At 59.7% G+C, this 57671-nt stretch carries 54 protein-coding genes (2 of these 54 running past the window's edge); 19 read left to right on the top strand and 35 right to left on the bottom strand.

Going from position 1 to position 57671, the window contains the following annotated elements; all coding sequences use genetic code 11:
• A protein-coding gene (gene dinG, locus E3O56_RS09445) for an ATP-dependent DNA helicase DinG (RefSeq protein ID WP_005785803.1) crosses the window boundary here: on the bottom strand, window positions 1-1181 show its 5' portion. It extends 964 nt beyond the left edge of the window; only the first 1181 of its 2145 coding nucleotides appear in the window; it begins with the start codon at window positions 1179-1181; its stop codon lies off the left edge, out of view.
• Window positions 1182-1280: 99 nt separating this feature from the next.
• On the opposite strand from dinG, the gene E3O56_RS09440 reads away from it, so the two are divergent.
• Window positions 1281-1745 carry a CopD family protein gene (locus E3O56_RS09440; RefSeq protein WP_032877347.1) on the top strand — a complete coding sequence of 155 codons (465 nt, stop codon included), beginning with the start codon at window positions 1281-1283 and terminating at the stop codon, window positions 1743-1745.
• A gap of 458 nt (window positions 1746-2203) precedes the next feature.
• On the opposite strand, the gene E3O56_RS09435 is transcribed toward E3O56_RS09440, so the two are convergent.
• Complete coding sequence (locus E3O56_RS09435; RefSeq protein WP_078820485.1) at window positions 2204-2962, bottom strand: collagen-like protein; 759 nt, start codon at window positions 2960-2962, stop codon at window positions 2204-2206.
• Between the two features lie 188 nt (window positions 2963-3150).
• Between E3O56_RS09435 and E3O56_RS09430 the strand changes: the two genes are divergently transcribed.
• From E3O56_RS09430 to pdeM, 14 genes are all read left to right on the top strand, one after another.
• The gene (locus E3O56_RS09430) at window positions 3151-3648 is read left to right on the top strand and encodes a DUF6231 family protein (protein WP_032877349.1); all 498 of its coding nucleotides are present in this window, start codon (window positions 3151-3153) and stop codon (window positions 3646-3648) included.
• 4 nt (window positions 3649-3652) lie between these two features.
• Window positions 3653-4123, top strand: a complete 471-nt coding sequence (locus E3O56_RS09425; RefSeq protein WP_248128125.1) for a YchJ family protein — start codon at window positions 3653-3655, stop codon at window positions 4121-4123.
• A gap of 21 nt (window positions 4124-4144) precedes the next feature.
• Window positions 4145-4627 carry an LEA type 2 family protein gene (locus tag E3O56_RS09420; protein WP_005785795.1) on the top strand — a complete coding sequence of 161 codons (483 nt, stop codon included), beginning with the start codon at window positions 4145-4147 and terminating at the stop codon, window positions 4625-4627.
• Entirely contained in the window at window positions 4624-4824 is a 201-nt protein-coding gene (locus E3O56_RS09415) for an SEC-C metal-binding domain-containing protein (RefSeq protein WP_003189235.1), read from the top strand. Before E3O56_RS09420 ends, E3O56_RS09415 begins: the two co-directional genes overlap by 4 nt.
• 162 nt (window positions 4825-4986) lie before the next feature.
• Window positions 4987-7428, top strand: a complete 2442-nt coding sequence (locus E3O56_RS09410; RefSeq protein ID WP_248091023.1) for a penicillin acylase family protein — start codon at window positions 4987-4989, stop codon at window positions 7426-7428.
• A 199-nt stretch (window positions 7429-7627) separates the two neighbouring features.
• A complete protein-coding gene (locus E3O56_RS09405; protein ID WP_032877352.1) occupies window positions 7628-8632 on the top strand; it encodes a ligase-associated DNA damage response exonuclease in 1005 nt (334 codons plus the stop codon).
• On the top strand, window positions 8629-10263 hold the full coding sequence (locus tag E3O56_RS09400; RefSeq protein ID WP_216090839.1) for an ATP-dependent DNA ligase: 1635 nt from the start codon (window positions 8629-8631) through the stop codon (window positions 10261-10263). The genes E3O56_RS09405 and E3O56_RS09400 overlap by 4 nt, the downstream gene beginning before the upstream one ends.
• Window positions 10264-10509: 246 nt before the next feature.
• Window positions 10510-11289, top strand: a complete 780-nt coding sequence (locus E3O56_RS09395; protein WP_005785784.1) for a transporter substrate-binding domain-containing protein — start codon at window positions 10510-10512, stop codon at window positions 11287-11289.
• Window positions 11290-11345: 56 nt separating this feature from the next.
• Complete coding sequence (locus tag E3O56_RS09390) at window positions 11346-12074, top strand: ABC transporter permease (RefSeq protein WP_005785781.1); 729 nt, start codon at window positions 11346-11348, stop codon at window positions 12072-12074.
• Entirely contained in the window at window positions 12071-12781 is a 711-nt protein-coding gene (locus E3O56_RS09385; protein WP_032877354.1) for an ABC transporter permease, read from the top strand. The genes E3O56_RS09390 and E3O56_RS09385 overlap by 4 nt, the downstream gene beginning before the upstream one ends.
• Before the next feature lie 9 nt (window positions 12782-12790).
• Complete coding sequence (locus tag E3O56_RS09380; RefSeq protein WP_032877355.1) at window positions 12791-13909, top strand: succinylglutamate desuccinylase/aspartoacylase family protein; 1119 nt, start codon at window positions 12791-12793, stop codon at window positions 13907-13909.
• Between the two features lie 13 nt (window positions 13910-13922).
• Window positions 13923-14687, top strand: coding sequence for an ATP-binding cassette domain-containing protein (locus E3O56_RS09375; protein WP_248128124.1), 765 nt, complete (start codon window positions 13923-13925; stop codon window positions 14685-14687).
• Between the two features lie 57 nt (window positions 14688-14744).
• Window positions 14745-17225 carry a ligase-associated DNA damage response DEXH box helicase gene (locus E3O56_RS09370; protein ID WP_248128123.1) on the top strand — a complete coding sequence of 827 codons (2481 nt, stop codon included), beginning with the start codon at window positions 14745-14747 and terminating at the stop codon, window positions 17223-17225.
• Window positions 17225-17878 carry a ligase-associated DNA damage response endonuclease PdeM gene (pdeM, locus tag E3O56_RS09365; RefSeq protein WP_103733457.1) on the top strand — a complete coding sequence of 218 codons (654 nt, stop codon included), beginning with the start codon at window positions 17225-17227 and terminating at the stop codon, window positions 17876-17878. The genes E3O56_RS09370 and pdeM overlap by 1 nt, the downstream gene beginning before the upstream one ends.
• Before the next feature lie 19 nt (window positions 17879-17897).
• On the opposite strand, the gene E3O56_RS09360 is transcribed toward pdeM, so the two are convergent.
• Window positions 17898-18095 (bottom strand): hypothetical protein, encoded by a 198-nt coding sequence (locus E3O56_RS09360; protein WP_005785769.1) that lies wholly within the window; start codon window positions 18093-18095, stop codon window positions 17898-17900.
• A gap of 108 nt (window positions 18096-18203) precedes the next feature.
• Window positions 18204-18770 (bottom strand): dCTP deaminase, encoded by a 567-nt coding sequence (dcd, locus tag E3O56_RS09355; RefSeq protein ID WP_003189215.1) that lies wholly within the window; start codon window positions 18768-18770, stop codon window positions 18204-18206.
• 387 nt (window positions 18771-19157) lie between these two features.
• Here dcd and E3O56_RS09350 point away from each other — a divergent pair, with 387 nt between their 5' ends.
• Window positions 19158-19367, top strand: a complete 210-nt coding sequence (locus tag E3O56_RS09350) for a cold-shock protein (RefSeq protein ID WP_002554837.1) — start codon at window positions 19158-19160, stop codon at window positions 19365-19367.
• A 150-nt stretch (window positions 19368-19517) separates the two neighbouring features.
• Here E3O56_RS09350 and rpoS read toward each other — a convergent pair whose 3' ends face one another.
• The 8 genes from rpoS to E3O56_RS09310 all read right to left on the bottom strand — a co-directional run bounded on the left by rpoS (window position 19518) and on the right by E3O56_RS09310 (window position 26641).
• On the bottom strand, window positions 19518-20525 hold the full coding sequence (gene rpoS / locus E3O56_RS09345) for an RNA polymerase sigma factor RpoS (protein ID WP_032877359.1): 1008 nt from the start codon (window positions 20523-20525) through the stop codon (window positions 19518-19520).
• Between the two features lie 106 nt (window positions 20526-20631).
• Entirely contained in the window at window positions 20632-21468 is an 837-nt protein-coding gene (locus tag E3O56_RS09340) for a peptidoglycan DD-metalloendopeptidase family protein (RefSeq protein ID WP_248128122.1), read from the bottom strand.
• Between the two features lie 209 nt (window positions 21469-21677).
• Complete coding sequence (locus E3O56_RS09335; RefSeq protein ID WP_010176736.1) at window positions 21678-22313, bottom strand: protein-L-isoaspartate(D-aspartate) O-methyltransferase; 636 nt, start codon at window positions 22311-22313, stop codon at window positions 21678-21680.
• 41 nt (window positions 22314-22354) lie between these two features.
• On the bottom strand, window positions 22355-23104 hold the full coding sequence (surE, locus tag E3O56_RS09330; protein WP_005785760.1) for a 5'/3'-nucleotidase SurE: 750 nt from the start codon (window positions 23102-23104) through the stop codon (window positions 22355-22357).
• Window positions 23092-24150: a tRNA pseudouridine(13) synthase TruD gene (truD, locus tag E3O56_RS09325; protein ID WP_148852417.1), complete on the bottom strand. Its 1059-nt coding sequence runs from the start codon at window positions 24148-24150 to the stop codon at window positions 23092-23094. The genes surE and truD overlap by 13 nt, the downstream gene beginning before the upstream one ends.
• Window positions 24147-24620: a 2-C-methyl-D-erythritol 2,4-cyclodiphosphate synthase gene (gene ispF, locus E3O56_RS09320; RefSeq protein WP_032877363.1), complete on the bottom strand. Its 474-nt coding sequence runs from the start codon at window positions 24618-24620 to the stop codon at window positions 24147-24149. Before ispF ends, truD begins: the two co-directional genes overlap by 4 nt.
• A 54-nt stretch (window positions 24621-24674) precedes the next feature.
• Window positions 24675-25520: an S-formylglutathione hydrolase gene (gene fghA, locus E3O56_RS09315; protein ID WP_032877364.1), complete on the bottom strand. Its 846-nt coding sequence runs from the start codon at window positions 25518-25520 to the stop codon at window positions 24675-24677.
• A gap of 8 nt (window positions 25521-25528) precedes the next feature.
• Window positions 25529-26641, bottom strand: coding sequence for an S-(hydroxymethyl)glutathione dehydrogenase/class III alcohol dehydrogenase (locus E3O56_RS09310; protein WP_005785751.1), 1113 nt, complete (start codon window positions 26639-26641; stop codon window positions 25529-25531).
• 109 nt (window positions 26642-26750) lie between these two features.
• On the opposite strand from E3O56_RS09310, the gene E3O56_RS09305 reads away from it, so the two are divergent.
• Both E3O56_RS09305 and E3O56_RS09300 read left to right on the top strand, forming a co-directional pair.
• A complete protein-coding gene (locus tag E3O56_RS09305; RefSeq protein WP_005785749.1) occupies window positions 26751-27647 on the top strand; it encodes a LysR substrate-binding domain-containing protein in 897 nt (298 codons plus the stop codon).
• 69 nt (window positions 27648-27716) lie between these two features.
• On the top strand, window positions 27717-30737 hold the full coding sequence (locus E3O56_RS09300; protein WP_248128121.1) for a membrane-targeted effector domain-containing toxin: 3021 nt from the start codon (window positions 27717-27719) through the stop codon (window positions 30735-30737).
• A gap of 3 nt (window positions 30738-30740) precedes the next feature.
• Here the strand turns inward: E3O56_RS09300 and ispD are convergent, their stop codons facing one another.
• From ispD to rpsB, 23 genes are all read right to left on the bottom strand, one after another.
• Complete coding sequence (gene ispD, locus E3O56_RS09295) at window positions 30741-31451, bottom strand: 2-C-methyl-D-erythritol 4-phosphate cytidylyltransferase (RefSeq protein WP_005785745.1); 711 nt, start codon at window positions 31449-31451, stop codon at window positions 30741-30743.
• The gene (gene ftsB, locus E3O56_RS09290; RefSeq protein ID WP_003189195.1) at window positions 31448-31726 is read right to left on the bottom strand and encodes a cell division protein FtsB; all 279 of its coding nucleotides are present in this window, start codon (window positions 31724-31726) and stop codon (window positions 31448-31450) included. The genes ispD and ftsB overlap by 4 nt, the downstream gene beginning before the upstream one ends.
• 171 nt (window positions 31727-31897) lie before the next feature.
• On the bottom strand, window positions 31898-33187 hold the full coding sequence (gene eno / locus E3O56_RS09285) for a phosphopyruvate hydratase (RefSeq protein WP_003189193.1): 1290 nt from the start codon (window positions 33185-33187) through the stop codon (window positions 31898-31900).
• Between the two features lie 157 nt (window positions 33188-33344).
• A complete protein-coding gene (gene kdsA, locus E3O56_RS09280) occupies window positions 33345-34190 on the bottom strand; it encodes a 3-deoxy-8-phosphooctulonate synthase (protein ID WP_003189190.1) in 846 nt (281 codons plus the stop codon).
• A gap of 5 nt (window positions 34191-34195) precedes the next feature.
• The gene (locus E3O56_RS09275) at window positions 34196-35827 is read right to left on the bottom strand and encodes a CTP synthase (RefSeq protein WP_005785740.1); all 1632 of its coding nucleotides are present in this window, start codon (window positions 35825-35827) and stop codon (window positions 34196-34198) included.
• 273 nt (window positions 35828-36100) lie between these two features.
• Window positions 36101-37420 carry a tRNA lysidine(34) synthetase TilS gene (gene tilS, locus E3O56_RS09270; RefSeq protein ID WP_248128120.1) on the bottom strand — a complete coding sequence of 440 codons (1320 nt, stop codon included), beginning with the start codon at window positions 37418-37420 and terminating at the stop codon, window positions 36101-36103.
• A 163-nt stretch (window positions 37421-37583) separates the two neighbouring features.
• Window positions 37584-38531 carry an acetyl-CoA carboxylase carboxyltransferase subunit alpha gene (locus E3O56_RS09265; protein ID WP_003189182.1) on the bottom strand — a complete coding sequence of 316 codons (948 nt, stop codon included), beginning with the start codon at window positions 38529-38531 and terminating at the stop codon, window positions 37584-37586.
• 128 nt (window positions 38532-38659) lie between these two features.
• Window positions 38660-42181 carry a DNA polymerase III subunit alpha gene (dnaE, locus tag E3O56_RS09260; RefSeq protein ID WP_032877369.1) on the bottom strand — a complete coding sequence of 1174 codons (3522 nt, stop codon included), beginning with the start codon at window positions 42179-42181 and terminating at the stop codon, window positions 38660-38662.
• 76 nt (window positions 42182-42257) lie between these two features.
• Window positions 42258-42890, bottom strand: a complete 633-nt coding sequence (gene rnhB, locus E3O56_RS09255; RefSeq protein ID WP_032877370.1) for a ribonuclease HII — start codon at window positions 42888-42890, stop codon at window positions 42258-42260.
• Entirely contained in the window at window positions 42887-44026 is a 1140-nt protein-coding gene (gene lpxB, locus E3O56_RS09250) for a lipid-A-disaccharide synthase (protein ID WP_248128119.1), read from the bottom strand. The genes rnhB and lpxB overlap by 4 nt, the downstream gene beginning before the upstream one ends.
• A 2-nt stretch (window positions 44027-44028) precedes the next feature.
• Window positions 44029-44805, bottom strand: a complete 777-nt coding sequence (gene lpxA, locus E3O56_RS09245) for an acyl-ACP--UDP-N-acetylglucosamine O-acyltransferase (RefSeq protein ID WP_228309471.1) — start codon at window positions 44803-44805, stop codon at window positions 44029-44031.
• On the bottom strand, window positions 44802-45242 hold the full coding sequence (gene fabZ, locus E3O56_RS09240) for a 3-hydroxyacyl-ACP dehydratase FabZ (RefSeq protein WP_005785726.1): 441 nt from the start codon (window positions 45240-45242) through the stop codon (window positions 44802-44804). The genes lpxA and fabZ overlap by 4 nt, the downstream gene beginning before the upstream one ends.
• 111 nt (window positions 45243-45353) lie before the next feature.
• Complete coding sequence (gene lpxD, locus E3O56_RS09235) at window positions 45354-46409, bottom strand: UDP-3-O-(3-hydroxymyristoyl)glucosamine N-acyltransferase (RefSeq protein WP_005785724.1); 1056 nt, start codon at window positions 46407-46409, stop codon at window positions 45354-45356.
• Window positions 46410-46412: 3 nt separating this feature from the next.
• A complete protein-coding gene (locus E3O56_RS09230; RefSeq protein WP_003172279.1) occupies window positions 46413-46916 on the bottom strand; it encodes an OmpH family outer membrane protein in 504 nt (167 codons plus the stop codon).
• A gap of 45 nt (window positions 46917-46961) precedes the next feature.
• Window positions 46962-49349, bottom strand: coding sequence for an outer membrane protein assembly factor BamA (gene bamA / locus E3O56_RS09225; RefSeq protein ID WP_078820469.1), 2388 nt, complete (start codon window positions 49347-49349; stop codon window positions 46962-46964).
• A gap of 74 nt (window positions 49350-49423) precedes the next feature.
• Window positions 49424-50776 (bottom strand): sigma E protease regulator RseP, encoded by a 1353-nt coding sequence (rseP, locus tag E3O56_RS09220; protein WP_103733453.1) that lies wholly within the window; start codon window positions 50774-50776, stop codon window positions 49424-49426.
• Window positions 50777-50827: 51 nt separating this feature from the next.
• Window positions 50828-52018, bottom strand: coding sequence for a 1-deoxy-D-xylulose-5-phosphate reductoisomerase (gene ispC, locus E3O56_RS09215; protein WP_248128222.1), 1191 nt, complete (start codon window positions 52016-52018; stop codon window positions 50828-50830).
• Complete coding sequence (locus tag E3O56_RS09210; RefSeq protein WP_248128118.1) at window positions 52015-52821, bottom strand: phosphatidate cytidylyltransferase; 807 nt, start codon at window positions 52819-52821, stop codon at window positions 52015-52017. Before E3O56_RS09210 ends, ispC begins: the two co-directional genes overlap by 4 nt.
• The gene (gene uppS / locus E3O56_RS09205) at window positions 52822-53577 is read right to left on the bottom strand and encodes a polyprenyl diphosphate synthase (RefSeq protein ID WP_032877375.1); all 756 of its coding nucleotides are present in this window, start codon (window positions 53575-53577) and stop codon (window positions 52822-52824) included.
• 17 nt (window positions 53578-53594) lie between these two features.
• Complete coding sequence (frr, locus tag E3O56_RS09200) at window positions 53595-54152, bottom strand: ribosome recycling factor (RefSeq protein WP_032877376.1); 558 nt, start codon at window positions 54150-54152, stop codon at window positions 53595-53597.
• On the bottom strand, window positions 54149-54892 hold the full coding sequence (gene pyrH, locus E3O56_RS09195) for a UMP kinase (RefSeq protein WP_003189161.1): 744 nt from the start codon (window positions 54890-54892) through the stop codon (window positions 54149-54151). The genes frr and pyrH overlap by 4 nt, the downstream gene beginning before the upstream one ends.
• Window positions 54893-55102: 210 nt before the next feature.
• On the bottom strand, window positions 55103-55966 hold the full coding sequence (gene tsf / locus E3O56_RS09190) for a translation elongation factor Ts (protein WP_005785711.1): 864 nt from the start codon (window positions 55964-55966) through the stop codon (window positions 55103-55105).
• Between the two features lie 191 nt (window positions 55967-56157).
• Window positions 56158-56895 (bottom strand): 30S ribosomal protein S2, encoded by a 738-nt coding sequence (gene rpsB / locus E3O56_RS09185; protein ID WP_003189158.1) that lies wholly within the window; start codon window positions 56893-56895, stop codon window positions 56158-56160.
• A gap of 387 nt (window positions 56896-57282) precedes the next feature.
• Between rpsB and map the strand changes: the two genes are divergently transcribed.
• Window positions 57283-57671 carry the 5' portion of a type I methionyl aminopeptidase gene (map, locus tag E3O56_RS09180; RefSeq protein WP_032877377.1) on the top strand. 394 nt of this gene lie beyond the right edge of the window, so the window shows 389 of its 783 coding nt (coding positions 1-389); it begins with the start codon at window positions 57283-57285; the stop codon falls past the right edge of the window.

The following is a 57671-nucleotide window of genomic DNA, read 5'->3' as shown; positions in this document are numbered from 1 at the left end:
CCGTCCATGCCTTCCTTGAGCAAATCCGTAAGGCGGGTGAACAAGTCGGTCAGGCGTGAAAAGCCTTTCTTCAGCTCGATGCCCATTTCGCGCATGTGCTCGGGGATCATGCCGCCAACAAAACGGTGGCGCGGGCGCTCACGGCCCTCGACGTCTTCGCCGGGCTTGAAGTCGGCCACCTGTTCGCAGGCGCTGAACATGAATTGCTGTTGGGTCTTGATCTCCCGCGCCAGCTCCGGCACCTGCTCGATCAGCTTGCCCAGGTCGCCGGGCAGCGGATGCTGGGCCAGCAACTTGGTGAGGTTCTTGGCAGTGGTTTCCAGCCAGTCGGCAGTGGAACGCAGGCGCGTGTAATGGGCGAAGTGGCCGATGGCTTTGTCCGGCAGGTGGTGGCCTTCGTCGAACACATAAAGCGTGTCGCGTGGATCGGGCAGCACCGCGCCGCCGCCCAGTGCCAGGTCGGCCAGCACCATGTCGTGGTTGGTGACGATGACATCCACCTTGCCCATGCCTTCGCGGGCCTTGTAGAAGGCGCACTGGCCGAAATTGGGGCAATGGCGATTGGTGCACTGGCTGTGGTCGGTGGTCAGGCGCGCCCAGTCGGAGTCTTCCAGGGCGGTGGGCCAGCTGTCGCGGTCGCCGTCCCATTTGTTGCCGGCCAGTTTCTCGATCATGCTGGTAAACAGCTTCTGGCTGGCCTCGTCGACCTCGATCTTGAAGCCTTCTTCTTCGAACAGCGACGCGGTGGCGGTTTGCGCATGGCCTTCCTGCAGCAACACGTCGAGCTTGGACAGGCACATGTAGCGGCCACGGCCCTTGGCCAGGGCGAAGGTAAAGCTCAAGCCGCTGTTGCGCATCAGGTCGGGCAAGTCTTTGTAGACAATCTGCTCTTGCAGGGCGACGGTGGCGGTGGCGATTACCAGGCGCTTGCCGGCGGCCTTGGCGGTGGGGATCGCGGCCAGGCTGTAGGCCACAGTCTTGCCAGTACCGGTGCCGGCCTCGACGGCCACAACCGCAGGTTCGCCCTCGCGGCGACCTTCGTCATCGGTGTCGATATCCCCGAGGACTTTCGCCACTTCGGCGATCATCAGGCGTTGGCCGTAGCGCGGTTTCAAGCTCTTGGCTTCGAGAAAACGCGAATAGGCGCCCTGGATCGTGGTTTTGAGTTCAGTGCTGATCATGGATAGTCGGGCGCAAAAAACGCTGGATAAATTTTCAGTGGTTCGGATCGGCCGCTATCATACCCCGCTAATTAATCCCGCGCAGAACGGAGTACCACAATGACCGCGTTTAGCCTCGCTTACACCCTGCATGTACTGGCCGCCCTGATTTGGGTCGGCGGTATGTTTTTCGCCTGGATGATCCTGCGACCCGCCGCCATGGCGGCCCTTGAGGGCCCTGCCCGGCTCAAGTTGTGGGCAAATGTGTTTCAACGTTTTTTTGTGTGGGTGTGGGTCGCGGTCGTGATTTTGCCGATCAGCGGCGTTGGTTTGCTGCAACTGCGCTTCAACGGTTTTGAAACTGCACCGCGCTATGTGCAGGTGATGATGGGGTTGTATCTGGTGATGACCGCGCTGTTTATCCGCATCCAGGCGTTGAAGTTTCCTGAACTGAAGGCCGCGGTGGCGGCTGAGGATTGGCCGGCGGGCGCGGCTGCGTTGGGGCAGATTCGCAAGTTGGTGGGGGTTAATTTGATTGTGGGGTTGGTGGTGGTGGCGATTGCTTCGGCCCGGCCGATGTTCTGAGGCGAGGCTTGCATCGCCATCGGGGTGTGGATATCTACACAACTACAGTTCGCCGTACCCAACGGTAACCACGATGCGAAGCGAGCCGCTCTTGATCTTGATCTGCTTTTGATCTTAAGCGCCCCGTCAAACCACGCTGGCCGGAATTCGACAGGGATTTGGGGGGTAAACCGGCAGGGATGCCGGTTTAGCCGCCCCGCGCCATGGATGGCGCGTGGCGGCGGCCCCCCAAATACCTGGCGGATTACGGGCACACCGAGCCTGAGCGAGGTGCCGAGTGGTGGGGCAAGAGCGCTTTGGTTACTTTCGTCTGGGCCGGCATTCCGGCTTTTCGAAAGTGACCCGCCGTAAGGGCGGAACCAATAGCAGCCGTTACCCAAATAACGGATATGTACTCGGTCTGATCCAGCATCCTGGTCGGCCCTAAGGCCGCCATCGGGAGCACCAAAACAGTCGACTCAGAGCCGCTGAATAGTCACCGCCCCCGCAGGCCCAGCCGGCCCCGGCTGCCCTTCAAGCCCAGGCCTGCCCTTGTCGCCACCATCGGCGCGGTACACCAGGCAGCCCTTGGACTGCCCACCCTTGCCAGGTTTACCCGCCACGCCAGGCAACCCACCGGCACCGCCGTCCACCCAGACCTTGATTTGCTCAATCGGGAAGTCCTGCGGCAATTCCAGGCGTACCTGTGCGCCGGCGGCGCCCGGCAGGCCGTCACCGCCGTTGTCACCGTTAAACCCGCGCCCGGCCGAACCCCAGGTGCAGCCTGGGTCCACGCCGTTGGCGCCATCCAGGCCCGCGTACCCTTGGGCACCGGCACCGCCGCGGGCGTCTACCGACAACGCTTCAGCAGTGAGGGAATTGATCCGCAAGGTCAGGTCACGCCCAGCCTTGGCAGGTTTTTCATGGGTGCCGGGGGCGCCGCGGGACGTGATCTGGCTACCCTGCTCCAGTTGCGCCTGGCGCACTTGCATTTGCAGCGCGCTAGCGCCGGGAACAATGGTGATGCGTGCGTCACGCCCCAGGTGCAACTCATCCACAGTGACCTGACTGATAGTGGCCGGAATCAGCAAAGTGCCATAGTCCGCCACGTCCAGGCGCTCAAGCTGCAACACGCTGGTACTGCTGGGCAGGCGCATCAACGAGTTGGTTTCGACACTGACGCTCTGGGCCAGGGCAATGGGGCTGACCAACAGGGCCAACAGAAAAACCTTACGCATCATGGGGCTCCTGAGTACTTTCAAATTTTTCTTTGAGCGCACAGTAACGACTTCTACCGGCGATTTGCCAGTGAAGGATCAAAAAACTTCCGCAGGTACGGTACAAGCCGCCGTGGCGTTGACCGCAATGTCCTAGGCTCGCACGCCCAGCCGCGCTAGTCTCTACCGTCCTGATGTGAGGATCTGCAATGACCGCTGGAATTTCTTCCCGTACACCCCAGCAAGCCCTGGCTGCCCTGCTTGAATTGCACCAGCCCAAACGCCTGCTGTTATTGGGCGCCAGCCAGTTTCCGGCGCTGGAGGCGTTTAAAACCGCGCACCCGGATGTGAACGTCTGTGTCGCCGCACCTGGGCCACTGCCTGCCGAACTGGCAGCGCAGCGTTTTGATTTGGCGCTGGTAGTCGATTGCCTTGAACACTTGCCCAAGCCTCAAGGTCTGACGCTTCTGGGCGGCATTCGAAACCTCAATGCCAGCCGGATCGCGGTGCTGGTCGACCTGCGCGCCTGCGAATGGAAGGACACCGACTTCTTTTCCCTGGCCCTGCAAGCCGGCGAGCGATTCCAGCGCGATGAGCAAGTTCTGACGCTGTTTACCTATGATCTGCTTGACTATAAACAAGTGCCCGACTGGCTCAACGCACGCTTCTGGGCCAACCCGGAGAATTTTGGAAAGTATTGGTGGTAACCCGATGAGTACATCCATTTGCCCGTGCGGCAGCGGCAATCTGCTGGATGCCTGCTGCGGCCATTATCACGCCGGCCACCCGGCGCCCTGTGCCAGTGCGTTGATGCGCTCGCGCTACAGCGCCTATGTGCTGGGCCTGGTCGATTACCTGGTGGCCACCACCCTGCCCGCGCAACAGGCCGGTCTGGACCGCAACGCCATCGCCGCCTGGAGTGCGCAGAGCACCTGGCTGGGCCTCGAGGTGGAAAGCTCCGAGGTCTTCGGCGGCCAGCCGGAACACGCATTCGTCACCTTTACTGCGCGCTGGCATGACAGCACCGGCGAACATAGCCACCGCGAGCAGTCTTCTTTCGTACAGAATGAGGGGCGCTGGTACTTCATCGACCCTACGGTGGAACTGAAGGCCGGGCGTAATGACCCGTGCCTGTGCGGCAGTGGGCAGAAGTTCAAGAAGTGCTGTTCCAGCTACCTTTAATTCACTCACAGGGATAACGCCATGCTTCGGATTTATAGCTTGATGCTGGCGTTAACCCTGGGCCTGACCGGCTGCGCCTCGTGGTTCGAAGATGACTCGCCGCCACCTCACGTATCGCTGGTGAAGGTCGAAGTCGTGCGCGCCAAGCTGCTGGAGCAGAAATTCAAACTCTACTTTCGCGTGGACAACCGCGACGATGCCGACCTGACCGTGCGCGGCCTGATCTACAAGGTCACCCTTGGCGATCTGGTGTTGACCGAAGGCGAATCCAATGAATGGCTGACCGTGCCGCCGCGCGGTCATAAAGTCTTCCGGGTCTCGGTACGCACCAACCTCTGGCCGCGCGTACGCGATGTGGTGCAGATGCTGAAAAATCCCGAGCGCCCCGTGCCCTATCGTCTGGAGGGCGAGCTGAAAACCGGATTATTCATCGGTAATGACGTGCAGGTGGCTCACAATGGCGAGATAATCCCCGGCGATTTTATTCCGGAGCAACATCGATGACTCAGCAACCCCATGTCCATGGTCCTGACTGCAACCACGATCACGATCACCATGATCACGACCACGGCCATGTCCACGGGCCGAACTGCGGCCACGCTCACCAGGAACCGGTGCGCAACGCCTTGAAGGATGTTGGCCGCAACGATCCGTGCCCGTGCGGCAGCGAGAAGAAATTCAAGAAGTGCCATGGCGCATAAGCCGCACTGATGATCAAAATGTGGGAGGGGGCTTTCTCCCTCCTACATTGATTTGCACATAGCTTGAGCACTCACGCAATTACACAACTCCCGCTTGCGTCGTTTCGCCGCGCTCACTAACGTAGCGCCTTTACTGACGCTACCCCCCGCAGGAGCTTTGCCATGGCCTCGCCAGCCCTCTTACACTTTCTTCCCCGGTTCGGCGTTGCCGCGGCAGTGGCCAGTGCCTTGGGCCTGGCGGGTTGCCAGCTCCAGAACACCCAGGACACCCTGCCACCCGTGGCTGGCGTACAGCCAATCAAGGGCCTGGCACAGAATGTATCGATACGCCGCAATGCCCAAGGCATGCCGCTGATCGAAAGCAACACCTTCCACGACGCGCTGTTCAGCCTTGGTTATGTGCACGCCAGCGACCGCATTACCCAGATGGTCACCTTGCGCCTGCTGGCACAGGGCCGCCTGGCGGAAATGTCCGGGCCGCAAGTGCTGGATGTCGACCGTTTCATGCGTGCGGTCAACCTCAAGAAAAGCGCGGGCGAGCTGTACAACGCCTCGTCGCCGCGCCTCAAGCGCTTCTTTGAAGTGTATGCCCGGGGCGTCAATGCCTACCTGTTCCGCTATCGCGACAAGCTGCCGGCGGACCTGGCCCAAAGCGGTTACACACCCGAATACTGGAAGCCGGAAGACTCGGCGCTGCTGTTCTGCCTGCTCAATTTCAGCGAGTCGAGCAACCTGCAGGAAGAGATTTCGTCCTTGGTGCTGGCGCAAAAGGTCGGCGTCGACAAACTCGCCTGGCTCATCCCAAGCGCGCCGGACGAAGCCGTGCCGCTGGCCGAGGCCGACAAGCTCAAGGGCGTGAACCTGGGGCAGATCAGCGGCCTCGCCGCCCTGGACACGGTAAGCCAGCAGTTGAGCGGCCTCAACACGCTCGGGGTCACCACCTCAAGCAACTGGGCCATCGCCCCGCAACGCAGCCGCAGCGGCAAAAGCCTGCTGGCCAACGATATCGCCGCCACGCCACAAGCCCCGTCGCCATGGAGCTACGTGCAGATTCGCGCGCCTAAATATCAGGCCGTGGGTGCTTCGATCGCTGGCCTGCCGACCCTGCTATCCGGTTTCAACGGCAAGGTGGCGTGGAGCATGAGCGCGGTCAAGGGCGACACCCAGGACCTGTTCCTGGAGAAGGTCAAGCGCCAGGGCAACGCGTTGTACTACGAGAACAACGGCAAATGGCTGCCGGCTGGCGTGCGCAACGAAACCTTCTTTATCAAGGGCCAGCGCTCGATTCGCGAAACGGTGTACGAAACCCGTCACGGCGCGCTGCTCAATAGCAGCCAGGCCCTCACCAGCGGTCTTGGCCTGGCCCTGCAGACTGCCGACTTCAAGGAAGACAAGAGCCTGGACGCGTTCTTCGACCTGTCCCGTGCGCAAAACGCCGGCAAGGCCTCGGACGCCACTCGCGAGATTCGCGCCATCGCGTTGAACATGATCTTTGCCGACGCCAGCAATATCGGCTGGCAAGTCACCGGTCGCTTCCCCAACCGCCGCGAGGGCGAGGGCCTGTTGCCATCGCCGGGTTGGGACACGCGCTTTGACTGGGACGGTTATGCCGATGCGATGCTGCACCCCTACGACCAGGACCCGGCCCAGGGCTGGATCGGCACGGCCAACCAGCGCACCGCACCGCGTGGCTACGGGATGCAGTTGTCCAACTCCTGGGACGCACCGGAGCGCAGCGAACGTCTGGCGCAATTGGCCGGTGCCGGCAAGCATGACAGCCGCAGCCTGATTGCCATGCAATACGACCAGACCACGACCTTCGCCGCCAAGCTCAAGAGCATGTTCCAGGCCCCGGGCATGGCCCAGCCGCTCAAACAGGCAATCGACGCCCTGCCGCCAGCGGAGCGCGCCAAGGCTCGCGAAGCACTGGAGCGCCTGATGGCATTCGATGGTCGCCTTGCGCCAACCTCGGCTGACGCGGCGATCTACGAGCTGTTCCTGCAGGAAAGCGCCAGGCAGATTTTCCTCGACAAACTCGGCCCGCAAGGCAGCGCCAGCTGGAAAGCCTTTGTCAGCAACGCCAGCCTGTCCTACTCAGCCATCGCCGACCACCTGCTGGGCCGCGAAGACAGCCCGTTCTGGGATGACACGCGGACCGCGCAAAAAGAAGACAAACCGGCGATCCTGGCCCGCACGCTTGCCGCCGCTATCACTGCCGGTGACAGCCAACTGGGTGCCGATCACAAAGCCTGGCAGTGGGGCAAGCTGCACAGCACCACCTGGAAAAACACCAGTGGCCAGGTGATTCGCGGTCCCTTCGCCAGTGGTGGCGACCACAACACCTTGAACCCGGCGCCGTATAACTGGGGTGAGGATTTCAACACCACCCAGGTATCGGCGCTGCGCATGATCATCGACTTCGGCCTGGCCGAACCCATGCTGGGCCAGGGCGGTATCGGCCAGTCCGGCAACCCGGCCAGTCCGAACTATGCCAACGGCATCGACCCGGCGCTCAAGGCGCAATACCTGAGCTTCCCGATGCAGCCGCAGAACTTTGAAAAGGTGTATGGCAAGATCAGGTTGACCCTGACGCCCGGCAAGTAACCCGGTTTCCCAGCAGAAACCGAATCCAAATGTGGGAGGGGGCTTGCTCCCGATAGCGGTGTGACAGTCAACACATTCGTTGACTGAACTCTGCTATCGGGAGCAAGCCCCCTCCCACATTTGGATCCCATGCATTCAGATAGAACTTCTACACCCAGCCCCGCCTCATAACTAACAAGCCCATCTCCCCGGTCACCCCATGGACCTCGTCATCGCCCGCCCCGAAGGCCTCTATTGCCCTGCGGGTGATTTCTATATCGACCCCTGGCGCCCGGTGGAGCGCGCCGTGATCACCCACGCCCACGGCGATCATGCGCGCACCGGCAACCAACATTACCTGGCCGCGGCACCCGGCGAAGGTATCCTGCGCTGGCGCCTGGGCCAGGACATCAACCTGCAAACCCTGGCCTATGGCGAGCAGTTGGTGCATCACGGTGTTACCTTGAGTTTCCATCCAGCCGGTCACGTGCTCGGTTCGGCTCAGGTGCGCCTGGAATATCAGGGTGAAGTCTGGGTCGCGTCCGGCGACTATAAGGTCGAACCCGATGGCACCTGCGCGCCTTTCGAGCCGGTGCGTTGCCACACCTTTATCACCGAATCCACTTTTGGCCTGCCGATCTACCGATGGCAGCCCCAAGCGCAGATCTTTGCCGGGATCAATGACTGGTGGCAGGCCAATATCGCCACTGGCAAGGCCAGCGTGCTGTTCTGCTATTCCTTCGGCAAGGCCCAGCGCATTCTGCATGGCCTCGACGCCAGCATCGGTCCGATCCTCAGCCATGGCGCCGTCGAGCCGTTGAACCGGGTCTACCGCGAGGCCGGCATCTACATTCCCGAAACCCTGTATGCCGGGGATTTCAAGAAGACCGACCCGTTGCTGCGCCAAGCCTTGATCATCGCCCCGCCCTCCGCCGGCGGCAGCACCTGGATGCGCCGTTTTGGCGACTACAGCGACGCCTTCGCCAGCGGCTGGATGCGCCTGCGCGGTACACGGCGCCGGCGTGGGGTGGATCGCGGCTTTGTACTGTCAGACCATGCCGATTGGCCCGGGCTGTTGTGGGCCATCGAACAAACCGGCGCCGAACGGGTGATGGTTACCCACGGTTCGGTCGGCGTACTGGTACGCCACCTGCGAGAAAAGGGCCTGGACGCCCAGGGCTTCAGCACCGAATACGGTGACGACGAAGAAGAGGCCACGGCATGAAAGCCTTCGCCGAGCTGTACGCCAACCTTGACGCCACCACCTCCAGCAATGCCAAGCTCGCAGCCCTGCAAGCCTACTTTCTGCAAGCGCCGCCGGAAGATGCGGCATGGGCGGTGTACTTCCTCTCCGGAGGGCGACCACGGCAACTGGTGCCCACACGCTTGCTCAGGGATATGGCGACTGACGCGGCGAGCATCGAGCCGTGGTTGTTCGAAGAGAGCTACCAGTCCGTAGGCGACCTGGCCGAAACCATCTCCCTGCTGCTCCCCGAATCGACCTACAGCTCTGAAGACGGGCTTGCCGTGTGGCTGGAAGAAAAACTGCTGCCGCTGCGCGGTCTATCGCCCATGGACCTTGCCGCGCGCCTGCCGGCGCTATGGGCGCAACTGGATCAACCGAGCCTGATGGTGTGCATCAAGTTGATCACCGGCAGCTTTCGCGTCGGCGTCTCCAAGCTGCTGGTTACCCGCGCCCTTGCCGCCATGGCCAATCTGGATAGCAAGCGCGTGGCGCAGCGGTTGGTGGGCTATACCGACCTGTCCAACCGTCCTACAGCCGAGGGTTATCTCAAGCTGATCGCTGCCGAATCATCCGACGAACATGCACAACGTGGCGGGCAGCCGTATCCGTTTTTTCTCGCCCACGGGCTGGCGCAACCCGTCGAGCAATTCGACAGCCTGCTCGGCCCCCCCGCCGACTGGCAGGTGGAATGGAAGTTCGATGGCATCCGTGCGCAGTTGGTCAAGCGCGAGGGGCGCCTGTGGATCTGGTCACGAGGCGAAGAGTTGGTGACTGAGCGTTTCCCCGAGCTTCACAGCCTGGTCAGTGGCCTGCCCGACGGCACGGTGATCGATGGCGAAATCGTGGTGTGGAAAGACGCGGTGCAACCCTTTGCGCTGCTGCAACAGCGGATCGGTCGCAAAACCCTGAGTAAAAAGGTGCTTGAGGATGCGCCCGTCGCCGTGCTCGCTTACGACCTGCTGGAGTATCAGGGCGACGACTGGCGCAACCACATCCAGGCCGAGCGCCGCACGCAATTGGAACAGGTGATCGCTGTGTGCAACCAACCGGTGCTGTTGCCTTCGCCGCTGATCGAGGGGCCAACCTGGGCAGCGCTGGCGACCCAACGCGAAGCCTCTCGCAGCCTTGGTGTTGAAGGCATGATGCTCAAGGATCGCAAGGGCCTGTACGGTGTGGGCCGCACCAAGGACATGGGCCTGTGGTTCAAATGGAAGGTCGACCCCTTCAGCGTCGACGCCGTGTTGATCTACGCCCAGCGCGGCCATGGCCGGCGCGCCAGCCTGTACAGCGACTACACCTTCGCGGTATGGGACGGCCCGCCGGGCAGCGAGCGCACGTTGGTGCCGTTCGCCAAGGCCTATTCCGGGCTGACCGACGAGGAAATGCGCAAGGTCGATGCGATTGTGCGCAAAACCACCGTGGAGAAGTTCGGCCCGGTCAGCAGCGTGACGCCAAGCATGGTGTTTGAATTGGGGTTTGAGGGTATCGCCCTGTCCAAGCGGCATAAGAGCGGGATTGCGGTGCGGTTTCCGCGCATGTTGCGCTGGCGTCAGGACAAGACGGTGGAAGAGGCTGACAACCTCGCCACACTGCAAGACCTACTGACTTGACATAAATCCCTGTGGGAGGGGCTTGCTCCCTCCCACATTGGGATCCCCACAGACCTGCAATGGTGCACTAACTTTCAGATGCCCATTTTCGGGCATCTCCTACACTCAGCCTTGCCCTATCCCACCTTTTAAAAAGCCCATCCGGAACTATGGTGCAGAAATTGCTACTTGTGCTGCGTCTGACACCGTTCAGTAACAGTCCTAAACGCGCCACAAGCGCTTATCTTGGTTTCCAGGGAATACATAATGAAAAAAGCATTGCTGACCCTTTCTGCACTGGCTCTGTGCATGGCCGCTGGTGTCGCTACCGCCAAGGAATACAAGGAATTGCGTTTTGGTGTCGACCCGTCCTACGCACCGTTCGAATCCAAAGCCGCCGACGGCAGCCTGGTAGGCTTCGATATCGACCTGGGCAATGCAATCTGCGCGGAGCTGAAGGTCAAGTGCAAGTGGGTTGAAAGTGACTTCGACGGCATGATCCCAGGCCTCAAGGCCAACAAGTTCGATGGCGTGATTTCGTCCATGACCGTAACGCCGGTGCGCGAAAAGGCAATCGACTTCTCCACCGAGCTGTTCTCCGGCCCCACGTCGCTGGTGTTCAAGAAAGGGGCTGGCTACTCGACACCTGAGTCCCTCAAGGGCAAGTCTGTGGGCTACGAGCAAGGCACCATCCAGGAAGCCTACGCTAAGGCCGTGCTGGACAAAGCCGGGGTAACCACCAAGGCCTACGCCAACCAGGATCAGGTGTATGCCGACCTGACCTCCGGCCGCCTCGACGCGTCGGTGCAGGACATGCTGCAAGCCGAACTGGGCTTTCTCAAGTCGCCGGCTGGCGCCGGTTATGAAGTCAGCGCCGCCATCGACGACCCGTTGCTGCCGTCGAAAACCGCTGTCGGTATCAAAAAAGGTAACACTGAACTGAAGGCGCTTTTGGATAAAGGTATCAAAGCGTTACACGATGATGGCACCTACGCCACCATCCAGAAGAAACACTTTGGCGATTTGAACCTGTACAGCGGCAAATAATGCCTGGAGCGCCCCTCCCTGCAGGGGCGCTTTTCTATCGCCATAGGTCCTGATTTATGTTCGAAGAACTGTTGCAAACCCTCGGGTTGAGCGCGCTCAGCTTGAAGGGTTTCGGCCCGCTGTTGCTGCAAGGCACCTGGATGACCATCAAGTTGTCGGTGCTGTCCCTGGCCGTCAGCGTATTGCTGGGCCTGCTCGGCGCCAGCGCCAAACTGTCCAGCCTGCCGTTCCTGCGCATTCCCGCCCAGCTCTACACCACGCTGATTCGCGGGGTGCCCGACTTGGTGCTGATGCTGCTGATTTTCTACAGCCTGCAAACCTGGCTCAGCAGCTTTACCGACTTCATGGAATGGGAATATATCGAGATCGACCCGTTCAGCGCCGGGGTGATCACCCTGGGCTTTATCTACGGTGCCTATTTCACCGAAACGTTTCGCGGCGCTATCCTCGCCGTGCCCCGCGGCCAACTGGAAGCCGCCACTGCTTACGGGCTCAAGCGCGGGCAGCGGTTTCGCTACGTGACCTTCCCGCAGATGATGCGCTTCGCCCTGCCGGGCATAGGCAATAACTGGATGGTGATGCTCAAGGCCACCGCGCTGGTATCGATCATCGGCCTGGCAGACCTGGTGAAAGCCGCCCAGGATGCGGGCAAAAGTACCTATCAACTGTTTTACTTCCTGGTACTCGCCGCGCTGATCTACCTGTTGATCACCAGCGCCTCCAACTTTGTCTTGCGCCGTCTGGAACGTCGCTACTCCGCCGGCGCCCGGGAGGCAGTGCGATGATCGAGCTATTGCAGGAATACTGGCGCCCCTTCCTTTATAGCGACGGCCAGCACATCACCGGCCTTGCCATGACGATGTGGTTGCTGACGGCTGCACTGGTCATCGGCTTTCTGGTGTCGATCCCGCTGTCCATCGCCCGCGTCTCGCGCAAGCGCCTGGTACGTTGGCCGGTGCAGTTCTACACCTACCTGTTTCGCGGTACGCCGCTCTATATCCAGTTGCTGATCTGCTACACCGGTATCTACAGCATTGCCGCCGTACGCGAACAACCGCTGCTGGATGCGTTTTTTCGCGACGCGATGAACTGCACCATCCTGGCCTTCGCGCTCAACACTTGCGCCTACACCACGGAGATTTTCGCCGGGGCGATCCGCAGCATGGCGCATGGCGAAGTCGAGGCAGCCAAGGCTTACGGCCTCAGCGGCTGGAAGTTGTACGCCTACGTGATCATGCCGTCAGCGCTGCGCCGTGCGTTGCCCTACTACAGCAACGAAGTGATCCTGATGCTGCACTCGACCACGGTGGCGTTTACCGCAACGATCCCGGACATCCTCAAAGTGGCACGGGACGCCAACTCCGCCACCTTCATGACCTTTCAATCATTTGGCATCGCCGCGTTGATCTACCTGGCGGTGACCTTTGCCCTGGTCGGCCTGTTCCGCCTGGCAGAGCGCCGCTGGCTGGCCTTTCTCGGGCCGAGCCACTAAGGAGCCTTCATGCGCCATCAGCGACATGACCTGATCGCGCCGGTGCCCGGCACGGCGCGGCAGATCCACAGTTTTCACTTCGGCCCGCAGCAGGCCGCAGGCAAGGTCTACATCCAGTCGTCGCTGCACGCCGATGAATTGCCGGGCATGTTGGTGGCCTGGCATTTGAAAGTACGCCTGGCCGAGTTGGCCGCGGCCGGGCGCTTGCGTAGCGAAATCGTGCTGGTGCCGGTCGCCAACCCGGTGGGCCTCGAACAAGTGTTGATGGACATCCCCTTGGGCCGCTATGAACTGGAAAGCGGGCAGAACTTCAATCGCCTGTTCGTCGACCTTGGCGAAGAGGTCGGCAACCAGGTCGAAGAGCTGCTGGGCGATGATCCCCAGCACAATGCCCGCTTGATCCGCAGCGCATTGTCCAGCGCCCTGGCCGCGCACACCGCCCAGACCCAACTGCAATCCCAACGCCTGGTACTGCAACGCCTGGCCTGTGATGCCGACATGGTACTCGACCTGCATTGCGACTTCGAAGCCGTGGCGCACCTGTACACCACACCTGAAGCCTGGCCACAGGTAGAGCCATTGGCGCGGTACCTCGGCTCCGAGGCCAACCTGCTGGCCACCGACTCCGGCGGACAGTCCTTTGATGAGTGTTTCACCCTGGTGTGGTGGCAGTTGCAGCAACGTTTCGGCGAGCGCTTCCCGATTCCCATGGGCAGTTTTTCGGTGACCGTCGAACTGCGCGGCCAGGGCGATGTAAACCATGGTCTTGCCGCGCTGGACTGCCAGGCCATCATCGATTACCTGATCCACTTCGGCGCCATTACCGGCGATGTGACGCCCCTGCCCGCCCTGGCTTACCCGGCCACGCCATTGGCGGGTGTGGAGCCCGTCACCAGCCCGGTCGGCGGCTTGCTGGTGTTCAGTGCCTTGCCGGGTCAATACCTGGAGGCCGGGCAACTGCTCGCCGAAATCATCGATCCCATTACCGACCGCGTAACGCCGGTGCGCTGCGAGCACGCCGGCCTGCTGTACGCCCGTTCGCTGCGACGCATGGCCACTGCCGGGATGGTCATCGGCCATATCGCCGGCACGCAGGCCTACCGCAGCGGCTATCTACTTTCGCCTTGAGGATGCACGCCCCATGTACAAACTGACCGTTGAAGGCCTGCATAAAAGCTATGGCGACAATGAAGTGCTCAAAGGTGTTTCGCTCAAGGCCAGGACCGGTGACGTGATCAGCCTGATCGGCGCCAGCGGCTCCGGCAAGAGCACGTTCCTGCGCTGTATCAACTTCCTGGAAACCCCCAACGATGGCGCCATGACCCTGGACGGCCAGGCGATCCGCATGGTCAGCGACCGCCACGGTATGCGCGTGGCCGACGACGCCGAGCTGCAACGCTTGCGCACACGGCTGGCGATGGTGTTCCAGCACTTCAACCTGTGGAGCCATATGAGCGTGCTGGAAAACATCACCATGGCCCCGCGCCGCGTGCTGGGGTGCAGCAAGAAAGACGCCGAAGACCGCGCCCGCCGCTATCTGGACAAGGTCGGGCTGCCGGCACGTGTAGCCGATCAGTACCCGGCGTTCCTGTCTGGCGGCCAGCAACAGCGGGTAGCCATCGCCCGCGCCCTGGCGATGGAGCCTGAGGTGATGCTGTTCGATGAACCCACCTCGGCCCTCGACCCGGAACTGGTGGGTGAAGTGTTGAAGGTGATCCAGGGCCTGGCCGAGGAAGGCCGCACCATGATCATGGTGACTCACGAGATGAGCTTTGCGCGCAAGGTCTCAAGCCAGGTGCTGTTCCTGCACAAGGGCCTGGTGGAAGAGCAAGGCCCCCCCGAGGATGTGCTGGGCAATCCGAAAAGCGAGCGCCTGCAGCAGTTTCTAAGTGGCAATTTGAAGTAAACCTTTGTGACGCCTGGAGGGTCTCTGCAATAGAGCCTCCAGAGCGTCCGCTGCCGCATGGCAAAAAACCCCGATTTCGCCAAACAATGGTTTGCCGCCAAAGGTTGGAAACCGTTCGCCTTTCAGAAACATGTATGGGCAGCGGTCAAGGCTGGCCAGTCAGGGCTGCTGCATGCCAGTACCGGTGCAGGTAAAACCTATGCCTTGTGGTTCGCCGCCCTCAACCGTTTCGCCATCACCCGCCCGCCCGCTCCCGGCAAGCGCAAGCCACCCGCTGAACCATTGACGGTGCTGTGGATCACGCCGATGCGTGCCTTGGCTGCCGATTCCGCACGTGCCCTGCAGGCACCCTTGGACGCCCTGCAAATTCCCTGGAGCGTGGGCCTGCGTACCGGCGACACCAGCAGCAGCGAGCGCGCACGCCAGACCCGCCGCCAACCCACCGCTCTGGTCACCACCCCGGAAAGCCTGACGCTGATGCTCGCGCGGGCCGACAGTGAAACGAGCCTGGCGCACCTGCGCATGGTGATCGTGGATGAATGGCATGAGTTGATCGGCAATAAGCGCGGCGTGCAGTTGCAACTGGCGCTGGCGCGCTTGCGACGCTGGCATCCTGAGTTGGTGGTGTGGGGCATTTCCGCGACGCTGGGTAATCAGGCCCACGCTTTGGAGGTTCTGGTCCCACAGGGCGGTGGGATCAATGTACAGGGGCAGACGGCCAAGGCACTGCAGGTCGACACCTTGCTGCCGCCCGTCACCGAGCGCTTTCCCTGGGCCGGGCATATCGGCTTGAAGATGTTGCCGCAAGTGGTCGCAGAGGTAGAGGCCAGCAGCAGTTGCCTGGTCTTTACCAACACCCGGGCGCAATCGGAAATCTGGTATCAGGCGATTCTCGATGCCCGCCCGGACTGGGCCGGATTGATTGCCCTGCACCACGGCTCGTTATCGCGGGAGACCCGGGATTGGGTGGAGCGAGCATTGAAAGATGGGCAGCTCAAGGCGGTGGTGTGCACCTCCAGCCTCGACTTGGGTGTGGACTTCCTGCCGGTGGAGCGAGTGTTACAGATCGGCTCCGCAAAAGGTGTGGCGCGGCTGATGCAACGCGCCGGGCGCTCCGGCCATGCACCGGGTCGGCCGTCACGGGTGACGCTGGTGCCGACCCATAGCCTGGAACTGGTGGAGGCGGCTGCCGCCCAGGATGCAATTGCGCAACGGCGCATCGAAGCGCGGGAATCGCCACACAAGCCGCTGGATGTGCTCGTGCAACACTTGGTCAGCATGGCCCTGGGGGGTGGGTTTACCCCGGATGCGCTGCTGGCGGAAGTGCGCGGCGCCTGGGCCTATCGCGATCTCACCGAAGCGGATTGGGCCTGGGCCCTGGGGTTTGTACGCCATGGTGGCCTGTCACTTACCGCCTATCCGGATTACCGCCGTGTGGAGCCCGATGAGCATGGCATCTGGCGTGTCCCGGATGCCCGCCTGGCACGCCGTCACCGCATGAGCGTCGGTACCATCGTCAGTGATGCCAGTATCCAGTTGAAATTCTGGAGCAAGGGTGGCGGCGGCAAGAACCTGGGCAGTGTCGAAGAGGGCTTTATTGCGCGGCTCAAGCCGGGGGATGGGTTTCTGTTCGCCGGGCGTTTGCTGGAATTGGTGCGCGTGGAAAACATGACCGCCTACGTGCGCCGCAGCAGCGCGAAAAAAGCCGCGGTGCCACGCTGGAATGGCGGGCGTATGCCGCTTTCCAATGAACTGGCCCAGGCGGTGGTCGAACGTTTTGATGCGGCGGCGCATGGGCACTTCGACGGCCCGGAGATGCAGGCGGTACAACCGTTGTTGCACACCCAACTGCGCTGGTCTGGCCTGCCGACGCGCGACAACCTGCTCGCCGAAACCCTGCAATCGCGAGAAGGCTGGCACCTGTTTCTGTACCCCTTCGCCGGCCGTCAGGTACACCTGGGCTTGGCGAGCTTATTGGCGTGGCGGGTCAGTCAGCAGCAGCCGGTGACCTTCTCTATAGCCGTGAATGATTATGGCCTGGAACTGTTGAGCGCCACGCCAGTGAACTGGTCGTTGTTGTTGAATACGGCGTTGCTGAGCCCACAGCGCTTGCTGGAGGATGTGGCCGCCAGCCTTAACGCAGGAGAACTGGCCCTGCGCCGCTTTCGCGAAATCGCGCGGATCGCCGGGCTGGTGTTCGCCGGGTATCCCGGTGCGCCGAAAAGCACGCGGCAGGTGCAGGCTTCCAGCGGATTATTCTTTGAAGTGTTCAAGCAATATGACCCGCAGAACCTGCTGCTGGCCCAGGCAGGGGAAGAAGTCTTGCGCGATGAGTTGGATATTCGTCGGCTGGAAGAGACATTAAGTCATCTATCGGCACTGAAACTGGACGTGCATACGATTCAGCGGCCCACGCCCCTGGCCTTCCCGCTGTTGGTGGAACGGATGCGCGAAAGCATGAGTTCGGAGAAGTTGTCGGAGCGCATCGCACGGATGGTCAAGGACCTGGAAAAAGTCGCCGACAAAGGAAAAGCTTGATGCATTGTGCACTGACGCTTGCAGGCGAAGAACTGTGGTTATTGGCGGACAAGGCCGTGTACTGGCCCGCTCGTCAGTGCCTGCTTATTGCCGATGCGCACTTTGGCAAAGCATCGGCCTATCGCAGCCTGGGACAACCTGTGCCCCAGGGCACCACCACGACGAATCTGGAACGCCTGGACAGGCTGTTGTCGGCACTGCCGTGCGCGCAGTTGATCTTTCTCGGTGACTTCCTGCATGGCCCAGGTTCTCACGCCAGCGGCACCCTCAGCGCGATCCGGGCCTGGCGTGAACGTAACGGTGCCCTAGCGATAACCCTGATTCGCGGCAATCACGATAAACGGGCAGGCGACCCGCCTGCTGACCTGAGGATCGAGGTGGTGCCAGAGCCACTGCTGATGGGCCCTTTCGCCCTGCAACATGAGCCTGACGCCCATGCCAGCCACCACGTATTGGCGGGGCATGTGCATCCGGTGTACCACTTGCGCGGCAAGGGCCGCGAGCGCTTGCGCTTGCCGTGCTTCCAGATCGGCGAACGGGTCAGCCTGCTGCCGGCGTTTGGCGCCTTTACCGGGGGCTATGCCGTGCAGCAGGGTGATGAGCACCGAATCTTTGTCATCGGCGAACACAAGGTTTGGCCCATCAGTAAGTGACTGATTGGCCGTCCAGGTATCAGGCGACAGGCGCGGGTGGTGGCTCGTCTGGCAGGGTCGGCTCACCGGGCTCGGTAGGCTGGGGGTAATCGGGCTCGGGCTGGCCTGGAATGCCGCCCGCATGGGCAGGGTTAGCCATCAGGGACCAGGCCAGAACACCAATCTGGTTGGGTTCAAGCCGGGCGAGTTCTGCGCTGATTCGCGGGTCGATCTTCATAAGGTACTCCTCAAGCGTGGCCCGACGCGTTTTGCACGCGCCGAGGCAGTACACCTGAATAGAGTCACTTTGTGCAGACTAATTCCCTTTAACCGTAGGAGCTTTCGATCAAGCGCGTGGGAGAGTGACGCCACGTTGGCCCTGGTACTTGCCGGCGCGGTCTTTGTAGGACACTTCACAAGCCTCGTCGGACTGCAGGAACAGCATCTGTGCCACGCCCTCATTGGCATAGATCTTTGCCGGCAAGGTGGTGGTGTTGGAGAACTCCAGGGTCACATGACCTTCCCACTCCGGCTCAAGCGGGGTGACGTTGACGATAATGCCGCAACGAGCGTAAGTGCTTTTACCCAGGCAGATGGTCAATACGTCGCGGGGAATGCGGAAGAATTCCACGGTACGCGCCAGGGCGAAGGAGTTGGGCGGGATGATGCACACGTCGCTCTTGACGTCGACGAAGCTTTTTTCATCGAAGTTCTTCGGATCGACAATCGCCGAATTGATGTTGGTGAACACCTTGAATTCATCGGCGCAACGCACGTCATAGCCATAGCTGGAGACCCCGTACGAAATCACCCGCTCATCACCTTCGCCACGAATCTGGCGCTCGACGAACGGCTCGATCATGCCGTGTTCCTGCGCCATGCGGCGAATCCACTTGTCCGATTTGATGCTCATGGCGGTGTCCTGAATAGCGAGGTGGAAAAATCTGTGGGCCATCTTACCGGGGCCAGCCTTGGGGTTCAAAGGCCGCAAGGGTTTTCTTGATCAAAGCCCTGCCCGCTATAAGCCTCAGCCAACGCGGCCGGGGCCGGGATTGCCGTCAGGGATGGCTGTAAATACCACCGCCAGTCACGAAAATAGAGAAACCTTCGGAAATACCATTGGCACGTTCCGGAAAAAGGGTTAAGGTGGCGCCACTGTGCTGCTTGTGTCACTGAGAATCTCTACACGATATGTTGAATTTCGATCCAACCATCTCCAAGAATTTTTCCTGCTCTTTGCACTCAGTCTCGGCCAGGGCTTTTCCTGAGTCGCAGTTAACTTTGTCCAAGGAGTTACACCATGTCTAATCGCCAAACTGGTACCGTTAAGTGGTTCAACGATGAAAAAGGCTTCGGCTTCATCACTCCACAATCCGGTGACGACCTGTTCGTTCACTTCAAAGCTATCCAATCCGACGGCTTCAAAAGCCTGAAAGAAGGCCAACAGGTTTCTTTCATCGCTACCCGCGGTCAGAAAGGCATGCAAGCTGAAGAAGTTCAAGTTATCTAACTTGTACTGACTCAGTCGAAAAACCCCGCCCTTAAAAGCGGGGTTTTTTTATGCCTGGATTTTGAGAGAGGCCTGAACAAAAGCCGGGCATAAAAAATGTGGGAGGGGGGGCGTACCCCCTCCCACATCCAAGCTTTCAAGCGGCGTCGCTTACTGGAACAACGACTCACTCGACAAGCCATTCTTCTCAAGGATCTCACGCAAGCGCTTGAGGCCCTCCACCTGGATCTGCCGCACCCGCTCACGGGTCAGGCCAATCTCCAGGCCTACATCTTCCAGGGTGCTGCTCTCGTGACCACGCAGGCCGAAGCGGCGAATCACCACCTCACGCTGCTTGTCCGTAAGCTCTGACAGCCACTGGTCAATACTTTGGGAAAGATCATCGTCCTGCAACAGCTCGCAGGGATCGGTCGGGCGATCATCCGTCAGGGTGTCCAGCAGGGTTTTATCCGAATCCGGCCCCAGCGAGACATCGACCGACGATACACGCTCGTTAAGGCCCAGCATGCGCTTGACCTCCCCTACCGGTTTTTCCAGCAGGTTGGCGATCTCTTCAGGCGAAGGTTCATGATCGAGTTTTTGCGTCAGCTCACGCGCCGCTCGCAGGTAGACGTTGAGCTCCTTGACCACATGGATCGGCAGCCGGATCGTGCGGGTCTGATTCATGATCGCCCGTTCGATGGTCTGGCGAATCCACCAGGTGGCATACGTCGAGAAGCGGAAGCCCCGCTCGGGGTCGAACTTCTCCACCGCCCGAATCAAGCCCAGGTTGCCCTCTTCGATCAAGTCCAGCAGCGACAGCCCACGATTGACGTAGCGTCGGGCGATTTTCACCACCAGGCGCAGGTTGCTTTCAATCATGCGTTTGCGCCCAGCCGGATCGCCCTTCTGCGACAAGCGCGCAAAATGGACTTCTTCTTCGGGAGTGAGCAGAGGGGAAAAGCCGATTTCATTGAGGTACAACTGAGTCGCATCGAGCGCCCGAGTGTAGTCAATGTACTTGTGTTGCTTTAACGCGGAGGCGTTCCTGGATTTGGTACGAACTGAAGGTGGTGCCGCTCCTTCATTATCTGACATCGGATCCGTATCGATGCCGGCCTCCATAAGGAGAACCTCATCGTCGATGTCAAACTCCGGCGCTTCTTTACTGAGAGCCATTGTTATAGTCCTTTGGTGAGTTCGACCTCAAGCTCAAGCGACGCCTTTATCCTTGGCAACGCTGGAGCCTGTTCCTTCTACGTGAGGGAACAGGCTGTGCAACACATCAACGAAGGGGCAGGAATTGCAGCGGATCTACAGGCTTCCCTTGGCGGCGAATCTCAAAGTGCAGTTTCACCCGGTCTGTGCCCGTTGAACCCATTTCGGCAATTGTCTGTCCGACTTTGACCTGCTGCCCCTCCCGAACCAACAGCCTGCGGTTATGACCGTAGGCACTGACGTAGGTATCGCTGTGTTTGATGATGACCAGCTCGCCGTAGCCCCGTAGACCACTCCCGGCGTACACCACTGTCCCATCAGACGCAGCTAAAACAGGCTGTCCCAAATCCCCGGCGATATCAATGCCTTTATTCAAACTACCGTTTGAAGAGAATTTTCCAATCAGTACGCCATTTGAAGGCCATCCCCAGCCGGTCGGCGCCGGCCCTGCAGGTGGCAACGGCGCGGGTGCGGGCTTGCTTGCAACGCTAGGCGAAGCACTGCCTGCAGGCCGGGTGATGACGGTAGTTTTGCTCGAAGACGATGGCGAAGATCCCGACTTTGTCACAACTGCCGTAGCCGCCGAACCTGTGCGGCCATCGAAACGAATGGTCTGCCCTGGATGAATGGTGTAGGGCACGGGAATGTTGTTACGAGCGGCCAGCGCCTTGTAGTCCCAGCCATAACGGAAGGCAATGGAGAACAGCGTGTCGCCTTTGCGCACCACATACTGGCCCGTGGTCACCGTGGGCCGCTGCGGTGCTGCGTTGGTGCGGTCAACGACACGCGCACCGCCCGATGGCGTGCTCGAGCAGGCGGCCAATAAGGAACTCAAGACAAGGCCAAGCACCAGTCGCTGAAAGCTTGTTTTACTCATTCGCTGCGCAGGACCTGTGAGACTCACCCGCCGCTCCCTTTGTGGTGGCTGAACGTTAACGCCTGGATCAGGCTTGAAATATGACGCAAGTATAACTGGGCATTGGCTTTTTACTGGCACCCGACTGAAACGAAAAATTCATCTTGTTCAATTGCGGCTGCCAAGCCTGTTGATTCAATAGACCCCGGCGTAAGACACATCCTCGCCAGCAGAATTCACTGCCAGGGAATAAATGCTCAGGCCAAGGGGCCATTCAACAGCGGCACGAAGCGCACCGCGCCCAGCACGTGCCGGGAAAAACCTTCTTCCTCGCGGATAATAAGCATCAACTGTTGCACTTCGCCGGAGCCCACCGGGATGACCAGCCGCCCGCCCGGCGCCAACTGATCCAACAGAGCTTGAGGCACATCGGTGGCCACGGCGGTGACAATAATGCCGTTGTACGGCGCCAGCGCCGGCCAGCCTTCCCAGCCATCGCCCCAGCGAAACACCACGTTGCGCAGGTTCAGTTCTACCAGGCGCTCCTTGGCACGGTCCTGCAGCACCTTGATGCGCTCTACCGAAAACACTCGCTCTACCAACTGTGACAGCACAGCTGTCTGGTAACCGGAGCCGGTGCCGATCTCCAGCACCTTGTCCAGGGGCCCGGCCGCCAGCAACAGCTCGCTCATGCGCGCAACCATGTAGGGCTGGGAGATGGTCTGGTTGTGGCCGATAGGCAACGCCGTGTCTTCATAGGCGCGGTGCGCCAGGGCCTCATCGACAAACAGGTGCCGCGGCGTACGCCGAATCACTTCCAGCACCTGGGCGTTGGACAAGCCTTCTTCGTACAGACGCTGGATCAACCGCTCCCGGGTGCGCTGGGAAGTCATCCCGATGCCACGGCGCAACAAGTCGTCTTGTTCACGAGCCATCAACGCAGTCCCTCCAGCCAGCCATCGAGGCCACTGAAGGCATCACTGAAGGTGCGATCCAATTGCAACGGGGTAATTGACACATAGCCTTGCATCACCGCATGAAAATCCGTGCCTTCCCCGCCATCCTCGGCATCACCGGCCGCGGCGATCCAATAGCCTTCCTTGCCACGCGGGTCGACCACCTTCAGGGGCGCCGCCGCTCGCGCGCGATGGCCCAGGCGCGTCAGCTGGATACCGCGGATACGGTCGAGGGGCAGATTGGGAATATTCACGTTGAGTACCGTACGCGGCGGCAGGTCCAGAGACTCATGGGCCTGCACCAGCTTGCGCGCGAAATACGCCGCGGTCGCCAGGTTATCCAGTTGCCGCGAAGCAAAGGAAAAGGCGAACGCGGTGCGCCCCAGGAAGCGCCCTTCAAGGGCCGCCGCCACAGTGCCGGAATACAGCACGTCATCACCCAGGTTGGCACCCAGGTTGATTCCCGAGACCACCAGGTCCGGCTCATGCTCCAGCAAACTGTTGATTGCCAGATGCACGCAGTCGGTGGGGGTGCCGTTTACGCTGATAAAGCCATTGGCCAGAACCTGCGGGTGCAGCGGACGGTCGAGCGTCAGCGAACTGCTGGCGCCGCTCTTGTCCTGGTCGGGGGCAACCACCACGCACTCGGCGTAATCCTGCAGCGCAGCATAGAGCGCGGCAAGACCGGGTGCGGTGGCACCGTCATCGTTTGATATCAGAATACGCATGGGCTGTCCGTCTGCCCCACCGGCACCAGATCAACAAGCTCGCGCACCAAGACAGTGGCGAAGCATCCGGCCGGCAGGACGAATTCCAATTGCAGAATGTCAGGCCCGGGATAATGCCACGTCAACCCGCCAATGGGCAGTCGCAGAATGCGACGTTCCTGGCTCATTCCTGCATTCACCAGCCAATCACGTAGGTCTGATTCGCTGGCAGCGACAGATTGTTCCAGATCATGCGTAAGACCTTTCGCCGGCGAGTCGCCTTCGCCCCATTGTGGGCCAGTCGGGTGCAAGTCCAGGATCGCCAGGCGCGGGTCGCTGCATTCAGCCTCCCCGGCAGGGAAAAAGCTGCGACTGTCGGTAAAGGCCAGCAGGTCACCCACCTGGGCGCGCTGCCAGGAACCGTCGGCGACACGCGCTGCCAGCACTTTGTTGAACAAGTAGCTACGGGCGGTGGACAGCAACCGCGAACGCACGTTGCGTTGCTCCGGCAGGGCCTTGCGAGCAGCCCATTCACGGGCATCCACCACGTTGCCACCGTTGTGGCCAAAGCGCTGGGCGCCGAAATAATTGGGAATGCCATGCCGGGCAATCAACTGCAAACGCGCGTCGATGGCGGCGATGTCGCCGGCCAGTTGAGTCAGGCGCAAGGTAAAGCCGTTGGCCGAATGCGCACCACGTTGCAACTTGCGCTTGTGGCGGGTGGTTTTCAGGATCTTGAGGGTGTCGTTTTCCGCACCGCTCAGGTCCGGGTCGGCCTTGCCGGGCAACTGTACGCTGAACCATTGGCGGGTCAGGGCCTGACGGTCCTTGAGCCCGGCATAGCTGACGGTGCGCAGCGGCACACCGGCGGCCTTGGCGATACGCCGTGCGGCCTCTTCAGTATTCAAGCCGCGCTTTTCCACCCACAGCCACAGGTGCTCACCGTCACCAGTCAACGGAATGTCCAGCACCTCATCAACCTGGAAGTCTTCTGCCGTCGCCTTCAGCACCGCGCTGCCCAAGGCCTCGCCGTAGGCCCGCGGGCCCAGCAGTTGCAAATCGTTCATGCGCGCAGCAACAAGGCAACGGAGTGCACGGCGATGCCCTCTTCACGACCGGTAAATCCGAGCTTTTCGGTGGTGGTGGCTTTCACGTTGACTTGATCCAGTTCAATTTGCAGGTCTGCGGCAATCAGCGCACGCATCGCTTCGATATGGGGGGCCATCTTGGGCGCCTGGGCCACGATGGTGTTGTCGACGTTGCCGACCTTCCAGCCCTTGGCATGGATCAACCCGACCACATGGCGCAGCAACACACGACTGTCCGCACCTTTGAAGGTCGGATCGGTGTCCGGAAAGTGCTTGCCGATATCGCCCAATGCCGCCGCGCCGAGCAAGGCATCGCTCAAGGCATGCAAGACAACGTCGCCGTCGGAATGAGCCAGCAACCCATGGTGGTGTGCGATGCGCACGCCGCCCAAGGTGATGAAATCGCCCTCAGCGAAACGGTGCACATCGTAGCCGTGGCCAATACGCATAAAAAAACGCCCCGATTTAATTCAGGGCGTGATTCTACCTACTTTTGCCTCACATTAACCGAGCAAAGCACGACCATGATGGCGCAAATGGTCTTCGATGAAGCTGGCGATGAAAAAGTAGCTGTGGTCGTAGCCAGGTTGCAGGCGCAGTTCCAACGGATGGTTGGCCGCCTTGGCCGCTTGCTGCAGGGCCTCGGGCTTGAGCTGAACCGCAAGGAAATCGTCACGATCGCCCTGGTCCACCAGTAGCGGCAGTTTTTCCGAGGCTTCGCTGATCAGCACGCAGGCATCCCATTCACGCCACTTGGAACGCTCTTCGCCCAGGTAACGGGAAAAAGCTTTCTGGCCCCAGGGGCAGTCCATCGGATTGTTGATTGGCGAAAACGCCGACACCGATTGGTAGCGTCCCGGGTTACGCAGCGCGCATACCAATGCGCCATGTCCGCCCATGGAGTGACCGCTGATGCCGCGTTTAGCCGACGCAGGGAAATGCGCCTCCACCAAGGCCGGCAACTCCTGCACTACGTAGTCATGCATCCGATAGTGCTGGGCCCAGGGCTCCTGCGTGGCGTTCAGATAGAAACCAGCGCCGAGGCCGAAGTCCCAGGCGTTGTCCGGATCGTCCGGCACACCGGGGCCGCGGGGGCTGGTGTCCGGTGCGACGATAATCAAACCCAGCTCGGCGGCCATGCGCTGGGCGCCAGCCTTCTGCATGAAGTTCTCATCGGTGCAGGTCAAGCCGGACAGCCAGTACAGTACCGGCAACTTACCGCCCTGCTCTGCTTGCGGCGGCAGATAGACGGCGAAGGTCATGTCGCAACCGAGCACATCGGAATGATGCTTGTAGCGTTTATGCCAGCCGCCGAAGCTCTTCTGGCATGACAGGTTTTCCAGACTCATGGCCGACCTCAGAAGTGAATGACGGTACGAATGCTCTTGCCTTCATGCATCAGGTCAAACGCTTTGTTGATATCTTCAAGGCCCATGGTGTGGGTGATGAAGGTGTCCAGCGGGATCTCACCGGTCTGGGCCATTTCCACGTAGCTTGGCAGCTCTGTGCGCCCACGCACGCCACCGAATGCCGAACCGCGCCAGACGCGCCCGGTGACCAGTTGGAACGGACGCGTAGCGATTTCCTGGCCGGCACCGGCCACGCCGATGATCACCGACTCGCCCCAGCCTTTATGGCAGCACTCAAGCGCCGCACGCATCAGTTGCACATTGCCGATGCACTCGAAGGAAAAGTCCACGCCGCCGTCGGTCAAATCGACAATCACGTCCTGGATTGGGCGGTCGTAATCTTTCGGGTTAATGCAGTCGGTAGCCCCCAGTTGCTTGGCGATTTCGAACTTGGCCGGGTTGATGTCGATGGCAATGATGCGACCGGCCTTGGCCTTGACCGCGCCGATCACGGCCGACAGGCCGATACCGCCCAGCCCGAAGATAGCCACGGTGTCGCCCGGTTTGACCTTGGCGGTGTTGAGCACCGCGCCGATGCCTGTGGTGACGCCGCAACCAAGCAGGCAGACTTTTTCCAGCGGCGCTTCCTTAGGAATCTTGGCCACGGAGATTTCCGGCAACACGGTGTACTCGGAGAACGTCGACGTGCCCATGTAGTGGAAAATCGGCTGGCCCTTGTAGGAAAAGCGCGTAGTGCCATCCGGCATCAGGCCTTTGCCTTGGGTAGAACGGATGGCCTGGCACAGGTTGGTCTTGCCCGACAGGCAGAATTTGCACTTGCCGCATTCCGGGGTGTACAGCGGGATCACATGATCGCCGACAGCGACTGAAGTTACGCCCTCGCCGATGGCTTCGACCACTGCGCCGCCTTCGTGACCCAGGATCGACGGAAAAATGCCTTCCGGGTCCGCACCCGACAACGTATAGGCATCGGTGTGGCACACGCCGGAGGCAACCACCCGCAACAGCACCTCGCCAGCCTTGGGCATGGCGACGTCCACTTCCACGATCTCAAGGGGCTTCTTGGCTTCGAAGGCTACGGCGGCGCGGGACTTGATCATCCGGGTTTCTCCAGGGGGTTAAAAATTGATTGCAGCAGTGTAAAACATGGCTGCCTGATTAATAATCCAGGCGAAAGCAAAACTTTATTGCTGTACAGGGATAATGACCATGCTGGAAAACCGCTGGGAAGGCATCGACGAATTCGTCGCAGTGGCCGAGTGCAGCCAATTCACGGCGGCGGCAGAGCGCCTGGGAGTATCGTCGTCCCATATAAGCCGCCAGGTGGCACGCCTGGAGGAGCGGTTGCAAACGCGCCTGTTGTATCGCAGTACACGCAAGGTGACGCTGACCGAAGCGGGTCAGACGTTTCTGCAACATTGCCAGCGTTTGCAGGATGGTCGCGAAGAAGCCCTGCGGGCAGTAGGCGACCTCACCAGCGAACCCAAGGGCATGTTGCGCATGACCTGCGCAGTCGCCTATGGCGAGCGCTTTATCGTGCCACTGGTGACCCGGTTCATGGCGCTCTATCCGCAACTGCGGGTGGATATCGAACTGAGCAACCGTCAATTGGATCTGGTGCACGAGGGCCTGGATTTGGCCATCCGCCTGGGTCGCCTGCAAGACTCGCGCATGGTCGCCAGCCGCCTGGCACCGCGGCGCATGTACCTGTGCGCCTCCCCTTCCTACCTGGAACGCTATGGTCGGCCACATAGCTTGTCGGAACTGAGTCGGCATAACTGCCTGATCGGCAGCTCGGATATCTGGCAACTGGCCCAGGACGGGCGGGAATTTTCCCAAAGGGTTCAGGGAAACTGGCGCTGTAACAGTGGGCAGGCGGTGCTGGATGCGGCGCTGCAAGGTGTAGGGCTGTGTCAGCTGCCGGATTATTACGTGCTGGAGCATTTGCACAGTGGTGCGCTGGTGTCGTTGCTGGAGGCGCATCAGCCACCGAATACGGCGGTGTGGGCGCTGTACCCGCAGCAGCGGCATTTGTCGCCGAAGGTCAGGAAGCTGGTGGACTTTCTCAAAGAAGGCTTGGGTGACAATTCGGTCTATCGAACATAAACAGCTACCGTTCGTGCATTGCCTGGACACCGGTTAATAACCGCTTTCATTAGAAAACCAGGCAAGCCCATGACGTCCAACACTCGGCAACTCCAGCATATCAATCATTTTGTCCGAAAGGTTCTGGCCGACTTTCCGGTGCCCAGCGCAATCGCAGCCCAATTGCTTTGCGAGCATCTACAACCATTCACTCAGGAACAACTGGACCCGGATACTACGTTCCTGACCACTCTGGAATACAACCTCGACAATCCCAATGCACCCTACACTGCAGTGATCGTCCAATCCATGAGCCTGACCGAGGCCATGATCTGCAATGCGCCCCATGCCCCTGGCGGCATGATCAACAACACGGGCTTTTCCACTATCGCGCCGTACTTCAATATCGTCGATGAACTGCCGCGCCTGATGGATAACCGCATACCGCAAATGTTCAACGAAGAGTTCATCACTTCCGGCTGGATCCCGCCCAGACGGTATGAGGCGCTTTACCGGCAAAGCGAACCTCAGGCCTACGACCCGACCACCCAACTGGAGATCGCGCCAGCCGTTCTCAGAAAGGTGATTGACTCAAGCAACTTTGAACAAACCTATGACAAGGCCATCACCCAATTCTGGGGGGAGCATCGGGACAATTACACCACCCTGATGCGCATTGCCTTCGCCAAGGCTTACCTCAATCAGTACGAAGAATTCACGCTCACCGAAGCAGAACGGCAACTGGCCGCACGAGCGGCAGGTATCGGCGTCGACAGGGACGCCAGCAACCTGACCCTTGAAGATTTTCAGGCGCCCTACTCACCGGATAAAAACTTATCCGTGCGCGTGCTGCGCATTCATCAGTTCGACGCCACCGACATTCTTACGATTACCGACACCCAGAGCCAGATCACCCTGCTGTACGTCCCCGGCAACTCCTCCCCCATCCATGGTTTCAACAGCCCAACGGACATGCGCAATGCGCTGGTAAAAGTGGCCAAGGACCCGACCCAGCGCAAAGCGCTGACCAACCACTTTGAACCCGACTCGATTGACTCCGGCCTGATCTACTGTGGTGTCGAGGAAGCATTGATCGGTATGGCGATGTACCCGGAATCTTCCAGCCCCGCCGGTTTTTTCAATAGCTTGTTGCGCAACGGTTATTGGGACCCCGAGCAATACATTAATAACCCAATGTATCCGGCGCTCAGAAGCAACCCATTTGCGTTTATCGCACGACAGATCCGCAGTCGGATTGCAAAATTGGCAGCCAAAACCGTTGTCTCGCCCTTGGACACATTTAAAGCCGACACCCTCGACGCCTTGGATAAAGCCTGCCTGCTGGCGATCCCCGTGGCGCTGACCATGGGCACCGCGTTGCTGGCGGAGTTTTGTTTCATTACCTCAGGTTTGACTGGCATGGCGATCGGCGCCGATGACGTGCTCAAGGACAAACCCCACGCCGTTGAGCGCATGGTGTTCGGCGCCCTGAACGCGCTCCCGGTGGTTATCCACGGCATCAGCAAAGGCGCGAGCAGTCTCGAGGCGTTACGCCCCGTGCTTGGCCGGGCTACGCGGGCAGAGGAGGGCCAGATCAGCGTCAAGGTGATCACTCAGGCCTCCGCCCAAACCGAGACTCGCCCCCTGGTCGCTGCAACATCTCCCAGCGGCTTGCAGACCGTCAAGATTCAGGGCGAGACCTTCCTGACCTACAAAAGCCCGAATGACTGGGGTTCTTTTGAGCTGTTCGTGAATAATCCAGAAGCCCCCGAGAAGATTCAAGCCACGGGTCTCTACGCTATTCAGAGCTCCGACCTGCAATGGCGACGTGCCGGATTGACCGGAGGGGGGGCATTTCGCAATGCCTGGCAACGGGTTTACAAACTGTTCGATAGCACCCAGCAGTTGAGTTTCTTCAGCGCCTACCAGATGCCAGCGCCCGTGCGCGAGACCGTCGTGCAGATGCTCACCGACACCAGCTCATTTTCGGAAGATTTCGAACCCTTCGGAATGGATGCACAGTCGATCAGCAACGCCCGGAGACTGTTCTTTGAGAAAAGGAGCCAATTAAACCAGGATTCGGCGATCTTCTTTCACCACCTGCCCTACTCGCCCCTGCAGCCGGTCCTCCCCCGCTTGAGCTTGAACGAATCACAGCAAAGCATTATCGAGAAACTGCTACGTGCCAGTGACGGCCTCGTGATCGGCGAAAGCCACAGCGCCGAATCGAGCAAAGCCTTTCTGATCGACAACATGCAGATACTCGCCAGCCAAGGTGTCAAACGCATCTACTTCGAACATCTGCTGACGGATGTGCATATTCCGATGCTGAAGGCTTTTTACCGGTCGAAGAACGCCCCTATGGCCGAGGCGCTGACAAACTTCCTGAACGGGATCTACCCATTGCCCCGAAACCACTATTACTCATTCACAAACGTCGTGACCAAAGCCCGAGAGGCCGGAATCAAGATCCAGCCGATCGACTGCACCGTGAGCTACATACTTCGCGATATGCGCGACAGTGCGGGAACCCTGCGCCAGCGGATGATGAACTATTACGCTACCGAGGTGATTCAGTGGATCCAGACCTCCAAGCGCCAACCCGGTAAATGGGTCGCACTGGTGGGCGATACCCATACCAATACGTTCAAGGACATCCCTGGGCTGGCCGAACTCACCGGCAGCATCGGCCTGCGGATAGAAGATAGGATGGGCACCCACCCGTTGGGCATCGAAGTCGATCCGGGGCGCACCGCCAGCCTGGGCCTGAACAAAGGGGAAGGCACGGTCAAAGCCAACCTGGTCTTGCGCGTTGATCCTGCCGCGTTGCAGCACTCAATGGAATCACAGCCCGGCCCTTCGCACAGTCGAGTGGTGAAGTCGGCCCAGGCACTGCTGACACGGCCAGGCCAATTCATGCTCACCGAGGCCACCCACATTGACTATCGGTCCCGACGCGGGGACCTGCGCAGTTTCAGGATCAACAGCCAGGAAGGCCGGAACTCCATCAACGTGGTCGGCTGGCCTATTGATGAGAAGCCATTCGACAGCATTGAGGCATTGGTGAGCGAGCTGAAAACCCTGCCCGGGTTGGAGCAAGTCTACGGCTGAGGGTCAGGACGCCTGATAAGCCCGGCGCTGACGCAGCCATTCAAGGTCTTCGGGGCGGGTGACCTTGATATTGTCCGCACGCCCTTCGACCAGCCGCGGCGCCTGGCCGGACCATTCCATGGCCGACGCTTCGTCGGTGATCACGGCGTCCGCCACCAGGCTGTCGGCCAAGGCGCGGTGCAAGGCCCCCAGGCGGAACATCTGCGGCGTATAAGCCTGCCAGATCAGGCTGCGGTCAACGGTTTCCACCACGCGGCCATGCTTGTCGACGCGCTTGAGCGTGTCGCGAGCCGGCACCGCCAGCAGACCGCCCACCGGGTCATCCGCCAGTTCAGCCAAGAGTTTGTCAAGGTCATCACGGCTCAAGTTAGGCCGCGCCGCGTCATGCACCAGCACCCAGTCATCATCACTGGCACCCAGGGCATTAAGGTGCAGCAGTGCATTAAGCACCGAGCCCGAGCGTTCCGAGCCACCGTCCGCACGCTGGATGCGCGGGTCTGTGGCGCACGCCAGGGTGGGCCAATAAGGATCATCAACAGCAAGACTGACCACCAGGCCCTTGAGCGAGGGGTGGTCGAGAAAACAGCCGAGGCTGTGTTCGAGAATAGTGCGCCCGCCCAATTGCAGGTATTGCTTGGGACGGTCCGCGGCCATACGGGCACCGACGCCCGCGGCAGGAATCACGGCCCAGAAGGCCGGTAGATCGTTATTCATTGGGCCAACTGGTAGAGGGTCTCGCCCTCCTTGACCATGCCCAACTCATGGCGAGCCCGCTCTTCAACGGTCTCCGTACCTTTTTTCAGCTCAAGCACTTCGGCGTCCAGGACACGGTTGCGCTCCAGCAGGCGTTCGTTTTCGGCACGCTGGTCGGCAATTTGCTGGGTCAGCTCTTCCACCTGCGCAAAGCTGCCATTACCGACCCATAGGCGGTACTGCAGGCCAGCCAGCAACAAGAGCAAGACGAGGAACAACCAATTGGGACTGCGCATCGAAATCCGGATATCCAGTGAAAAAAGACAGTCATGCAAACCTTTTGCAGCAACTGATAGCACAAAGCCTGGAAAAACCAGGCTTGCGCTTGTCAGTCAGCAGATTAGCGCCGAAATTCACACTTTCGTGAAATTTCTGACGCAACCCGCCGACTTTTTACCATTTACTGCTTAGCCGCGAAACTCGCCGCGACCGTTGTACTTGGCTTTACCTGCCAATTGCTCTTCGATGCGCAGCAATTGGTTGTACTTGGAAACGCGATCGGAACGGCACAGGGAGCCGGTCTTGATCTGGCCCGCCGAAGTGCCCACGGCCAGGTCGGCAATGGTGGAGTCTTCGGTTTCGCCGGAGCGGTGGGAGATCACAGCGGTGTAGCCCGCAGCCTTGGCCATCTGGATGGCTTCCAGGGTTTCGGTCAAGGTGCCGATCTGGTTGAACTTGATCAGGATCGAGTTGGCGATCTTCTTGTCGATGCCTTCTTTAAGGATCTTGGTGTTGGTCACGAACAAGTCGTCGCCCACCAGCTGGATTTTCTCGCCGATCTTGTCGGTGAGGATTTTCCAGCCATCCCAATCGGACTCGTCCAGGCCGTCTTCGATCGAGATGATCGGGTAGCGCTGGGTCAGGCCCTTCAGGTATTCAGCGAAACCTTCTGAGTTGAACACCTGGCCTTCGCCGGACAGGTTGTACTTGCCATCTTCATAGAATTCGCTGGCCGCACAGTCAAGGGCCAGGGTCACGTCGGTGCCCAGTTTGTAGCCGGCGTTGGCCACGGCTTCGGAGATCACTTTCAGTGCATCTTCGTTGGAGGCCAGGTTCGGTGCGAAACCACCTTCGTCACCCACAGCGGTGCTCAGGCCACGGGCCTTCAGTACAGCCTTGAGGTGATGGAAAATCTCGGTGCCCATGCGCAGGCCTTCGGAGAAGGACTTGGCGCCCACCGGCTGCACCATGAATTCCTGGATGTCGACGTTGTTATCCGCGTGCTCGCCACCGTTGATGATGTTCATCATCGGTACCGGCATCGAGTAGACGCCCGGGGTGCCGTTCAGGTTGGCGATGTGCGCGTACAACGGCAGGTCCTGGTCCTGAGCTGCTGCCTTGGCGGCAGCCAGGGACACGGCGAGGATTGCATTGGCGCCGAGGCTGCCTTTGTTTTCAGTGCCGTCGAGCTTGATCATCGCGTGGTCCAGGGCTTTCTGGTCCAGCGGGTCCTTGCCCAGCAACAGGTCACGAATCGGACCGTTGATGTTGGCTACAGCCTTGAGTACACCCTTGCCCAGGTAACGGCTCTTGTCGCCATCACGCAGTTCCAGCGCTTCGCGCGAACCGGTGGAAGCACCGGACGGCGCGCAGGCGCTGCCGATGATGCCGTTATCGAGAAGCACGTCGGCTTCGACGGTGGGGTTGCCACGGGAGTCGAGAACTTCACGACCTTTGATGTCGACGATTTTTGCCATTGTTGTAAACACTCCAAAGTTGACGAAAACGACGCAGCTGAAGGAAATCTTTTGACCGACCGCAAGGGTGGAACAACGGGGCAGGCTTGCAGACGACAAGGCTCAGGCCCAAGGGCCTGAGCATTTAGCGTGGGAAATTCTACCGGAGAAATGGCAGTTACGCGGTCTCTACCGTCGGAAAACTCTTGACCAGCTCGTCCAACTGCTTGAGTTGGGCCAGGAATGGCTCCAGCTTGTCCAGGCGCAGGGCGCATGGGCCGTCGCACTTGGCGTTGTCCGGGTCCGGGTGGGCTTCAAGGAACAGGCCCGCCAGCGACTGGCTCATGCCCGCCTTGGCCAGGTCGGTGACCTGGGCACGTCGACCGCCGGCGGAGTCCGAACGACCACCGGGCATTTGCAGCGCGTGGGTCACGTCGAAGAACACCGGGTATTCGAACTGTTTCATGATGCCGAAACCGAGCATGTCCACCACGAGGTTGTTGTAGCCGAAGCTCGAACCACGCTCGCAAAGGATCAACTGGTCGTTACCCGCTTCCACGCACTTGCTCAGGATGTGTTTCATCTCCTGAGGGGCGAGGAACTGGGCTTTCTTGATGTTGATCACAGCGCCGGTCTTGGCCATGGCGACCACGAGGTCGGTCTGGCGCGACAGGAAGGCCGGCAACTGGATGATGTCGCACACCTCGGCGACCACGGCAGCCTGCTCAGGCTCGTGGACGTCGGTGATGATCGGCACGCCGAAGGCTTGCTTGATGTCCTGGAAGATCCGCATGCCTTCTTCAAGGCCCGGGCCGCGATAGGAGGTCACGGAAGAACGGTTGGCCTTGTCGAAACTGGCCTTGAACACGTATGGGATGCCCAGCTTCTGGGTAACCCGCACGTATTCTTCACAGACCTGCATCGCCATGTCGCGGCTTTCCAGCACGTTCATGCCGCCGAACAGCACCATGGGCTTGTCGTTGGCAATCTCGATATCGCCTACGCGAATGATCTTCTGGGCCATCAGGGTTACGCCTTCTTCTGATGTTGCGTCAGTGCTGCTTTGACGAAACCGCTGAACAACGGGTGACCGTCGCGCGGCGTCGAGGTGAACTCCGGGTGGAACTGGCAGGCCACGAACCACGGATGATCCGGCGCTTCGACCACTTCAACCAGCTTGCCGTCACCGGAGCGACCGGAAATCTTCAGGCCAGCCTCTTTGATCTGCGGCAGCAGATTGTTGTTCACTTCATAGCGGTGACGGTGACGCTCGACGATTACGTCCTTGCCGTAGCAGTCGTGTACCAGCGAGCCGGCTTCCAGCAAGCAGTCCTGCGCACCAAGGCGCATGGTGCCGCCCAGGTCGGACGTTTCGGTACGGGTTTCAACGGCGCCGGTGGCGTCTTCCCACTCGGTGATCAGGCCGACGACCGGGTGGCCGCTGCTGTGATCGAACTCGGTGGAGTTGGCGTCTTTCCAGCCCAGCACGTTACGGGCGAACTCGATAACGGCCACTTGCATGCCCAGGCAGATACCCAGGTAGGGCACCTTGTTCTCGCGAGCGTATTGCACCGCGGTGATCTTGCCTTCCACGCCACGCAGGCCGAAACCGCCCGGCACGAGAATCGCGTCAACGCCTTCGAGCAGCGCAGTGCCCTGGTTCTCGATATCTTCGGAATCGATGTAGCGCAGGTTGACCTTGGTACGGTTGCTGATGCCGGCGTGGCTCATCGCTTCAATCAGCGACTTGTACGCGTCCAGCAGCTCCATGTACTTGCCGACCATGGCGATGGTGACTTCATGCTCAGGGTTGAGCTTGGCGTCGACCACGGCTTCCCACTCGGACAGGTCCGCGCCATTGCACTGCAGACCGAAACGCTCGACCACAAAATCATCCAGCCCCTGCGAATGCAGGATGCCCGGGATCTTGTAGATGGTGTCGGCGTCTTCCAGCGCGATCACCGCACGCTCTTCAACGTTGGTGAATTGCGCAATCTTGCGGCGCGAGGAAATGTCGATCGGGTGATCGGAACGGCAAACCAGTACGTCCGGTTGCAGGCCGATGGAACGCAGCTCCTTGACCGAGTGCTGGGTAGGCTTGGTTTTGGTTTCGCCGGCGGTGGCGATGTACGGCACCAGTGTCAGGTGCATGAGCATCGCGCGCTTGGCGCCGACTTCGAAACGCAGCTGGCGGATGGCTTCAAGGAACGGTTGGGATTCGATGTCGCCCACGGTGCCACCGATCTCGACCATCGCCACGTCGGCATCGCCTGCACCCTTGATGATGCGGCGCTTGATTTCGTCGGTGATGTGCGGGATCACCTGGATGGTTGCACCCAGGTAGTCACCACGGCGCTCTTTGCGCAGCACATGCTCGTAGACACGGCCAGTGGTGAAGTTATTGTTCTGGGTCATGGTCGTGCGGATGAACCGCTCGTAGTGGCCCAGGTCCAGGTCGGTCTCGGCGCCGTCGTGAGTGACGAACACTTCACCGTGCTGGAACGGGCTCATGGTGCCCGGGTCGACGTTGATGTACGGGTCCAGCTTGAGCATGGTGACTTTAAGCCCCCGCGCCTCCAGGATGGCCGCCAATGAAGCGGAGGCAATGCCTTTCCCCAATGAAGAAACAACACCGCCCGTGACGAATATGTAGCGCGTCATGAAAAACCCTAGAAGTCTGCGTTAAAGCGGTCCGAGCCGCCGGGGAAAGCGAAGGAAGGCCGAAGCCCCCGATCACCTGCATTAATCACAGTGCACCTTTCAAAAAAACCGCCGCGTTGTGACAGACCAGCAAGGAAACACCGGTACGTTGATCGCTACACATTTTTTGGAATCGCCCAGCAAAGACTGCTTGGTAATCGGCAACTGCTGCGATTCAGTCGAATCCACAGAAGTTGTATCAAGAAGGGAGCGTAGTCTACCGGAAAGGCGCTATCAGCTCAAACCTTGATCGCAGGTCTGTGGCAACCAATGTAATTGCCAGTCATCCAGCGGACTGGCCCTCAGCCCCGCAAGCGTTGGTACAGCCAGCAATTGCTCGCCCCGATAGACCAGCGGCAATCTGCCACGGACGAAGCCCGGCATACCACTTTCATTCAACAGGCGCTTGAGATCACGCCGGCCTCGACCTGGCACTTCGACGATTTCGCCACCCTGGCGATAACGAATCGACAAGGGTCCCTCGGGAGCCTTGCCGGCAAACATCAGTTGGCCGTTCCCGGGTAACTCTAGTGGATTTCGCGGATCGGGCCAGCTCACCGACACGTCGGAAAATTCCGACCACGTGGAAGGCAGCCACCAAATGCGTTCGCCGCAACGATGAAGCTGACCGTCGGCCAGGCGCCATAACGGCTGTGCGTCCCCCTTGGCATCGCGCAGGGCGTACCAACTGGCCCAGTGGTCACTGTCGGGCAGACGAGTCAGGGGATTCAGCCAATGACGCAAGGCATTGCGCTGGCGCGCATCGGAAAGATCGCGCAACGGAGCAAGGACCAAGGAAGGCAAAGGCAGCCAGGGAAACGCTGAAGGCTGATCGGCGGCGGTCAGATCCATGTGCGCCAGTTCGTCGAGCAGGCCCTGGGCTTCACTCAGGTGCTCGGCAGTGCGCGCCAGGCTTGATACTGCCTGAGGCCAGCGCTGCGTCAGCGTTGGAAAGACTTGGCGACGCAGGTAATTGCGCGAGAACCGTGGATCGGCGTTCGAAGGGTCTTCAATCCACTTCAATTGGTGTTCGTGGGCGTAGGCTTCCAATGCTCCCCGGGAAACCGCCAGCAATGGCCGCACCAAGTGCCCCGTCGCCAACGGGCGACGCTCGGGCATTGCCGCCAACCCACGCACTCCGGCTCCGCGTAACAGGCGGAACAGCAGGGTCTCGGCTTGATCGTCGCGATGCTGGGCGGTGAGCAGCACCTCCCCTGCCCCGATCACCTCGGTAAACGCCTGGTAACGTGCGTTACGCGCGGCACGCTCCAGGCTGGCACCGGGTTGCACCTGCACACGCAAGACCTGCAAAGGTATGCCCAGGCTGTCACATAACGCTTGGCAATGACTGGGCCAGGCGTCAGCGGCCGCTTGCAGCCCATGATGGACATGCACAGCGCTGATGGGCGGCAGGGTTTCGGTGTTTGCCAGGGAAGCCAGAAGGTGCAGCAGGACGGTGGAGTCGAGGCCACCGGAGAATGCAATGCGCCAGGCCGGAGCATTGCGCCAGGGGGCCAGGGTTTTCAGGAGTCTGGCGGGTAGAGCCGGTTTCATCGGATGTCACCGCCGCAAATCTGGAATACATAAGCCGAGCATACACAAAGCAAATGTGGGAGGGGGCTTGCTCCCGATTGCTGAGTGTCAGTCACTGCATCTGGTGACTGATCCACCGCTACCGGGAGCAAGCCCCCTCCCACATTGAGTTACGGCGTAGACTTTAGAGACCGTAGCTCATAAGGCGTTCGTAACGACGGGCCAGCAGCGCTTCGTTATCCAGCTTCTTGAGCATCGCCAGTTGCGAGCCCAGTTCAGCACGGATGGTCGCGGCAGCCGCGGCCGGGTCACGGTGGGCGCCGCCCAGTGGCTCGGCGATCACTTTGTCCACGATACCCAGGCCCTTGAGGCGATCGGCGGTGATGCCCATGGCTTCAGCCGCATCCGGCGCCTTTTCTGCGGTTTTCCACAGGATCGAGGCGCAACCTTCCGGCGAAATCACCGCGTAGGTCGAATATTGCAGCATGTTCAACTGGTCGCACACGCCAATGGCCAGCGCACCGCCGGAACCACCTTCACCGATCACGGTGGCGATGATCGGGGTTTTCAGGCGAGCCATGACGCGCAGGTTCCAGGCAATCGCTTCACTCTGGTTGCGCTCTTCGGCGTCGATACCCGGGTATGCGCCCGGAGTGTCGATGAAGGTCAGGATCGGCATCTTGAAGCGCTCGGCCATTTCCATCAGGCGGCAAGCCTTGCGGTAGCCTTCCGGACGCGGCATACCGAAGTTGCGACGGACTTTCTCGCGCACTTCACGGCCTTTCTGATGGCCGATCACCATTACCGGCTGGTCGTCCAGGCGAGCGATACCGCCCACAATGGCCGCGTCGTCGGAGAAGTGGCGGTCGCCGTGCAGCTCATCGAACTCGGTGAAGATGTGTTCGATGTAGTCCAGGGTGTACGGACGGCGCGGGTGGCGAGCCAGGCGCGCGATCTGCCAACTGGTCAGCTTGCCGAAGATGTCTTCGGTGAGCGTGCTGCTTTTGTCTTGCAGGCGAGCGATTTCGTCGCCGATATTCAGCGAATTGTCATTGCCGACCAGGCGCAGCTCTTCGATCTTGGCTTGCAGGTCAGCGATCGGCTGTTCGAAATCAAGAAAATTCGGGTTCATAAGCGTCCGTCTTGGGTCGACGGCCAAGGAGTGCCTGGCCAGCCGGTTGTCTATTCGCGCCCTACCTTAAGGGAGAGGCGCGTTTAGGTCGAGATTAAATGTTCAGCCGAGGTCAGGGGTACTGACCGTCAACGGTATTGGAGGAAGACGTTGTCTCGCCCGAACTGGTCACGCAAAGCTTGAATCAAGCCATCAGCCGGATCAATCCGCCACGTCTCACCAAACTGCAACATGGCCTTGGCGTCGCTGCCGGTGTACTCCATGGTTACCGGGCACGCGCCGCGGTGGCGCTTGAGCAGGTCACCCAACCAGCGTAGCTGATCGCCCTTGAGCGCTTCGGTCTTGACCTTCAAGCGCAGGCTTTCGGCCAGGTTGGTGCGCGCATCTTCCATGCTCATCACCCGTTTGATACGCAGGCGCAGGCCACCGGAGAAGTCATCATTGCTGACCTCCCCTTCCACCACCACCATGGCGTCGGTCTGCAAAAGTGACTGGGCGGAGTGGAACGCGTCGGCAAACAGTGACGCTTCGATCCGGCCCGAGCGGTCATCCAGGGTGATGAAACCCATTTTGTCGCCCTTTTTATTTTTCATCACCCGCAGGGCGATGATCATGCCGGCGACGGTCTGGGTATCCCGCGCGGGCTTGAGGTCGATAATGCGCTGGCGGGCGAAACGGCGGATTTCGCCTTCGTACTCGTCAATCGGGTGGCCGGTGAGGTACAGGCCCAAGGTGTCTTTCTCACCTTTGAGGCGTTCCTTGAGGGTCAGCTCCTTGGCCTTGCGATGATTGGCGTAGACATCCGCATCCTCTTCGACGAACAACCCGCCAAACAGGTCGGCGTGGCCGCTGTCATGGGTGCGGGCAGTCTGTTCGGCAGCCTTGATCGCCTCTTCCATGGCGGTGAGCAGCACCGCACGGTTACGGTCGATATTGGCCTGGTAAGCCTTCGGCTCATCATGGAAATACGGGCCGAGACGGTCGAGCGCGCCGCTGCGGATCAAGCCATCAAGGGTACGCTTGTTGATGCGTTTGAGGTCAACACGCGCGCAGAAGTCGAACAGGTCCTTGAATGGCCCATCCTGACGCGCTTCGGTGATGGCCTCCACCGGGCCTTCGCCCACGCCCTTGATCGCGCCGAGGCCATAGATGATGCGACCTTCGTCATTCACCGTGAACTTGAACTCAGAGGCGTTCACGTCCGGCGCATCCAGGCGCAGCTTCATGGTGCGCACTTCCTCGATCAAGGTCACGACCTTGTCGGTGTTGTGCATATCGGCCGACAGTACCGCAGCCATGAACGGCGCCGGGTAGTGGGCTTTCAGCCAGGCGGTCTGGTACGACACCAGGCCATAGGCGGCGGAGTGGGATTTGTTGAAACCATAACCGGCGAATTTTTCTACCAGGTCGAAGATGTTACCGGCCAGGTCGGCGTCGATGTTGTTGGTGGCGCAACCTTCAATGAAACCGCCGCGCTGCTTGGCCATTTCCTCGGGTTTCTTTTTACCCATTGCGCGACGCAGCATGTCCGCACCACCGAGGGTGTAGCCGGCCATTACCTGGGCGATCTGCATCACCTGTTCCTGATACAGGATGATGCCGTACGTCGGCGCCAATACAGGCTTGAGGCCCTCGTATTGATAGTCGGAGTGCGGGTAAGCCAGCTCGGCGCGACCGTGCTTGCGGTTGATGAAGTCATCCACCATGCCCGATTGCAGCGGGCCCGGACGGAACAGCGCCACCAGTGCGATCAAGTCTTCCAGGCAGTCGGGCTTGAGCTTTTTGATCAGCTCTTTCATGCCCCGGGATTCAAGCTGGAACACCGCCGTGGTTTCGGCCTTTTGCAGCAGGCTGTAGGTCGGTTTGTCGTCCAGCGGAATAAACGCGATATCCAGCGGTTCTTCGCCGACCTTGGCGCGGTCGCGGTTGATGGTCTTGAGTGCCCAGTCGATGATCGTCAGGGTACGCAGGCCGAGGAAGTCGAACTTCACCAGGCCGGCCGCCTCCACGTCATCCTTGTCGAACTGGGTGACCAGGCCGTCGCCTTCTTCATCGCAGTAGATCGGTGAAAAGTCGGTGAGCTTGGTCGGCGCGATGACCACACCACCGGCGTGTTTACCGACGTTACGCACCACGCCTTCGAGCTTGCGCGCCATGTCCCAGATTTCGGCGGCTTCTTCATCGACCTTGATAAAGTCGCGCAGGATTTCTTCCTGCTCGTAGGCTTTTTCCAGGGTCATGCCGACTTCGAACGGGATCATCTTCGACAGGCGGTCGGCCAGGCCGTAGGACTTGCCCTGCACCCGCGCCACGTCGCGAATTACCGCTTTCGCCGCCATGGAACCGAAGGTGATGATCTGACTTACCGCGTTGCGGCCGTATTTCTCGGCCACGTATTCAATCACGCGGTCACGACCATCCATGCAGAAGTCGACGTCGAAGTCGGGCATCGACACCCGTTCCGGGTTCAGGAACCGTTCGAACAGCAGGTCATATTCCAGCGGGTCAAGGTCGGTAATCTTCTGAACATAGGCCACCAGCGAGCCAGCACCTGACCCCCGGCCGGGACCTACCGGTACGCCGTTGTTTTTGGCCCACTGGATAAAGTCCATTACGATCAGGAAGTAGCCAGGGAATCCCATCTGGATGATGATATCCAGCTCGAAATTCAACCGGTCGACATACACCTGGCGCTTGGCTTCGTAGTCTTCAGTGGTGTCCTTGGGCAGCAGGACGCTGAGGCGTTCTTCCAAGCCATCGAATGACACTTTGCGAAAGTATTCGTCGATGGTCATGCCATCGGGTATCGGGAAGTTGGGCAAAAAGTGCTTGCCCAGTTTCACTTCGATGTTGCAGCGCTTGGCGATCTCGACGGAGTTTTCCAGGGCCTCGGGCAAATCGCTGAACAGTTGCGCCATTTCATCGGCGCTTTTGAGGTATTGCTCTTCGCTGTAATTCTTCGAGCGGCGCGGGTCATCCAGGGCCCGGCCTTCGCCGATGCACACGCGGGTTTCATGGGCCTCGAAATCTTCTTTCTTGATAAACCGCACATCGTTGGTCGCCACCAGCGGCGCCCCCAGCTTATCGGCCAGGGCTACGGCAGCATGCAGATGTTCTTCATCGTTGGGGCGGTTGGTACGCTGGACTTCCAGGTAGAAACGGTCCGGGAATACCTGCATCCACTCACGTGCCAGCACCTCGGCTTCCTGGGGATTACCGCCCAGCAACGCGATACCGATCTCGCCCTCTTTAGCCGCCGAGAGCATGATCAGGCCTTCGCTGGCTTCGGCCACCCACTCGCGCTCGATGATGATCGAGCCGTTGCGCTGGCCGTCGATAAAGCCGCGGGAAATCAGTTCAGTGAGGTTGCGATAACCCACGCCGTTCATCGCCAGCAGGCTGATGCGGCTCAGTGGGTTATCCGGGTCCTTGTTGGACAGCCACAGGTCGGCGCCACAGATCGGCTTGATGCCGGCGCCCATGGCGTTCTTGTAGAACTTGACCAGGGAACACATGTTGTTCTGATCGGTTACCGCCACCGCAGGCATATTCATGCCCACCAGGGTTTTGACCAGTGGTTTGATCCGTACCAGGCCGTCGACCAGGGAGTACTCAGTGTGCAGGCGCAGGTGAACGAATGAAGCCGGCATAGTGATCCTGTCTTGATACATGAAAACAACAAGGCCCGGATTGTACCGGGCCTTGGTAAAAACATCAGCCTTGCTGCTAAACCTCGATCAGACTTTCGCGGGCCTCATAAGCCAGGCGTACCGGGGCAAACGAGCGGCGATGGATCGGGGTCGGGCCCAGCCGAGCCAGAGCTTCCAGATGAACGGGCGTCGGGTAGCCTTTATGGCCGCCAATCCCGTAGCCGGGGTAGATCAGTTCGAACGCAGCCATTTCACGGTCACGGCTGACCTTGGCCAGGATCGAGGCGGCGGCAATGGCTGGAACCTTGCTATCGCCCTTGACCACCGCCTCCGACGGCATCGCAAGCTTCGGGCAACGGTTGCCATCGATCATCGCCATTTTCGGGGTGATATGCAGCCCTTCAACAGCACGCTGCATGGCTAACATGGTTGCATGGAGGATATTAAGTTTGTCGATTTCCTCGACTTCAGCGCGAGCGATATGCCAACTCAGGGCCTTTTCACAGATCTCGTCATAGAGCTTTTCGCGACGGGCCTCGGTAAGCTTTTTCGAATCATTGAGGCCCAGGATCGGGCGGTTCGGATCTAGGATTACCGCCGCCGTGACCACTGCGCCACACAGCGGGCCGCGCCCTACTTCGTCAACACCGGCCACCAGTTCGTGAGCTTGGGCAACCAGGCTGAAATCCAGCCCCATTTGCGTGGTCATAAGGCTTCCTGTTTATGGCCGATCAAGGTCAGCACGGCGTCGGCCGCCTGGTTCGAGGCATCACGACGCAACGTGCGATGAATGTCGTCGAAACCACGGGTCTGCTCTTCGCCGCCGTCAATCAAGGGCAGTAGGGTCTGCGCGAGCGCTTCAGGCGTTGCATCGTCCTGCAACAACTCTGGCACCAGCAGGCGCTGGGCCAGCAGGTTGGGCAGGGAGATATAAGGGCTCTTGACCATGCGCTTGAGAATCCAGAAGGTCAGCGGCGCCAGGCGATAGGCTACAACCATTGGCCGCTTGTACAGCAAGGCTTCAAGGGTGGCAGTGCCCGACGCAATCAACACCGCATCGCAGGCTGCCAGAGCCAGATGGGACTGGCCGTCAAGCAGGGTCAGCGGCAGGTTGCGACCTTCCAGCAGGGTCTCGATCTGTGCGCGGCGTTGCGGGCTGGCACACGGCAGCACGAAGCGAACCCCCGGTTTTTGTGCCTGCAGACGTTCGGCAGCATCAAAAAACAGCGCCCCCAGGCGCCCTACCTCACCGCCACGACTGCCCGGCATCAACGCCACCAACGGGCCGTCGGGCAAGCCCAGTTCGGCACGCGCGGCAGCACGATCGGCTTGCAACGGAATGGCATCGGCCAGGGTATGGCCGACAAACCGTACCGGTACGCCCTTCTCTTCGTAGAACCTGGCTTCGAACGGCAACAGGGTCAACATCAGGTCGCAGCCTTCGCGGATCTTCAACACCCGCTTCTGCCGCCACGCCCATACGGATGGGCTGACGTAGTGCACGGTCTTGATCCCGGCCTGACGCAATTTGAGTTCGATATTGAGCGTGAAATCCGGTGCATCGATGCCGATAAAGACGTCAGGCTTTTCAGCGATCAGCGTCTTTATCAACAGCTTGCGGCGAGCAAGCAGTTCACGCAGGCGCCCCAACACCTCCACCAAGCCCATGACCGACAGCCGCTCCATGGGGAAGTAGGAAGCAAGTCCTTCTGCCTGCATCAGCGGCCCACCCACGCCGATAAACTCCACCGCAGGATGCTGGGCCTTGAGGGCTCGCATCAGGCCAGCACCCAGAATATCGCCGGACGCTTCACCGGCCACCAGCGCAATACGCAGATTGGCCATGATCAGCGTGTGATGCCGCGAGTCGACGCCTGGATCGAGTCACGGAACACCGCGACTTCCGGAAACAGGCTTGCCGGCTCGGTCAGTTCGGTCAGCGCCTGCTCAACTGTCAGCCCCTGACGGTAAACCGTCTTGTAGGCACGGCGTAGAGCGTGGATCGCCTCTTCGCTGAAACCGCGGCGGCGCATGCCTTCGAAGTTCATGCTGCGAGCCTCGGCAGGGTTGCCGAACACCGTCACGAATGCAGGCACATCCTTGCCAATGGCGGTGCCCATGCCGGAAAAGCTGTGGGCGCCGATATGGCAGTACTGATGCACCAGGGTGAAACCGGACAGAATCGCCCAGTCGTCAACGTGCACATGGCCTGCCAGCGCAGTGTTGTTGACCAGGATGCAATGGTTGCCGATCACGCTGTCATGGCCGATGTGCGCATAGGCCATGACCAGGTTGTGATCACCCAAAGTGGTTTCAGCGCGATCCTGTACGGTGCCGCGGTGAATGGTGACGCCTTCACGGATGATGTTGTGGTCACCGATTACCAGGCGTGTTTCTTCACCCTTGTACTTCATGTCCGGGGTGTCTTCGCCTACCGAGGAAAACTGGTAGATACGATTGTGTTTGCCAATACGGGTCGGACCTTTAAGGATCACGTGTGGCCCGATGACAGTCCCCTCGCCGATTTCCACACCTGCGCCGACGATCGACCAAGGGCCGACCTCAACGTCGGCGGCCAGTACGGCCGACGGATCGATGATTGCGCGAGGGTCAATCAAACTCATAGTTTGCGTTCCGCACAGATGATCTCGGCAGAGCATACCGGCTTGCCATCTACCGAGGCCTGGCATTCGAACTTCCAGATCTGGCGCTTGCAGCTGATAAACCTGGCTTCCAGGATCAACTGGTCACCCGGAGTGACCGGGTTGCGAAAACGCAGCTTGTCGGAGCCCACGAAATAGTAAAGCGTGCCGTCGGCAGGCTTGAGGTCGAGCATTTTGAAACCAAGGATACCGGCAGCCTGGGCCATCGCTTCGATGATCAACACGCCCGGCATGATGGGATGCGCTGGAAAGTGACCGTTGAAGAATGGTTCGTTGATGCTGACATTCTTGTAGGCACGAATGCGCTTTTCCTCGACATTGAGGTCCACTACGCGGTCCACCAGCAGGAACGGGTAACGGTGAGGCAGGTATTCGCGAATCTCGTTGATGTCCATCATTTCGGGGGGAAGCCTGTAATAAAGATTGGGGGCGGGCGAACTAAGCGCACGCCCCACTAGCAAATCAAGGAGGCAGTCTAGCGGCTGTGCACACTTGATATGGAAATGGTATCAGCCTTCAGATGAAGCATTACCGCCAGGGGTCACGTCCCCAACACGCTTTTCCAGCTGTTTGATACGTCGTGCCATGTCGTCGATCTTCCTCAAACGCGCCGCACTCTTGCGCCATTCAGCCGCAGGTTGCATGGCGGTACCGGAAGAATAGGCCCCCGGCTCGGTAATCGAGTGAGTCACCATGGTCATGCCGGTGATAAAGACGTTGTCGCAAATATCGATATGCCCCACCAGCCCGACGCCGCCGGCGAGCATGCAATGCTTGCCGATTTTGGTGCTGCCGGAAATACCCACGCACGCAGCCATGGCGGTGTGATCGCCAATCTGCACGTTGTGGGCGATCTGGATCTGGTTGTCGAGCTTCACGCCGTTACCGATCACCGTATCGGCCAAAGCCCCGCGATCCACCGCAGTGTTTACACCGATCTCCACATCGTCGCCGATCAATACGCCGCCGACCTGGGCAATCTTGTGCCAGACACCTTTGGCGTTGGCAAAGCCAAAGCCTTCGCCGCCGATAACAGCGCCGGACTGAATGACCACACGCTGACCAATACGCACATCGTGGTAGAGGGTTACACGTGGGGCCAGCCAACCATTGGCACCGATTTCACAGCGTGCGCCGATAAAGCAGTGGGCGCCCACGGTGACACCTGCACCAATACGCGCCCCGCTCTCGATCACTGCAAACGCACCGATGCTGGCCGCAGGGTCAACCTGGGCATCATCGGCAATTACCGCAGATGGGTGAATGCCACCGGCCGCTTTCGGCTTGGGATCGAACAGGTGTGACGCCTTGGCGTACGACAGGTACGGGTCGGCCACCACCAGCGCATCCCCGATAAACCCTTCAGCGTCAGCGGCCTTCAGCAACACGGCTGCGGCCTGGCAATCAACCAGGTATTTACGGTATTGGGGATTTGCGAGGAAGCTCAACTGAGCTGGGCCAGCCTCCTGCAAGGTGGCTAGCCCAGTGATTTCTTTCTCCGGGGAGCCACGCAAGGTGGCTCCCAGGAACTCGGCCAACTCGCCGAGTTTGATAGTCGCGGTCATGGCTTACTTCAGCTGGTTCATGCGCTCGATCACCTGACGGGTGATGTCGTATTGAGGCTTGACGTCAATCACGGCGCCGCGCTCGAACACCAGGTCAAAGGCACCCTTCTTGATGACTTCTTCCACGGCGCTGTCGAGCTTGGGCTTGAGCTGCTTGAGCATTTCACGGTCGGCAACAGCCTTGGCTTCGTTCAGCTCCTTGGACTGGAACTGGTAGTCACGGGCCTTTTGCTTGAATTCGAGCTCCAGACGCTCGCGCTCGCCTTGCTGCATCTTGTCGCCACCGGCTACCAGACGATCCTGGATGCCCTTGGCGCTGCTTTCCAAGGTTTTGAGCTTGGTCAGTTGCGGACCGAATTTCTTCTCGGCATCCACGGCGTACTTCTTGGCCGCGTCGGATTCCAGCAGAGCCATCTGATAGTTCAGGACGGCGATTTTCATTTCGGCGAAGGCCGGGGTGGTTACCAGCACAGTGGCCAGCAGGACCAATTGAGTCAACTTACGCACGATGTACTCCTACAGAATCCGTTGTCGTTATCTTGGGTCAGACGCTTAGAACGTCTGGCCGAGGGAGAATTGGAAAATCTGGGTTTCAGCGTTATCCGGTTTCTTGATCGGCATGGCCAGAGCAAAGCTCAACGGGCCCAGCGCAGTCACCCAGGTCACACCCACACCCACGGAGCTCGCCAGGTTGCTGAGGCTCACGTCGTTGCACTGGGTGTTGGACTTCAGACCGCTTGGGTTCTTGATCTGCTCGCACTTGGAGTCGAACACGTTACCCACGTCCCAGAAGACCGAAGTCCGCAGGGAACGCTGGTCCTTGACGAACGGCAGCGGGAACAGGATTTCGGCACCACCCTGGATCAGCACGTTACCACCGAACGGCAGCGGGTCGTTGTCATCATCGCGGCGAGTACCGACGTTACCGGTTTGGTCAACACCGCGGCTTGGGGTACCACGTGGGCCCAGAGTGCTGTCCTTGAAGCCACGCACCGAGTTGAAACCACCTGCGTAGTAGTTCTCGTAGAACGGCAAGCCATCGGTCGAACCATAACCGTCGCCATAGCCCAGCTCTGTGTGCAGGCGCATGGTGTAGTTATCGCTCAACGGCTGGAACAACTGGCCGCGGTAATCGAGTTTGAAGAACGACAGGTCGCTGCCCGGCGTGGTGACTTCCGCAGTCAGGCTCTGGGAATGACCACGGGTTGCCAGCACACCTTTGTTCAGGGTCGACTCGGACCAGCCGGCAGACGCCTTGAAGTTCAGGAACTTGTCGCCTTCACGACGGGTGAAGTCAAAGATCTCGTCCACAGTGTACACACCGGTCTTGATCTCATCCTGTTGCGCAGTGATGCCAAAGGTCAGGCGCGAGGTTTCGCTGATCGGGTAACCGATGTTTGCGCCCACACCCAGGCTGTCGATCGCATAGCTTGCAACGTCGACGTCGAGGTCTTTGTAGTCGGTGGTGCGGTAGAAGGCGTTATAGCCCAGGCTCACACCGTCAGCTGTCCAGTAGGGGTCGACATAACCGAAGTTATAGCGGCTCTGGTATTCGCTTCGGGTCAGGCCGATGGAAACCTTGTTACCGGTACCGAGGAAGTTGTTCTGGGTGATCGAGCCACCCAGGATCAGGCCGGCGCTCTGTGCGAAACCGACGCTGGCGGTGATCGAGCCCGAAGCTTGCTCTTCAACGGCGTAGTTCACGTCAACCTGGTCATCCACACCCGGTACGGCCGGGGTTTCGACGTTGACTTCCTTGAAGAAGCCCAGACGCTCAAGACGGGTCTTGGACTGGTCGATCAGGTAGGTCGAAGCCCAGCCACCTTCCATCTGACGCATTTCACGACGCAGCACTTCGTCCGCAGACTTGGTGTTGCCACGGAAGTTGATGCGGTTTACGTAGGCGCGCTTGCCAGGATCGACGACGAAGGTGATGTCTACCGTGTGATCTTCATCATTCGGGGTCGGCACGCCGTTGACGTTGGCGAAGGTATAGCCTTCGTTACCCAGGCGGCGAGTGATCAGTTCGGAGGTAGTGGTCATCAGCTTGCGCGAGAACACCTGATCCTTCTGCACCAGCAGCAGGGACTTGACCTGGTCCTCAGGGACTTTCAGGTCGCCGCTGAGCTTGACGTCACGAACCTTGTACTTCTCGCCTTCGTTGACGTTCACGGTGATATAGACGTGCTTCTTGTCCGGGGTGATGGACACCTGGGTCGAAGCGATGTCCATGTTGATGTAGCCACGGTCCAGGTAGTAGGAGCGCAGGCGTTCAAGGTCACCGGAAAGTTTTTCACGGGCGTATTTGTCATCGTTCTTGAAGAACGACAGCCAGTTGGTGGTCTTGAGCTCGAACAGGTCGATCAGGTCGTCATCAGCGAATTTGGTGTTGCCCACCACGTTGATGTGCTGAATGGCCGCGACGGTACCTTCGTTGATGTTGACCTTGAGGCCCACACGGTTACGAGGCTGCGGGATCACTTCGGTTTCCACGGTCGCGGAGTAGCGGCCCTGGGCAACGTACTGGCGTTGCAGTTCGTTACGCACACCCTCAAGGGTCGCGCGCTGGAAGATCTCGCCTTCGGCCAGGCCGGATTGCTTCAGGCCCTTCATCAGGTCTTCAGTGGAGATGGCCTTGTTACCTTCGATCGCGATACTCGCAACGGAAGGTCGTTCGACGACCGTGATGACCAGGACGTTGCCTTCGCGACCCAGTTGGATATCTTGAAAGAACCCGGTTTTGAACAGCGCACGAGTGGATTCCACCAGGCGACGATCATCCGCCTGTTCCCCGACGTTCAACGGCAAGGCACCAAAGACGCTACCCGCGGAAACCCGCTGGAGGCCGTTGACGCGAATATCGGAGATGGTGAAGGACTCGGCGTGAACTTCGGCGATCATCAATACGGTGAGAACCGCAGTTAGCAGCAGACGTTTCATGAAGTCCTTTCTTATTCCAACTGGCAATAAACAAACTGCCGCAAAATGCGGCAGATTCGCAATTCAGCGAAGCGTTACAGTCGTCCCAGATCGTTGACCAGAGCTAACAACATCACCCCGACCACCAAACTGATACCGATCTGTATCCCCCAACCCTGCACCCGATCCGACAAGGGGCGACCACGCACCCACTCGACCAGATAAAACAGCAGATGCCCCCCATCCAATACTGGAATGGGCAGCAAATTCAGAACCCCAAGGCTAATACTCAGATAAGCCAGGAAATTCAGGAAATCCGCGACACCCGACTGGGCAGAAGCGCCCGCCACTTTAGCAATGGTTATCGGTCCACTCAAGTTTTTTACCGAGAGCTCACCGAACAACATTTTCTTGAGGGATTCGAGGGTCAGTACGCTCATGGTCCAGGTGCGTTTCGCACCCTCGCCAATCGCGGCCAAAGGCCCGAAGCTGACCTCTCGAACCATCGATGGCGGCCATTCGACACCTTTGACCCCGGCACCCAGGTAACCCCCGGCCGCCTTGGCCTCCCCGCGAACCGACAAGGTCACGGGAACATCGATTTGAGCACCCTCGCGCTCAACTTTCAGCACAATTCTGGTATCAGGACGCACACGTACCAGGTCGACCACTTGCTGCCAGTCACCCAGCGCCTGGCCATCGAGGGCCAGCAGGCGATCACCGGTTTTCAGGCCTGCGGCCTGGGCCGGACCTTTCGGATCCAGCTCAGCGAGTACCGGCGGCAAGGCCGGACGCCAAGGACGAATCCCCAGGGATTTGATCGGATCAGGCTCATCGGCGCCCTTGAGCCAGTGGTCCAGAGCCAACGCCCGCGGGGTTTCGGCACTGGAATCCTGGTCACGCACCACCACATTGACGGTGCCGCTTTCACCCAGGCGGCGCACCAACTGCAAATTGACCGCGCCCCAACCGGTGGTCGGCTCGCCATCAATGGAAACAATTTCCTGCCCTGCCACCAAGCCGGCCCTGGACGCGATGCTGTCCGCCTCGACTGCACCGATGACCGGGCGCACCTGCTGGCTGCCCATCATGGCCAGAACCCAGAAGAACACCATTGCCAACAGGAAGTTGGCGATCGGGCCCGCTGCAACAATTGCGATACGCTGACGAACGGTCTTGCGATTGAAAGACTGATCCAATTGATCAGCCGGCACTTCACCTTCGCGCTCATCGAGCATCTTGACGTAGCCACCCAACGGGATAGCGGCAATCACGAACTCGGTGCCACGACGATCATGCCAGCGCAACAATGGCATGCCGAAACCAACGGAAAAGCGCAATACCTTGACGCCGCAACGACGCGCCACCCAGAAGTGGCCGAATTCGTGGAAGGTAACCAGCACACCCAGAGCAACCAGGGTGCCGACAATCATGTAGAGCGCACTCATCTAATTTCTCCGCATTTCAATCCGATGCCTGAAGGCTCAAACGCGCCCACCCTAACGTGTGTCGCGATCCAGCCATTGCTGGGCCAAGGCTCGGGCCTTGGTATCAGCCTCAAATACCGCTCCCAGGTCATTTACAGCCACGACTGGCTCAAGATTCAGGACGTCCTCGATGATACTCGCGATCTGCGGAAAGCGGATGCGCCGTTCGAGAAACGCCGCCACGGCCACTTCATTGGCCGCATTGAGCATGGCCGGCGCGCTGTTACCCGCCTCGGCCGCTTGCCGCGCCAGGCGCAGGCACGGAAAACGCTGCTCGTCCGGGGCTTCGAAGTCCAGGCGCGCAATCGCAAACAGATCCAGAGGCGCCACGCCGGAATCGATCCGCTCCGGCCAGGCCAAGGCATTGGCGATCGGCGTGCGCATATCCGGGTTGCCCAACTGCGCCAACACCGAACCGTCCACGTAATCGACCAGGGAGTGGATCACGCTTTGCGGGTGAATCACCACCTCGACCTGATCAGGCCGTGCATCGAACAACCAGCACGCCTCGATCAGCTCCAGGCCTTTGTTCATCATGCTCGCCGAATCCACGGAAATCTTGCGCCCCATGGACCAGTTCGGATGAGCGCAGGCCTGATCGGGAGACACATGCTTAAGCTCAGCCAGCGGAGTCTGCCGAAAGGGACCACCGGACGCCGTCAGCAGAATCCGACGCACACCGACCTGGCTCAAGCCGCGGGCGAAATCCCCGGGCATGCACTGGAAGATTGCGTTGTGCTCGCTGTCCAGCGGCAGCAGGACCGCCCCACTCTTGCGCACGGCTTGCATGAAGAGTGCGCCAGACATGACCAGGGCTTCTTTATTGGCCAGCAGAATTTTCTTGCCGGCATCGACTGCCGCCAGGGTAGGACGCAACCCCGCCGCGCCGACAATCGCCGCCACCACGGTATCCACATCGGCGTCGGCCGCCACCTGGCACAACCCCGCTTCCCCGACCAGCACCTGGGTGGTCAACCCCGCAGCCCGCAGATCATCCTGCAGCCCACGGGCCGCCGCGGCCTCAGGCACTACAGCAAAGCGCGGTGAGTGGCGCACGCACAAGGCCAGCAATTCGCGCAAACGCGTGAAGCCGGTCAGGGCGAAAACCTGGTAACGATCCGGGTGACGAGCGATGACATCCAGGGTACTCAGCCCGACGGAACCGGTCGCGCCCAGTACGGTAACCTGCTGCAGGCCGCTCACGAAGCGATCATCCACAGCAACACCGCGAAGATCGGCAGCGCGGCAGTGAGGCTGTCGATGCGGTCCAGCACGCCACCATGACCCGGCAACAGGTTACTGCTGTCCTTGATCCCGGCCTGGCGCTTGAACATGCTCTCGGTGAGGTCACCCACCACCGAGATAAACACGACGATAGCGGTGCCCAGCAAGGCCAGTAGAACCTCTTTCACCGACCAGTCACGCACCAAACCGACCACCAGCGTGATCAGTAGCGTCAAGGCCAGGCCACCGTATACGCCTTCCCAGCTCTTGCCCGGGCTGACGGCCGGAGCCAGCTTGCGCTTGCCAAATGCGCGACCAGAGAAGTAGGCGCCGATATCGGCCCCCCACACCAGCACCATCACGGCCAGGATCAATTCATTACCGATAGGGTAGCGCTTGATTTCCACCAGCCCTTGCCAGGCCGGTAGCAGGATCAGCAATCCGATCACCAGCTTGCAGGCCACGCTGGACCATTGACCGCTGGTGCGTGGGTAAGTCAGCACCAGGACTGTTGCCAACGCCCACCACAGCACCGCCGCCCCCAATACCCAGGGTGCGATGTCCGGCAGGATATACATCAGGAACAACAACACCGCGACCACTGCGGCGTACGCCACGCGCGGCAACTGGTTGCCGAAGCCTGCCAGGCGCGCCCATTCCCAGGCACCCAGGCTCACGACCAGGCCGATAAACAGCGCAAAGCCGGAGCCTTCAAGCAGGAAAAAACCGCACAAGGCAATCGGCAGCAGGATCAGCGCCGTGATGATTCGTTGTTTAAGCATTTAAACCCGGGCTCCAGCTTCGATCTGCTCGCTCGTTTTACCGAAACGACGCTGACGGGAAGCGAAATCGGCCAGCGCATTGCGCATGGCATCGTGTTTGAAGTCCGGCCAGAACAGGTCGGAGAAGTACAACTCGGTATAGGCTAGCTGCCACAACAGGAAATTGCTGATGCGATGCTCGCCACCGGTACGGATACACAAGTCCGGCAACGGCAGGTCGCCGGTCACGAGGCAGGTTTGCAACAGTTCGGGCGTGATGTCGTCGGGGCGCAGATGGCCGGCCTGCACTTCGCGGGCAAGCCGTTGCGCAGCCTGGGCGATATCCCACTGGCCGCCGTAATTGGCTGCGATCTGCAGCACAAAACGATTACTGCCTGCGGTGATAGCCTCGGCTTCGCGCATGGCCACTTGCAGTTCCGGGTGGAACCGCGAGCGATCACCAATGATGCGCAGACTGATGTTGTTGTCATTGAGGCGCTTGGCCTCACGACGCAGCGCCTTGAAAAACAGGTCCATCAAGGCACTGACTTCGTCGGCGGGCCGCTGCCAGTTCTCACTGGAAAAGGCGAACAAGGTCAACACTTCGACCTTGGCCTCGGCGCACACCTCAATCACCGCCCTTACCGCGTCAACACCCGCTTTATGCCCGGCAACACCCGGCATAAAGCGTTTTTTCGCCCAGCGATTATTCCCATCCATGATGATCGCGACATGGCGCGGCACCACGGAGGGCACAGTCTGCTTGGTCTTTTCCATAAAGGCGTCCTGACCCCTTATACGGCCATCAGGTCCTTTTCTTTTTCTTCGGTAGCCTGGGTGATCTTGGCTTCGGCGTCCTTGGTCAACTTGTCGATATCAGCAACGGCACGACGCTCTTCGTCTTCGCTGATTTCCTTGTCCTTGACCAGCTTCTTCAGGTCACCCAACGCATCGCGACGGATGTTACGCACGGCAACGCGCGCATCTTCAGCGGCACTGCGCGCCTGCTTGGTGAAGCCCTTGCGGGTTTCTTCGGTCAGGGCTGGCATGGAGATCAACAACAACTCGCCGAGGTTGGTCGGGTTGAGGTTCAGACCGGCGCTCTGGATCGCCTTGTCGACTGCCGCGAGCATGTTGCGCTCGAAGGCCACGACTTGCAGGGTGCGCGAGTCCTTCACGGTCACGTTGGCCACGCCGCTGAGCGGGGTGTCGGAACCGTAGTAAGGCACCATCACGCTGCCCAGGATGCTCGGGTGCGCCTTGCCGGTACGGATCTGACCAAATGCATGGCTCAGGGATTCCAGGGATTTCTGCATACGCGCCTGGGCGTCTTTCTTGATTTCATTGATCATTGTTGGCCTTCCTCGATCAGAGTTCCTTCCGCGCCGCCGTGTACGATATTCAGCAGGGCGCCAGGCTTGTTCATGTTAAATACGCGCAGCGGCATCTTGTGGTCGCGGCACAGGCAGATAGCAGTCAGGTCCATCACACCCAGCTTGCGATCCAGCACTTCATCGTAGGTCAGATGATCGAACTTCTCGGCATGCGGGTCTTTGAATGGGTCTGCAGTGTATACGCCATCTACCTTGGTGGCTTTGAGCACCACGTCGGCATCGATTTCGATAGCGCGCAGGCACGCCGCCGAATCCGTGGTGAAGAACGGGTTGCCTGTGCCAGCGGCAAAGATCACCACTTCCTTGGAGTTCAGGTGGCGCATGGCTTTGCGGCGATCGTAGTGATCGGTCACGCCAACCATGGAGATAGCCGACATCACGATGGCCGAGATATTGGCACGCTCCAGGGCGTCGCGCATGGCCAGGGCGTTCATCACAGTGGCCAGCATGCCCATGTGGTCGCCAGTGACCCGATCCATACCGGCCGCACTCAGTGCCGCGCCGCGGAACAGATTGCCGCCGCCGATCACCAGGCCGACCTGCACACCGATACCGACCAATTGGCCGACTTCCAGCGCCATGCGGTCAAGCACCTTGGGGTCGATCCCGAACTCTTCCGAGCCCATCAGGGCCTCGCCGCTGAGCTTGAGTAGAATGCGTTTATAGCGAGCCTGATAACCACTGCCCTGCTGAGCCATTGCGAATCTCTCCTGCGGCGTATTTTTTAAAAATTCTTGGCGAGCCGTTTACGGCTTGCGTTCACTCTAGCTGGACGCTGTCACAGCGCCATCGGAACACGGCTTTGTAAGCCAGTTCCGAGAGGAAACCAAATAAAATTGGCCTTCCCATTTGAAAAGAGGCTGCGCGCGTGAGCGGGCAGCCTCTTTCGGCGACAGTTTGGGACTGTCTTATTGCTTGGCGGCAGCCAGCTGGGCAGCAACTTCTTCAGCGAAGTTGTCGACCGGCTTCTCGATGCCTTCGCCTACTTTGAAGTAAGTGAAGGAAACGATTTCAGCACCGGCTTTCTTGGCCAGTTCGCCAACCTTGATTTCAGGGTTCTTGACGAACGCCTGCTCAACCAGGCTTGCTTCGGCCAGGAACTTGCTGATACGGCCTTTGACCATGTTCTCAACAATGTTTTCTGGCTTGCCTTTGATTTTTTCTTCGTTCAGTTGCAGGAACACAGCTTTTTCGCGCTCGATCGCTTCGGCAGACACTTCCGAAGGCAGCAGGAACTCAGGGTTGCTTGCAGCAACGTGCATAGCGATGTCTTTGGCCAGCTCAACGTCGCCGCCTTTCAGAACAACTGCTACACCGATTTTGTTGCCGTGCAGGTAACCACCAACAACATCACCTTCAACGCGAACCAGGCGACGGATGTTGACGTTTTCGCCAACCTTGCCGACCAGTACCAGACGAGCTGCTTCTTGAGCTTCGATCAGAGGCTCAACAGTGGTCAGCTTGTCAGCGAAGGCTTTTTCGACGCTGGCAGCAACGAATGCCTTGAAGTCATCCTGCAGAGCCAGGAAGTCGGTCTGCGAGTTGACTTCCAGCAGAACGGCGGACTTGCCGTCTTCTTTCAGGGCGATAGCGCCTTCAGCAGCGACGTTGCCTGCTTTCTTGGCAGCCTTGATGGCGCCGGAAGCACGCATGTCATCAATGGCTTTTTCGATGTCGCCGCCGGCCTTGGTCAAGGCCTTTTTGCAATCCATCATGCCTTCGCCGGTACGCTCACGCAGTTCTTTAACCAACGCTGCAGTAATCTCTGCCATTTCAAAATCCTCTTGGATAGGTTTTCAACCATTCCACCCGATCAAACGGGCGATCAATTCTTCCCGAATTTCCGTTGTAGGCCGCTGCACGTTACAAATGATGTAGCTGCGCTGCCGACAAATGGTTTTCGAGGTGGCAAAAAGGGGGCCAAGCCCCCTTTTTGCTTACTGAGTCAACGCCAGGGCGTCAGTTACTCAGCGGCAGCTACCGGAGCTTCTTCAACGAACTGCTCGGTACCGCCAGCAACGTGGTTGCGGCCACGGATTACAGCGTCAGCCATCGAACCCATGTACAGCTGGATAGCGCGGATTGCGTCATCGTTGCCTGGGATGATGTAGTCAACGCCTTCCGGGCTGCTGTTGGTATCGACTACGCCGATAACCGGGATGCCCAGCTTGTTGGCTTCGGTGATCGCGATGCGCTCGTGATCAACGTCGATAACGAACAGTGCGTCAGGCAGACCGCCCATGTCCTTGATACCACCCAGGGAACGATCGAGCTTTTCCAGGTCACGGGAGCGCATCAGCGCTTCTTTCTTGGTCAGCTTGGCGAAAGTACCGTCTTCGGCTTGCACTTCAAGGTCACGCAGACGCTTGATGGAAGCACGGATGGTTTTGAAGTTGGTCAGCATGCCGCCCAACCAGCGGTGATCGACGTACGGCGAACCGCAACGTGCTGCTTCTTCAGCAACGATCTTGCCAGCGGAACGCTTGGTGCCGACGAACAGGATCTTGTTTTTGCCCTGGGCCAGACGCTCTACGAAAGTCAGAGCTTCGTTGAACATTGGCAGGGTTTTTTCAAGGTTGATAATGTGAATCTTGTTACGCGCGCCGAAAATGTATTTACCCATTTTCGGGTTCCAGTAACGGGTCTGGTGACCGAAGTGCACACCGGCCTTCAGCATATCGCGCATGTTGACTTGGGACATGATAGTTCCTTAATAAGTCGGGTTTGGCCTCCACGTATCCCAATGACCAACCAGCGGCATCAAGGCCTCCGGCACCCAGGTCATCGTGTCGACACGTGTGTGGATTTAAGCTTTTCGGGGTATCCCCGGAAAGCGGCGCATTTTATACCACAGCAAGGGCGAAAACGAAACCCGCAATCACACCTGACCGCAGCGATCTGTGCGCAAGCCGTTGAATAGAGCGGATTTACCCCCACCCTATAGATAGAAGCGATCGTCAGGGGCTCATGGTTTACCGCCCGCGTCTGTTAGAATCGCGTTTTTTGTGGCTTGTGCGAATTCAGCAACCTTTTGTCGCACGCCCGTAAACCGTATTGATTTCAGCGCGTCGCGCTAGAGAGAGCCTGTATGACCGTTAGTTTGAAAACCGCCGAAGACATCGCCGGCATGCGCATCGCCGGCAAACTGGCCGCTGACGTGCTGGAAATGATTGCAGAGCATGTAAAGCCGGGCGTCACCACCGAAACCCTGAACCAGATCTGCCACGACTATATCGTCAATGTGCAAAAGGCCATCCCTGCGCCGCTGAACTACAAAGGCTTCCCCAAGTCGATCTGCACCTCGGTCAACCACGTGGTGTGCCACGGCATTCCCGGTGACAAGCCGTTGAAGGACGGCGACACCCTGAACATCGACGTCACCGTGATCAAGGACCGCTACTTCGGCGACACCAGTCGCATGTTCCACGTCGGCAACGTGCCGGTCTGGGCCGAGCGCCTGTCCCAGGTGACCCAGGA

It is taken from the genome of Pseudomonas sp. W2Aug9 (assembly GCF_023127755.1).
Classification (GTDB): domain Bacteria; phylum Pseudomonadota; class Gammaproteobacteria; order Pseudomonadales; family Pseudomonadaceae; genus Aquipseudomonas; species Aquipseudomonas synxantha_A.
This window is presented reverse-complemented; position numbering and strand designations above follow the sequence as displayed.

Excerpts from the sequence above, each read along its gene's own strand:
- E3O56_RS09390 (WP_005785781.1), top strand. The coding sequence starts at position 11,346 with ATGTTCGAAGAACTGTTGCAAACCCTCGGGTTGAGCGCGCTCAGCTTG.
- pdeM (WP_103733457.1), top strand. The coding sequence starts at position 17,225 with ATGCATTGTGCACTGACGCTTGCAGGCGAAGAACTGTGGTTATTGGCG.
- kdsA (WP_003189190.1), bottom strand. The coding sequence starts at position 34,190 with ATGGCCCAGAAGATCATTCGCGTAGGCGATATCGAGATTGCCAACGAC.
- lpxA (WP_228309471.1), bottom strand. The coding sequence starts at position 44,805 with ATGAGTTTGATTGACCCTCGCGCAATCATCGATCCGTCGGCCGTACTG.
- E3O56_RS09420 (WP_005785795.1), top strand. The coding sequence starts at position 4,145 with ATGCTTCGGATTTATAGCTTGATGCTGGCGTTAACCCTGGGCCTGACC.
- rseP (WP_103733453.1), bottom strand. The coding sequence starts at position 50,776 with ATGAGTGCGCTCTACATGATTGTCGGCACCCTGGTTGCTCTGGGTGTG.
- E3O56_RS09375 (WP_248128124.1), top strand. The coding sequence starts at position 13,923 with ATGTACAAACTGACCGTTGAAGGCCTGCATAAAAGCTATGGCGACAAT.
- tsf (WP_005785711.1), bottom strand. The coding sequence starts at position 55,966 with ATGGCAGAGATTACTGCAGCGTTGGTTAAAGAACTGCGTGAGCGTACC.
- ispD (WP_005785745.1), bottom strand. The coding sequence starts at position 31,451 with ATGAATAACGATCTACCGGCCTTCTGGGCCGTGATTCCTGCCGCGGGC.
- E3O56_RS09210 (WP_248128118.1), bottom strand. The coding sequence starts at position 52,821 with ATGCTTAAACAACGAATCATCACGGCGCTGATCCTGCTGCCGATTGCC.
- rpsB (WP_003189158.1), bottom strand. The coding sequence starts at position 56,895 with ATGTCCCAAGTCAACATGCGCGATATGCTGAAGGCCGGTGTGCACTTC.
- fghA (WP_032877364.1), bottom strand. The coding sequence starts at position 25,520 with ATGAGTCTGGAAAACCTGTCATGCCAGAAGAGCTTCGGCGGCTGGCAT.
- rnhB (WP_032877370.1), bottom strand. The coding sequence starts at position 42,890 with ATGACCACGCAAATGGGGCTGGATTTCAGCCTGGTTGCCCAAGCTCAC.
- lpxD (WP_005785724.1), bottom strand. The coding sequence starts at position 46,409 with ATGACCGCGACTATCAAACTCGGCGAGTTGGCCGAGTTCCTGGGAGCC.
- E3O56_RS09440 (WP_032877347.1), top strand. The coding sequence starts at position 1,281 with ATGACCGCGTTTAGCCTCGCTTACACCCTGCATGTACTGGCCGCCCTG.
- E3O56_RS09435 (WP_078820485.1), bottom strand. The coding sequence starts at position 2,962 with ATGCGTAAGGTTTTTCTGTTGGCCCTGTTGGTCAGCCCCATTGCCCTG.
- E3O56_RS09415 (WP_003189235.1), top strand. The coding sequence starts at position 4,624 with ATGACTCAGCAACCCCATGTCCATGGTCCTGACTGCAACCACGATCAC.
- tilS (WP_248128120.1), bottom strand. The coding sequence starts at position 37,420 with ATGAAACCGGCTCTACCCGCCAGACTCCTGAAAACCCTGGCCCCCTGG.
- rpoS (WP_032877359.1), bottom strand. The coding sequence starts at position 20,525 with ATGGCTCTCAGTAAAGAAGCGCCGGAGTTTGACATCGACGATGAGGTT.
- truD (WP_148852417.1), bottom strand. The coding sequence starts at position 24,150 with ATGAACGATTTGCAACTGCTGGGCCCGCGGGCCTACGGCGAGGCCTTG.
- E3O56_RS09305 (WP_005785749.1), top strand. The coding sequence starts at position 26,751 with ATGCTGGAAAACCGCTGGGAAGGCATCGACGAATTCGTCGCAGTGGCC.
- E3O56_RS09350 (WP_002554837.1), top strand. The coding sequence starts at position 19,158 with ATGTCTAATCGCCAAACTGGTACCGTTAAGTGGTTCAACGATGAAAAA.
- E3O56_RS09430 (WP_032877349.1), top strand. The coding sequence starts at position 3,151 with ATGACCGCTGGAATTTCTTCCCGTACACCCCAGCAAGCCCTGGCTGCC.
- E3O56_RS09310 (WP_005785751.1), bottom strand. The coding sequence starts at position 26,641 with ATGATCAAGTCCCGCGCCGCCGTAGCCTTCGAAGCCAAGAAGCCCCTT.
- E3O56_RS09360 (WP_005785769.1), bottom strand. The coding sequence starts at position 18,095 with ATGAAGATCGACCCGCGAATCAGCGCAGAACTCGCCCGGCTTGAACCC.
- E3O56_RS09335 (WP_010176736.1), bottom strand. The coding sequence starts at position 22,313 with ATGACTTCCCAGCGCACCCGGGAGCGGTTGATCCAGCGTCTGTACGAA.
- E3O56_RS09385 (WP_032877354.1), top strand. The coding sequence starts at position 12,071 with ATGATCGAGCTATTGCAGGAATACTGGCGCCCCTTCCTTTATAGCGAC.
- lpxB (WP_248128119.1), bottom strand. The coding sequence starts at position 44,026 with ATGGCCAATCTGCGTATTGCGCTGGTGGCCGGTGAAGCGTCCGGCGAT.
- bamA (WP_078820469.1), bottom strand. The coding sequence starts at position 49,349 with ATGAAACGTCTGCTGCTAACTGCGGTTCTCACCGTATTGATGATCGCC.
- frr (WP_032877376.1), bottom strand. The coding sequence starts at position 54,152 with ATGATCAATGAAATCAAGAAAGACGCCCAGGCGCGTATGCAGAAATCC.
- E3O56_RS09380 (WP_032877355.1), top strand. The coding sequence starts at position 12,791 with ATGCGCCATCAGCGACATGACCTGATCGCGCCGGTGCCCGGCACGGCG.
- ispF (WP_032877363.1), bottom strand. The coding sequence starts at position 24,620 with ATGCGTATTGGCCACGGCTACGATGTGCACCGTTTCGCTGAGGGCGAT.
- ftsB (WP_003189195.1), bottom strand. The coding sequence starts at position 31,726 with ATGCGCAGTCCCAATTGGTTGTTCCTCGTCTTGCTCTTGTTGCTGGCT.
- eno (WP_003189193.1), bottom strand. The coding sequence starts at position 33,187 with ATGGCAAAAATCGTCGACATCAAAGGTCGTGAAGTTCTCGACTCCCGT.
- E3O56_RS09410 (WP_248091023.1), top strand. The coding sequence starts at position 4,987 with ATGGCCTCGCCAGCCCTCTTACACTTTCTTCCCCGGTTCGGCGTTGCC.
- E3O56_RS09425 (WP_248128125.1), top strand. The coding sequence starts at position 3,653 with ATGAGTACATCCATTTGCCCGTGCGGCAGCGGCAATCTGCTGGATGCC.
- uppS (WP_032877375.1), bottom strand. The coding sequence starts at position 53,577 with ATGGAAAAGACCAAGCAGACTGTGCCCTCCGTGGTGCCGCGCCATGTC.
- E3O56_RS09395 (WP_005785784.1), top strand. The coding sequence starts at position 10,510 with ATGAAAAAAGCATTGCTGACCCTTTCTGCACTGGCTCTGTGCATGGCC.
- E3O56_RS09300 (WP_248128121.1), top strand. The coding sequence starts at position 27,717 with ATGACGTCCAACACTCGGCAACTCCAGCATATCAATCATTTTGTCCGA.
- E3O56_RS09265 (WP_003189182.1), bottom strand. The coding sequence starts at position 38,531 with ATGAACCCGAATTTTCTTGATTTCGAACAGCCGATCGCTGACCTGCAA.
- dcd (WP_003189215.1), bottom strand. The coding sequence starts at position 18,770 with ATGAGCATCAAATCGGACAAGTGGATTCGCCGCATGGCGCAGGAACAC.
- surE (WP_005785760.1), bottom strand. The coding sequence starts at position 23,104 with ATGCGTATTCTGATATCAAACGATGACGGTGCCACCGCACCCGGTCTT.
- E3O56_RS09400 (WP_216090839.1), top strand. The coding sequence starts at position 8,629 with ATGAAAGCCTTCGCCGAGCTGTACGCCAACCTTGACGCCACCACCTCC.
- dnaE (WP_032877369.1), bottom strand. The coding sequence starts at position 42,181 with ATGCCGGCTTCATTCGTTCACCTGCGCCTGCACACTGAGTACTCCCTG.
- pyrH (WP_003189161.1), bottom strand. The coding sequence starts at position 54,892 with ATGGCTCAGCAGGGCAGTGGTTATCAGGCTCGCTATAAACGCATTCTA.
- E3O56_RS09370 (WP_248128123.1), top strand. The coding sequence starts at position 14,745 with ATGGCAAAAAACCCCGATTTCGCCAAACAATGGTTTGCCGCCAAAGGT.
- fabZ (WP_005785726.1), bottom strand. The coding sequence starts at position 45,242 with ATGATGGACATCAACGAGATTCGCGAATACCTGCCTCACCGTTACCCG.
- E3O56_RS09275 (WP_005785740.1), bottom strand. The coding sequence starts at position 35,827 with ATGACGCGCTACATATTCGTCACGGGCGGTGTTGTTTCTTCATTGGGG.
- E3O56_RS09405 (WP_032877352.1), top strand. The coding sequence starts at position 7,628 with ATGGACCTCGTCATCGCCCGCCCCGAAGGCCTCTATTGCCCTGCGGGT.